Genomic DNA, 54,237 nt, shown 5'->3' with positions numbered 1-54,237 from the left:
CGTTGAGCTAACCAGTACTAATGACTCGAGAGGCTTGACCATATAACGCCAAAGCGATTTAGCCATACACGGCGAGAGTGCGCAGCAAGAAGCAACTCAAACAGCTTAAGTTAAAAACGGATTCCAGAAGCTGAGATTAACATCTCAACTTCAAACCAGTTTTGCCTGGTGACCATAGAGTGTTGGAACCACCCGATCCCATCCCGAACTCGGAAGTGAAACGATACATCGCCGATGGTAGTGTGGGGCTTCCCCATGTGAGAGTAGGTCATCGCCAGGCACTAAATATAAAAACCCCGACAGCGTTGCTGCCGGGGTTTTTTATTTATACGCCTTTTGATTGGACTCTCACAGAGAACCCCACACGCATCGACGATGACTGTCGTTCACACCGCGTTCGGGCCCGAACTGGGAAGTGACAAATTTGACCGGATCAAATTTGGACGCACTTTTATGCACAGGGATGTGAGGTATGTCGAGTTGCAGGAGCTTTCATCGACCAGTGCGCCCGCAGGATGAACTACAGGACGTAGTTCATCAAACGACACATCGGGCCTCGTTCACGAGGCCTGCTATCAGCACATTCAGAACAAGATCGGTCAGCAGCCAGGCATTCCCAGTCGAAACTCGATGGGGTTCTTAAGGACTTGTCTGAAATTAACTTCCCTATTGAAACCCTCTCAAAACCCGTTCGGGCTGAGCCTGTCAGAACCCTTCGACAAGCTCAGGGTGAACGGAATCCTGTGTAAATCTGGAACTTATTTTGAGACAAATCCTAAGACAGAAACTTGACAGAATTCCAGCTCAATAAATACTGACTGTCCAGCTTTCCAGCTTTCCAGCTTTCCAGCTTTCCAGCTTTCCAGCTTTCCAGCTTTCCAGCTTTCCAGCTTTCCAGCTTTCCAGCTTTCCAGCTTTCCAGCTTTCCAGCTTTCCAGCATCCAACGAAAATCCGTTATATTATTCACCCCATAAGAAAAAGCTTTAAACACTAGCGGAGAAAAGTATGTCTAAAACTGCTGTGATCATTGGTGCCACAGGCCTGATTGGCTCCGAACTGCTAAGACAGCTCCTGGAGTCCAGTGAGATTGAAAAAGTAATCAGTCTCAGTCGTAGAGAATTACCTTTGAATTCTGCAAAGCTTGAAAGCCATATTGTCGACTTTCAGCATCTGGATCAATATAGGCACCTGATCAAAGGCGATCTGTTCTTTTCCTGCCTTGGCACAACCAAAAAGAAGGCCGGCTCCCTCTCTGCCCAGAGAAAAATCGACTTTGAGTATCAGTTGGAAGCTGCCCGTATTGCTGCAAGCAATAGTATTCCCCATTATTTGTTGATCAGCTCTAGTGGTGCGAATCCCAAGAGCTTCTCTTCTTACTTGAAAATGAAAGGCGAGCTTGAAGATAGAGTGAAGGCGCTATCTTTTCAGTGCATCAGTATTTTTCAGCCCTCATTACTGATGGGTGAGAGAAAAGAGCATCGATTTGCTGAAGAGCTAGGTGCCAAATTATTGCCTTTACTGTGCAGGCTTCCTGGTTTGCGGAAGTTCAGACCTATTTCAGATAGACAGTTAGCCAGTAAGATGCTGGAAATTGCTCTCGCTGGAAGATCTGCTGAACAAGTTTATAGACTTGATGAGTTGTTCCTCTAACAAAGATGAAGAGAGTCAGCTTTTCCTGAAGGCCATTGCAAGCAGTTTGGGGTCACGAAGATAGACAACATAGCCAAGTCCAATCAAAAAACTAAGAAGATCTGTCTGAATGAAGTAACTGACCATTATATTGGCAGACATATAGAGTAATGAAGATAGAAGAAGGGCACTTCCAGCCAGATTGACATAGTCTATGGGGTCTTTGTGTTCGAAGGCTTCTAACATGGTCAGCGGCTGATCTTCGCTGCAGTAAGCTAATAAATAATCGACGGATGTATGTTGTGCAGACTGACAGTATAAACGTCCACTATCGTTTCTTATTTCTTGTCCTAACAGAAATTGCTTCTTTTGGTCTCTGAAGGCACAGAGGCACACGCAATCATGATCTTCACAGATAGCAGAAGCGCTTCCATGGTGTTTCATACAGAACTGATCATGCCTGTTTCCAGGCTGCTCCCAGAGTATGGTTGAGAGAAGAGTTATCCCTGGAACTCTGGAAATATGACCTTCGCCATATACTCCCTGACATCGTTCTTCATTTTGTGCTGCCCACTCAAACTCGAGCTCTGGGTTAATCATCATACAGGATGGCAATTTTAGCTCTTTCCACTCTAGGCTCATTGTTTCTGGTGTCTTGGCCATCAGATGATTTTGAGCGAACAAAATCATGAGTAACAGGGGGAATCTGTTAGGAACATGAGCAAACCAGAGTGACATATCTTTTATCTCATTCGAGTTAGGCATGAGCGAATGAGTATAGGAAGGAAATGTCGTTTCATCCTGAATGAGGCTGAACTTTCGGCATTGTACTGATCCATTGTCTATGCTCTGGCCAGTTTTTTCTGGTTGTACTGACTGTGATATGTCCCATGAAAGATGATCATTCCACTTGTTGGATGAAAGGCCAGATGAGTCGAGTAGACTCAAGTGTGATCAAGCTGAGTGAAGAGCAAGTGATGTGTCTGGAGCAGCTTGTGAAAGCAGCCTTGAAATCATTCCTTATCAATAATGAAAGACTGTTCTTGCCTGAACCTGCAGAGCTTTCAGAGTTGGTCAGTCAGTGTAAACATATTCTCAACTCAGAGAGTGGACTGCTCATTCTACGACAAATACCTCTGGATAGACTCACTCCGAGAGAACGGAATTTTATGATGTGGTCTATAGGTAGCTGGATCGGCAGACCATTGCCCCAAAACTTTAACGGTGATTTATTGGGGCGCGTAGAAAATGCTTATGAGGAAGGTGACGATCTAAGAGGCTACCAGCCAGAAAAAGAACTGCCCTTGCACACAGATAGAGGTGATGTGGTATGTCTTCTATGTGTCAGACCAGCTTTACAGGGAGGGGAGAGTCTTTTTGCCAGTGTTCACTCTATCCATCATTACCTGCTGACGCATCATCCAGAGGTTTTGTCTGTGCTGGCGAAAGGCTTTCATATGGGGCTGCCCTTGGAGAAATACAGCATTAGTGGTTGTCAGGTCCCGGTATTGGCAGTCGAGAATGGCTTTATGAGTGCCTATTATGTTCGTGCATTTATCGACTTTGCTGCAGAGGTTATGGGTTGGGCCTTTAGTACAGAAGAACTTCATGCTTTAGCCTGTTTCGAAAAAGCCTGCAGGCATCCGGAAATACGTTACCAGATCAAACTTCAGCGTGGAGATTTGGCGATATGGAATAACCATACATGGCTTCATGGCCGAACAGCATTTTCAGATTTCAGTGGTGGGAATAAATCTGATCATCGTTTAATGCTCAGGCTTTGGTTGAGGTCAGCTACTGATTGGCCGATGCCTGTATCTATGTGGCTTCACAAATGTACGGATTTGGGTGTGGTTAACAGACATCGCTGAGTTTGGCGTAGACTGAATTAGAAGGATGTTATTTATTAAAAAATGATCAGGGATCGATCATGCGTTACTTATTGTTCCTGCTTTGTGCATATACGTCTTTCGGCTGGGCCATGCTGGAAATACCTTTTTCCAGTTCTGACTGGCCCAAAGGGAATTATCAGAAAGATTGTAAGGACTGTCGCATTGATGACGGCCGCCTGAGTTGTTCCTGTGAAGCGCCGGACAATAAGTTCTACAATCGCTCCCTGGATCTGTCTTTATGTACTCTGGATACCGTTTCTGTCAGGCGAGGGGTTTTGTTTTGTGAAACTGACTTGAGCCTTGTCCCTGAACCTGAAGAAGTTATTGAGGAAGACACTTCTGAACCCATAGAGCCCATAGAAGGTCTTCCCAAAGGTGATTACCTGCGATATTGCTCTGAATGCAGGGTTGAGGATGGCGTTCTTGATTGTCGCTGCAAGATCGGCGGATGGGTCTGGGATTCCTATTATAAAGTGTCCCTGCCGTTGGCGAGCTGTGAGGAGCCAGATAGGGTGCTCTATGCCGGTGGTTTGCTGTTCTGTTCACTGCATGAGCTTCTGGAATTTCATGGATTAACGAATCGGTGTAATGACTGCCGGTTGGCTAACGGGAAGCTGATATGCCGTTGCCAGAAAACCAGGTGTGGATGGAGCAGCACCGACATTAAGAAAGGCAGAAACATTACCCGATCGAGTCTGCCCTCTATGCAGAACTGCACGTCTGCCATCAATAACTGCAATGGTAAGCTGAGATGTGGTGAATGCTGGTCCTGGGATTATTCGGATGAGACTGTCCTCAGCAGGCCTGTTGAGGGCCGAAACCCCAAGCACGGCTATTGTTATCCGGATTCTATCTGGTGAGCATGATATCGATAGACTCCTGATGGAATTAGACTAGAATTGCTTCTCTTGCCCTCCAAAAACAAGAACGAAGTACGGGCCATAGCTGCCTGAGAGATAGCCAATGTACAATGTCGCGTTATATGCCCTGACCGTAATGATCTGGGGTTCAACCTGGATAGCCATTACCTTTCAGCTGGGTGAAGTGCCTGTTCCGGTATCAATTATTTACCGGTTCGCTATTGCCGGGTTGCTGCTATTTGCGATTTTAAGCCTGACTCGAAAACTGCAGAAGCTGGATCGAAAAGATCATTTCTATACCTTGCTGCAGGGTTGCTGCCTGTTCTGCTTTAACTTCTATTGCTTTTATTCATCCATTCAGTACATCAACAGTGGCTTGAGTTCTGTGGTTTTTTCGGTCGCTACAGTGACTAACTGCGTGGCCAACTGGTTGTTTTATAAGAAAAAACCCAGTTTCAAAGTCGTTGCAGGCTCTTTTGTGGGTCTGATCGGGATTACCGCCATGTTCTGGCCTGAGTTTTCATCGGACGGTAACTGGCAGGAGACTTTGAAGGGCGTTCTGCTGGCCATGCTGGGTACGGTTTTCTTTTCCCTGGGCAATATGATTTCCATTCGCCATCAGAACAAGGGGCTCAAGCCGCCAAGTACCAATGCCTGGGGCATGTTTTACGGTACTTGTATCTTAACACTGGTGACGCTACTTCAGGGGATTCCCTTTGTTCTCGACGGGCGGACTGAATATATAGCGGCACTTTTATACCTGGCCATACCGGGTTCAGTGATAGTTTTTACTACTTATCTGTTGTTGGTGAGCAGAATTGGGGCAGACAGAGCGGCTTATGCCACAGTTATGTTCCCTGCTGTGGCGTTGACCTTATCTACCTTCTTTGAAGGCTATCAATGGAGCAGTCTGGCCGTTGTGGGTTTCGTTTTGGTTGCTTTGGGTAATGTGATTATTTTCTTTAAGTGGCCACTTAAAACAAAAACGCCTTTAAGGGCTGAATCCTGTTAGTCAGGGGTACTGTCTGTTTTGTTATCCATTCTCCATGCTCCCTCATTTAGAGTGAAGGAGCTAACACACAAAAGGAAGTGGATTATGGACGTACAAGGACTTTACTCAGCAATGGGTCATGGTAAATCCTATGAAGCAGACAGAGCTGCTGTTCACAGCAACATTGCTACTGCGGCAAAGTACACTGCCAAAGCTGCTTGTTGGTTTGGTATTGCAGCAGTCTGTGTGGCTTTGATTCCTGTAGATCTTGTCATGAAAACGGGTATCAGTTTGCTTGCACCGGAAGAGAGTACACCGTTGTCAGAGAGAAAATCGGGTAAGTGGGATACTGATCAGGCTTCTATCCGAATGGATAAGCAGACCCTGCAGGATGGGATTAAGACGGCAACCACAAAGCTCGCATCAGCTGCAGCTTAATATCGTTGTCAAAGATGAATACCAGCCTAAGGGCTGGTATTCATCAGGCAGGGAGGCCTTAATTTGAACAGGACAGGAGACTCTTTAAAGCTCCCCTCATTCCAGAAAGCGGATCTGGAAGCGAAGGATGGTCAGGATTCAGGACCTCGAGTAACGAGATCAAAATCCACAGAAAGACTGTGCCCGTTGACCCTTCATGTGCCTCCCTCCAGTTCAGCACCAGGAACCCCTCTTAGCAGAAGGCGATCCAATACCCAGCCCGACATGCCAAGCCCTTTAATTGTCGTTTCCAGACAGAACAGTGACTCCAGTGACAGTAGTGCTCATGGGTTTTATGACGACAGGAGGAGAATGTCTGGCCCTGAGGTTGTTATTCATGATCCCAGACGCAGGAGCTCTGACTTACCTGATATTCCTTCTTCATCAACCCTGCCTCAGGGTGAGTATTGGAAAGTCCCGTTGAGACCGGTGAGTCAGTCATCAACAAGAAGAGGGTCTATTCAGTCTCAAACCTCTGAAGATGGAGAGCTAAAGCGTTTTCTGAGTTCGCCCAGGTCGCTTTTGAGAAGAGGGTCTGCTCCAGCACCAAAAATTTTTAGAAAGTCTCCTACACCGCCTGATGCATCTGATCATAGAAAAGATCTTCCCACTGTTTGCGGCTTTGAGGCGGTGATGTCACATCCTAAACAGGGTATTCCAGCGGAGCATTTGCTGAGCCTTGCCAAAAGATTGAAATGGGATAAAGCCATTTTGGGGATACGCCCCTTTGAACGAATTGCGACTACTTTGGCGCTCTCAAAGAAAAAGTCCAAGAGCCTTATTTATAAGCTCAAATCTGCAAACTGGGGCCCTCATGCTGCGGTCATGCCTCTTTTGCAAAGACTGAGCAAGCTGTTTGGGGACACAGAGAAAACCATTGCCAACTTCCAGGGCTATGCAGACTTGATCAAGCGAGAAGCTGTACCGCTGGTGGTAACGAGGGAGAGAATCCGGGAATTATCAGAACTCTATTTTGGCAACAGTAATCAGGCTGTTTTGGAGAATCTGAACTGGAGCAGTGACCGGGAGCTTTTCTTTACTGCCAGACCAGAAAGCCAATCAGAGGATTATCAGTTCAGGGCAACGTGTAATGAGGAAGGGGACTTTCTGGTTGAGATTAAGGAAGGTGATGAGTTTGTACCTTTCTATGTGATCGATCTTATGCCTGATTATGATCTCAGCTTTCTGTTCTTCCCCTTTGAAAAGGTTGATCTGGGAGGGGAGGATAAAGTGCCGATCCCTATGGTCAGCCATGAAGTGGTTCAGCACCGTTTACAGGTTTATCTGGAGAAAGGCAGAAGAGGCTCTTCTGCGGGAGAAACTACGCCGAGTTATGCCATTTTGGAGGAGGGCGCTGCTAACAGGAAAGTGTTCCTGAAAGATATGGATCAACAGTATGGCAACATGACGATGCGTGAAAGGCAGTATCTGAGGATGCTGAACAGGGCAGTAAACCGACACCCGGACAAGAACCCTCTCTTCCATCATGGTGCTGATAACCAGAACCCGGTAACTGACTTGAAAACGAACTTCCCGATGACGGTTATTGTGCCTGTTGCAGTGGGTTGTCTGACAGATACATTCTATATGGTAGAGAACAAACAACAGCTGAAAGCGTTGCTAAAAGAGTTAAAGGATTGCAAATATTATGTACCGGTCAATCCTCTCTGGGAGGATGTCATGGAGGTACGTGCCGAATCATTCACCCTCTATGAGCGAAGAGTCAGCAAGGTCTGATCAGTCCTGTGGTGGCCTCTTGGGTTTAAAGGCAAGGTCGGGTGAGTCCAGATCTTCTCGTGATGGGGGCGGAGAGGTTAATACGGGGGAAATATATTCTTCTGCTCCTTGAATGAACTGTTCTAGAAGTTCTTTTGAATCCAGACGGTGTTGCATCAGTTCCTGAATAAATACTTTGGGGTCTTTTCCATAAAGGGGCAGGTATCGACAGCATTCAGCAAAGCCATTCCTGAGTTCCTGCTGTAATGACAGTGTCGAGTAATCCCTAATGGTCCTATCGATCTGCTTCCTCAAAAAACGCTCAACTTTGGAGGCTTTCTTTTCACAGCAAGCTTCCTGGCTGTCCGGTGGTAACTTCTGGAGTTCATGAACGCAATGCCGTTTGGTGAATTCGATACTTTTGAAGTGTTTATCACCTGACGCAGGAATTAATGGGTATATCCAGCTCAGGAGGTCTGAGCAAAGGGCATTGGCTATTTTTGATTCACATTGACTCAAAAGTCCGGGTGCAATTTGATTAGCTTCACCCCAAAAGAAAACCACCAGGAGTGAAGCTGGACAGTCCAGACCTTCAATCGTTTCTTTAAATATCTGTTCAACAGAAATACTGGGATGTCTTTCCAGATTCAGTCCCAACTCTTGCTGAAGGCGTTCAGGCGTATATTCGGATGATTCAGGTTTTGAGGTTGAATACAGCTCTTCAGGAGTAGGCTCTCGAATAGTGATCTTACGGCTTGATGTCGCTTGAGGGTTATTTGTTGAAGAGGATGCGTTTTTCAGGATTGGTTTTACGCTCGAAGAAATCCTGGGGAAATCTTCATATTGCTGTGACCCCTGCTCTTTTTGTTCTGCAGATAAGCCGGGTTGTATGGCAATTAAGGTCAGGCTGTCCATGCCGCTTCTTCCTGATATCAGTGATCGATCAATCCTTAGTTAGATCTGACTGATATCAGAAAGTTCCCTGTAATCTCTGGCAGTCAAGCTACTCGCAGGCTGGCGTTCAAGCCATTGTTACTGGCATTGGCAAAGACAAAATAGAGGCGAACAGCCACAAACGCCAAGCCTGTAATCAATCCGAGAGTGATGTTGGCAACACTCATCATGTACAGGCCCGCCAGCGCTGCAAATGGCAGCCAGGGTAGAAAAAGATACATGAAACGGAGATAGGCCCTGACTTTATTCTTTTGTCTGGCACCCAGAAGACCCAGAAAAACTGCGGGCAACAGAATCAGAGGGAGGACTGCTGCAATCAGGACCAGAAGAGCCATCCATTCGGGTGATTGGCCAAGCAGGTTTTGAAGAGTCATCAGCATGATATTGCCTCCAGATTTGATGCCGTCATAGTGCCGACTCCGGAAAGGCAATACTGTAAGAACTTGCCGTTTGCTGATTAGAATCTGCTTTCACCAAACTGAGTAGATATACTTCGAAAAAAACAGTCTGACGAAAAAGAATGGGGGTATGTACCGCAAATAAAGAGGGTGGCAGACACCCTCTCGGGAAATGTATTGAGCGACTATTTCGCTATAGGCAGCTGCTTTATCATCCAGCTTTCAATATCCGATTTGAACCAATAGGCGTTATTGCTGAAAGGCAGTTTGATAGGCCTTGGAAAATCCTTTTCTTGCGTGGATCTTCTGGAAACCCGGGTAAGCACCTGAGGGAAGGAAAGCAGTTTGTCTGACATCTGTGACTACCTTGCAGAGCCTGACAATTGAAGGGCGCTCTGCGTTGTTTTCTACGAAATAGTTTTGATATCCGTTCCAGGATAAACGTCACAATTATGTCCGGCGAACCCTAAACATCAGATTAACAGCCTATTCATTCATTGATATGGCGTTAACCAGAAGCCAGCATCTTGGCTCCAAACAGTGTGAACAGTCCACCCGTAAAGTAGTCAAAAATATTCGATACTTTCTGGTAAGCCTTCTGGGCTCTGGCCCTGGAAAAGGCAAAAGAAAGGAACAGGTGCCAGAGCAAAGTGATCACCCCCATAATGGACATAGCCATAAAGACAAAAGGCCAGGTGACCGTCCCCTTGATCACAACAGAGAAAAGACTGATGACGAAAAGTCCGGTTTTTGGGTTCAGCAGGCTGGTCACAAAGGACAGAGTGAAGAGTTTTCTGCTGTTAAGAGACTGAGGCTGGTTGCTGGAACTAAAGGTTGAATGGCCATTTTTGCGGGTGGAAATAATCTTGCTGATTCCCAACCAGAGAAGGTAGCAACCACCCAGAACTTTAAGAGAAGTCTGCAACCAGGGGAAAGCTTTGAGTATAACCAGCAAACCTGTGGCTCCGAGCAGGCTCCAGAGTAGAACGGCTGCAGACACCACGAATGCTGCAGAGCGGGCTAATCGACGATTGCCTGTCAGTGCAGTGTTCATTGTGAGGATAACATTGGCGCCCGGTGTCATGACGGCTATTGTCCAGATGAGGGTAATCTGAACCGCTGCGTTTACATAATCCATGATTTTTCTACTGCTGGTGGATCGAAACATTGAATAAGCCGGATTATGACACTTCCTCAGGGCTGATCAATGAGCGATTGACCTGCTCTTTCACGAAGTCCAGAAACATTCGAACCTTGGGTGGCGTTCTCGCCCTGTCATGAAAAACAGCAAACAGTGGCGTTTTGGGCAGGTTGTAGCCCTTCAGAACCCTGATCACGCGTCCCTGGGCTAATTCTTCCGCAATAACATAGGGTGGGAGAGCAACAATGCCCCCGTGATTCAACATGACATTTTTCAGTGCAATGGTGTCGTTTAAAGTCAGCTTTCCAGCAACAGGCACAAGATGTTTTTGACCTTCTTTGTCTTCAAAAAGCCAGTGACTTTGCTTCTGAACATTGGGCAGGTTCATCAGCAGTAAGTCATGCTCAACCAGATCTTCGGGATGGGAAGGTGTTCCATGTTTGGCAAGATACTCGGGCGATGCACAAGTCATTACTGAGATATCCGCCAGCTTGGTAGCTACCATTCCACTGTCGGGTAATGCACCAAAAATAATCGCCAGATCAATGCCGCTCTCCAGTTGGCTGATGGACGTGTGGCTGAGATCCATGTCTATGGAAAGCTCTGGATGTTGAGCAAGAAAGCTGGGCAACACCGGAGCAATCATCGTCTGACCAATAGCAGTAGGAATACTGACCCTGACCAGCCCTCTGGCCTGATTGGCTACCTGATTAATCTCAGCCATGGCCGTTTCATACTCAGAAACAATGACCTCGCAGTGACTGAGTAACCGCCCCCCTTCTTCCGTCAGGCTGAAACGCCTTGAGTTTCTGTAGAGCAGCGCCACCCCACATTCTTTTTCTAACTGAACAATAGCTCTGCTGACAGAGGATTTGGCAATACCCAGGGCACTGGCTGCCTGGGAGAAACTGCCCAGTTGAGCGACTTTCTGGAAGATTGCAGTGGCATTGAGGTGTTTCATGGTGAGACGGTTTGTAAATCAACAACTGTTCTAATTTTGGAACTCATTGTTCCTTTTATCGAACCCAAAAACAAGGTTCACGGTGATAGACTCGCTTCACACATAGCCGGAGCTAATAAGAATAATGAAGAAGTTCAAAGCTGTTGTTGGTTGTCTATTGGCATCCTCTGTCTATGCCGGTTCAGTGTCTGCTGAGAACCTGGCCTACGATAAGCCCAGTAAAACCGTCCATCCCAAACTGACTGCTCACTCACAAACCATGGAGCAGCGGGTCGATAAGATTGCCGAAGGTGTTTACAAGGCGATTGGTTATGACATTGCCAATAGTGTCATGATCGAAGGCAAAGATGGCGTCATCATTGTTGATGTACTGAGTACTGTAGGCTCTGCCAAACAAGTTATGTCCGAGTTCCGGAAAATCACCGATGCTCCAGTCAAAGCCCTGGTCTACACCCATCATCATGGTGACCATATCAATGGTGGACCGGGCTTTATCAATCCGGAAGACGCTACTAATGGCAAGGTTCGTATCTTTGCCCATAAGGATCTGACCAAAAACCTTTCACAACAGGCCGGTATGCTGGTACCCATTACCGCCAGCCGGGCTTTCTTCATGTATGGAAACTATCTGGATAAGGGCCCAGAGGGGGTCGTTAATACCGGTATTGGTCCTGCTTTATTGACGGGCGAAACCCGCTTTCTTCCTCCTACCGACTTAGTTGATGATCGTCGTGTAGAAACCATTGCCGGTATAGAAGTGGAAATGGTCCATGTGCCCAGTGAAGCCAAGGATGAAATTGCGCTCTGGTTCCCTGAGAAGAAAATTCTCCACACTGCTGAAGTACTGCAGGGAGAGAGCTTTCCGAATATCTACACCATTCGTGGTGACGTAATGCGCGACCCCGTCGAATGGGTAAGATCTATTGATCAGTTGAGACAATACCCGGCTGAAATTCTGGTTCGCAGTCATGGCCGGGCTATTGTCGGAAAAGAAAATGTAGCCAGCACACTCACGGCTTATCGCGATGCGATCCAGTACGTTCACGATCAAACCGTTCGCTACATCAACAAAGGCTATACACCGGATGAAATTGTGACAGTAATTGACCAGCTGCCTCCTCATCTGCGTGATAACCCTGATCTTCAGGAATTTTATGGCACCGTTAAACACTCAGTAAGAGCGATCTACAACCAGTACCTTGGCTGGTTTAACGGTGATCCCTCCACTCTGGATCCGCTGCCTCCTCAAGAGAGAGCAAAGCGTTATGTTGAAGCTATGGGTGGTAGAGACGCGGTTCTGAAGAATGCCGAGAAAGCCCTGTCTGATGATGATTTCCGCTGGGTGGCTGAAGTGACCAGCTATCTGATCACTCTGGATAAAGAAGATATGGAAGCAAGACAGCTTAAGGCTAAAGCTTTCCGTCCTCTGGCATTCGATCAGATCAATGTGAACTGGAGAAACTTCTATCTGAGCTCAGCTCTGGAAATGGAAGGCAAGGCACCAAGACCTCTGAATACCCGTGCCAGTGGTGTTATGGCTGCTATGCCAGCCAGTGTTGTTTTGCAGCATATGGCGGTCAGGGTTGATCCCGTAAAAACAGCTGAGCTGGAAATTGTTGGTGCCTTCGAGCTGCCTTCTGGAGAAAAGTATGCGCTTGAGCTGAGGAGAGGGATCGTACAGTTCCACAATAAACTGCCTGAAAAAGTCGACTTTACCGTTAAGGCTGCCAAAAGGCCCTTGTTAGGCCTGACTCTTGGGATGAGGACCGTCGATCAGCTGGTGGCTCTGAAAGCACTGAGTGTCAGTGGTGATCAAAAAGCTGCGAGTCAATTCTTTGCCGGATTTGACCAGGCTATTCCCTGGGATCAGATTCCTGTGAGTTTGCACTGAGTCGTTAGTTGTCGAGTGAGTTGAGAGTGGAGTGAGTATGCAGCAGTTTGACTTTATTGTTGTAGGTGGAGGCAGTGCGGGCTGTGTACTGGCAAATCGTCTGAGTGCCTGTGGACGCTTTCAGGTCTTGCTGGTGGAAGCGGGTGGTAAGGATTCCAATCCCATGATCCACCTGCCATTGGGATTTACCCAGGCGATGTCCATTCCATCCCTGAACTGGGGATACTCTACAGAACCTGAGAAGGAACTGGCTCAACGTCGTATATCCTGGCCCAGAGGTAAAGTGCTGGGAGGGTGCAGCGCCATCAATGGCATGATTTATATCCGTGGACAGAAAGAAGACTTTGATCTGTGGAATGAAAACTGTTCCGGATGGTCATACGACGACGTTTTGCCTTACTTCAAGCTCAGTGAACGAAACAGTCAGGGAAGCAACGCCTTTCATGGTGCCGATGGTGAGTTAGCGGTCCGTGACGGCTCTTTCCATCATCCCCTGACAGAGCTGTATTGTCAGTCTGCCAGAAGGGCCGGGCTGCAGGAGAATAACGATTTTAACGGCGAGCAGCAGACTGGCGTGGGTTATGCCCAGTTTAATATTGATGAGAAAGGACGAAGAGCCAGTTGTGCAAGAAGCTTCTTGAAACCGGCGTTAAGCAGAAAAAACCTGACGGTATTAACAGAAGTTCAGGTTGAGCAACTGGAATTAAATGGACATGAAGTTGAAGGCATCCGTTGCACCCGAAAGGGAGGGTCGATGATATTTTCTGCCAGGCGGGAAGTCATACTCTGTGCCGGTGCCATCAACAGTCCACAAATACTGCAACTGTCGGGTATTGGCCCGGAATCCGTCTTGGCAAAAGCCGGTGTTAAAACAAAGTTGAACCTTCAGGGGGTAGGCCAAAATCTTCAGGATCATCTGACGGTAGATGTGGTCACAGAAGTTGATGAGATTGGCACGGCGAATGACAATCTGAAACCTTTGAACTTTATCCGTGAGCTCATTCGATATGCCACGAAAAGGCAGGGATTTCTTTCCATGGCTGCGGCTCATAGCCTGGCCTTTGTAAAAAGTACACCGGATCAGGTACGCCCTGATCTTCAAATTCACTTTGCCCCGGCTTCCGGAACGACCAATGAAAAAGGTCAGGTCGTGCCGTCGAAAACTCCAGCCATTACTTCGACGGCTTGCCAGCTCAGGCCGGAGAGTCGGGGCTCAGTGAATATTATCAATCCGGATCCATTGAGCCCTCCTGAAATCAGGGCCAACTATTTAAGTACTGAAAATGATCGCAGAGCCATGATTGAGGCTGTGAAGTGGCAACGTAAGATCTTCGCCCAGCAGCCAGTGGTAGGTCATATTACAGGTGAAAGCTTGCCAGGGAAGCAGGTTCAAACGGATGACGAGATTCTGGATTACATTCGCTCCCATGCCATCAGTGTTTATCACCCGGTGGGAACCTGCAAAATGGGCGCTGATCCAGAGGCGGTGGTGTGTCCGAAACTAAAAGTGCATGGTATTAAAAAGCTTCGTGTGGCTGACGCTTCTGTCATACCGACACAAATATCCGGGAACACCAATGCTGCTTGCGTGATGATTGCTGAAAGAGCGGCTCAGTGGGCCTTGCAGGACGCTTCCTGAAAGAATATTGGGGTAAGACAGTCTGGGTTTTCCCAGGCTGTCCTAAATCAATTGAATCAGTACTGGGATTCAGGCAGATGAACAACAAGGCCATCCATCTCTTCGGTAACAGTGATCTGGCAGCTTAAACGACTGCTTTCTTTGGGTTCGTTGACGACTTCCAGCATTTCTTTTTCAATGCCGTCGGCATTTCCTACGACCTGAACCCATTTTTCATCTACATAACAATGACAGGTTGCGCAGGAGCAGGCACCGCCACATTCAGCCAGAATACCATCGATCATATTCTCTGTTGCGCCTTCCATGACAGTTTTTCCGACTTCGACTTCCGCTTCGAACTGATTACCGTCATGGGTGACATAATTGATGATTGGCATTGGATATCCTCACTCTATCTGGGCTTTGTCATGGGAATGCTGCAGCTCTTCGTTTTATTGCATATGGCTGCTTTGCAGGCATTCCCATCTCAAGAGTTACTGCTTTTCTTTCGCTATGGGCATTTTTGAATTATTGCAGTAACTCTTTAGGGTCAACAGTGTCATCAGCCAGTTTGCTGGCATCCACCTCAACACCGGATTGAATCAGCTTTTTGGCTGTCATGAATTCTTTTCCGCGATTGACACAGTCAGCCGCCAGTACTTTCCCATCCTTCAGATACCAGGCTACAAAACTTCTGCCTTGTTCGTAGTCACCACGAATAACCACCTGATCATAATCCTGGCTGAGACCGGCAATTTGCAGCTTCATGTCATACTGGTCTGACCAGAACCAGGGCTGGGCAGCGTAGACTTTTTCTTTGCCACAAATAGAGGCCGCAGCACTTCTGGATTGTTCCATGGCATTAGGAACGGATTCCAGACGCATTCTCTGACCCAACAAAGGGTTGGGGAAATTGGTGCAATCTCCCGCTGCGACAATATCAGGATCTTCGGTTCTGGCCTGTTCATCCACCAGGATACCGTTATCGACTTTCAGGCCGGCTTTTTCTGCCAGCTCAGTATTAGGAACTATACCGGCTCCAATAATGACCACATCCGCATCCAACTGGCTCTGGTCACTGAGAACCACCCTTTCTGCTTTACCATTACCTTCAATAGCTCTGATGGCCGTACCGGTTTTGATGTCGACACCTTCTTCTGTGTGGACTCTGTGGTAAAAAGCAGAAATCTCAGGGGCGGTTACCCGTTGCAGGACTCGATCCATCATTTCCAGTACGGTCACCTCAAGACCCAGCTTCCGAAGGGCGGCTGCTGTTTCCAGACCGATATAACCACCACCGACGATCACGGCTTTTTTACCGGGTGCTATATCTTTCTGGATCGCTTCAATATCTGCGGCATTTCTAAGGTAGTGGACACCAGGCAGCTGGCTGCCTTCCAGAGGCAGGACTCGAGGTTTTGAGCCTGTGCACAGAGCCAGTTTGCTGTAGCTGATGATCTCTCCACCTTCGAGAGTCAGACTTTTCTTATTGCGATCTATCGACTCAACCCGTGTATTCAAACGAAACTGAATGTTTTGTTTTTCATAAAAAGCAGCGGGTCGAATCTGAATATCTTCGATGCTTTTCTCGCCGGATAAAAAAGTTTTGGAGAGCGGTGGGCGGTGATAAGGGAGGTAGGCTTCGTCGCCAATGACCAGAATTTCGCCTTCCCAGCCTTCGGTTCGCAGGCTGGCTGACAGCTGCGCAGCAGCATGGCTGGCACCAATGATGACACAGACTTCACTCATAAGGGGATCCTGAACTGATTTCCTTGTGGTGGTTATTTTCAGCTTTTTTATTGTGAAATTTCTCAAATCTTCCCAGGAGGATTTAAAAAAATAGCTTCCGCTTATGGCTGATTTAAGTTCAGTACCTTAACCCGAATAGTGCCGAAAGGCACTATATTCATGCAGGCTAAGAACCGTATTTCGGGTAAGAAAAGGTTTATGACTGCTGCTGAGGCTTTGCTTCAGTAGTGGCCACACTTTCGAGAAAATCCATGATGCCCTGAACATCTTCCAGTTCGCCGTCTTCATTCCAGAGCACGGCGACACAGCCATTCCTGAAAGTGATTCTGACTGCAGAAGCAGGCAGTTTGGAAAAAAGGGCTGGTTTGACCATCGTGTGCTCAGGCCATTGTTCGTTTGCAGATTTTTCCAAAACAACAACCGGGTCATCTTCTTCAGTGAGAGAAACTATCGAGTATTCGAGCCAGGGACCCTGCTCAATATCGATGGTATCAGGTAGTGATTCTCTGTCTTTTATTTCCCGGCAGGTAAGACCGGACATAATCGCTTTATTTCTTAGCTTCATACGTCGTCTTTCCGACTTGGGAGGCAGCAGCCAGATGAAGTTTCCGAGAATAACCAGAATAATAAGAGCGACAATCCAGATCATATTTTTATTCTACTGCAGCGTTATTTTTCTATTTGCTGTGAAAAAACAGACACTCTTCAGGGTAAGGCAAGAGACTGAATCTAATTAGCTCAAGGTGTGGGATAACACCATGCCAATAGCAAATAGCCATTGGCATGGATAATACCATAAGGTGTTAGTAGGCGTTAATGCTGTGAAGCAGGGCTGATATAGACAGCAGACCAATAGGAACCGCCAGGCCACCATTGGGGGAAAGGCCCTTTCTTGCTGTATTGCCTGTCATTAACCGTGTAAGTGCCGTCTTCATTTCGAACATACACGGGCTTGCCACTGCGCTGAAAAATCAACATATCAGGGAGTTCAGCTGCTTCTGACCAGGCTACTTCAGGCTGGTTACCATTATTCCAACCTTTCTCTCTTCTCAGTGGATGCGCCATGATTTTCAAACTGACATCATCTTTCCATGGAATTGAATATAGATATCCATTGAAGACGGACATGACATCATTATTGAGCCAAGACTTTGGATCTTTTTGTTTCTCAAATACCCGTTGAACAACCCTGTCGTACAAACTGTAGTAATTTGGCTTCATGTTTACAGGCTTCTCCTCAAAATTATAAAGCCTTACAATTTGGCTATGCAGGGGTAAGATGGGTGGAGTAAGCTGATCTTGACTTGATTCTTCGAATAATTGGTTATATTTCTCGGGGTGAAAGGTCAGTTGAGATAGCTTCTCTTCTCCCTGACTCTTGATCCAATCCTGTACATTTGTGCTTACAGTATACGGGTCATGAAATACACCGATATTATTATGATGCAAATGAGCGACAAGTGTACTGTTCACATCAAGTAACGTCTCGGCTGCAAGATAAGTGATATCTGCTTTTAGCCCATTACCAGTCGGAGTACCATCGGCTTCCCAGTTAAGACTGGCAAACTGCAGCGCTTTGGCAAAAGGAGCTTCTTCAATACGTTCAGCACTTCTGCCGTCAGCACTCAGGGCGATCATTTTTACGGGAGTAGGGGCAAACTTTTCATCTTTTGTCGCTGAACTGGCAAAGAGGTAGAGCGGCTGTCCTGCGAAGTGGCTGAGGGCAAGGGTTATTATTGAAACACCCACCTCAACCTTTAGATTTTGTTTGTCGAGTTGAAGAGGATAAAAATAGTCTTCCTGTGTGGATGTAGGCTGCATTTTCTCCAGATCAAGAATATAGACCTGATCTTCAAATCCCACATAGATTAGGTTGTGGCTTGGACTATAAGCCAGAGATATCCCGTATTCATTGTTATAGTTCTCTTTTTCTTTAGGGTTGGCTTTTTCTGAACCTCGATCAAACCCATCAGTGAGTAGGCTTTTAAGCGCTATGTTGACTTCAGGCATCTGATATGAGGTTTGTAATGAGCCCTGATTCGGATGCTTGATAATGATATTGGAGCGTTCGCAGGTGTAAACCAGACTGCCATCTTTCAGCACCAGGAGGCTCTGAAGTTTTGGCCTTTTCTCATCTTTTTTGTCCTTAGTGCCTTTTTTGTCTGTACCTACCTTACCTGGGTCATGGTAAGGGCAAACTTCATCGAACTGCCCTATTACTTCCCAATCGTAAGCACTTCCCAGAGCGTTAGGCTTATCTGCTGTGGTGGCTTTGCCTCTCAGCTTGCCATTTTGCTCTGAAAACACTGAATCCTTCAGAATGTGCATAGGCAGCCGGATCACCAGCTGTTTGTTGGCAGGGCCTGTGGCCAGAGCATGCATATAGGCATCCGGATCAGCAGAATAACTCATGCCTCCGTATAACAGCAGCGCACTCAGGCCTGCAGAAGTCAGAATAGCTTTCAAGAGAACACCCTCATATTTGGCGATTCAAACATCAAATCATAGAAAAATAGACTATCCAGACACTCCAGAGTTCACTGAAACCAAAAGCCTGGTTGTCTTTGAGGGTGGGGAATCTAAAGGAATTAGAAAAAGGTGTTTATTTTCAAAAGGTTAAAATAGATAAAGCCGGCAGAACCGGCTTTTAGATATTACTGGCGAATACCTTCTACTTCGAGAGTGAGATAGATAGTAGAAGAAGCGGGTCCGAGATCCATCATTTTGAAGTCTTTCATAGCCAGGGTGGTGGTACCACTGAAGCCAGCACGATATCCGCCCCATGGATCTTTGCCTTCACCAATCTTGATGGCATCAATCACGATCTCTTTGGTAATGCCTTTCAGGGTGAAATTGCCATAAATTTTGGCGTTCTCGCCATCGGTTGTTTCAATTTTGGTGCTGACAAAGCGAGCTTCAGGGAATTTGCTGACATTCAGGAAGTCGCTGCCGCGAAGGTGTTTGTCACGTTCAGCATGGCTGCTGTCGACGGAGGCGGTTTTGATGGTGACATCCACTTTGGATTTGGATGGGTCTTTTTCATCAAATGTGAAGTTTCCGCTGAAGTCTTCGAAGTTACCATGCAGCCAGCTATAGCCCAGGTGGCTGATTTTGAAATTGATAAAGGCGTGAGCCCCTTTGGTATCAATCGCATAATCGGCAGCCATAGCCGGGACAGACAGGCCCATGGCAGCGGCTGAAAGGGCGGAAGCTGCAAGTATTTTTTTAAGTGCGTTCAAGGTAATTACTCCGTGGTTTTTATCATTCGCTTCAATGTGTCGTCTTTGTCGATCAGGTGGTGTTTTATTGCCGCAAGACCATGCCCTGCTGCAACAATCACCAGTGTCCAGGCCAGGTAGAAGTGGACTTCACCGGCCAGGTCTTCCTGTCCTTCTATTCCTGTGATCAATGCTGGGACTTCGAACCAGTCGAAAACAGAAATCCCTCGTCCATCGGCGGTACTGATCAAGTATCCACTGACCATGATGCCAAACATCAGCAGATAGATCAGATAGTGGCCCAGTTTGGCCATAAGGACGGTGGATTGGGTGTGATTAGATAAAGGTTTGGGGGCTGGGTTGGCCAGTTTCCATACCAATCTGAAAACAGTCAGGGCAAAAAGGGTGATACCAAAGCTTTTATGCCACCAGGGAAGTGTGCGGTAGAGTGGGTCATAGTACGACAATGACATCATATACAGACCGACGCCAAACAGTGAAAAGACTGCCAGAGCACTGACCCAGTGAATAATGATACTGATCCTTCCATAGCTCGAATTGTTATTTTTCCAGGCGGACATGCAGGCACTCCTCTATCTTATGTGAGAAGCGTAAAGCATCATAAATTCGAATAAAATCAGAAATATTGTGGGATACAGATCTAAAAAATCGATGGGTTTTTGGTTTAAACAACGATCCCGCTGAACGATCAGAATAATTCTCTTTGATTCTGTGCCTGTTTTTTTCCCCGAGGCTTTAGGTAGATGAATCGTGAGCGAGGGAATTCGCGTTTAAAAATACGCTTTAGCTGCTTTTTTAACAGTGAGTAGTCCACTTCCCATTCCTGATTGAAGTAACCAAACTCCGTAATCATGTAAACACTTTCGGAAATGGCATCAACATGCAGGCCACGATCTTTCTTGTAGCTGAGGATACTCAATCCGTTGCCGGGGCAAAGTAACTCGATATCTTTCAACACTCTGGGCATTGAACCATTCAAAGGAATCATAGGGTCTTACGCTTCAGAGTACTCAGAGCATAGGGATCAGTGACACCCTCCCGGTAAATTCTGAGTTTGTTGCTGCGGGGGAACTCTTTTTTTACAACCTTTTTCAAAGCCTTGAGAATAAAGGCTTCACTGCCTTTCATGTCTTGCTGAACAAAACCATTTTCAATGAGAAGATAGTGAGTGACGTCTTCCCTGCATATAACTATGGTTCGATTTCGTTTGTAGGATCGAATATCCAGACACTCACCCAATACAAGGGAAGGCAGCATTCGACCTATCTCGGTCAACAGATTGCTTTTTTCCAGCATAGGTATAACAAAAGGCTCAGATTACATTGGGTTGGATAGTGCTTTGCTTTCGTAATCAGATCAACCGGTATGTACTGCAGAACCGTTCACTATCTGTCATCAGAATGACTCATAGCAGGTGAGTTGCGGGCTGTAGATCATTAGGGGTCTGGATCAAAACTTCTTATTTCCCCTATAAACCCCGACCCAATCTGGCAGTGTTCATATTTTTGATTTTGATATTGCTGTTCAGAATAGGTAGAGCTGTACAGCCTGTTCATTGGGTAAGTATTCGAAGCCCCCTCATAACTGGTCTGTATTATGAGGGGGCTGAACAGCTCATAGATTAAGGACATGACTACCATGAATTATAGGGAAGAAATTTACCATTCATGGTGAGTATTACTCGGTCTCCTTTAGGGTCTACCTCCTTTTCAACATCCATTGAAAAATCAATGGCACTCATAATGCCATCACCAAATTTTTCCTGAATAACCTCCTTTAACGTTTCCCCGTAGACACCCACAACTTCGTATAGACGATAAATCAGCGGATCTGTTGGCACAGTCTGATCCCATACCTTGGTGGGGTACTCTTTTAACGCGTTGACTACTTCGGAACCCAGTCCCAGGTATTCCGCTATAGCCAGAGCTTTATCTTCTGGTGCACTGTTCATGCCAAGGCAGGCAGATGCCAGCCAGACCGGTGAGCAGCCAAGGTCATGACCAAACTGTTCCCAGGTTAATTGCTTCTCTGCTTTGGCAAGAACAATGGCTTCTGTCATTTCAAGTTTGTTCATGGTTTTTCCCGCCTGATCAAGCAAGCTCACGTTCCGGACTGGTTCTTACATGAGTCAGATAAAGTGGCAGGCCTACCAGAAGGAAACCGCCGACCAGGTTACCCAGTGCAGTTGGCAGCTCATTCCAGAGGAGGTAATCCATAACGGTGAATTCTCCACCCATGATCATGGAGAAGGGGAACAGGAACATATTGACGATAGAGTGCTCAAAGCCCATAAAGAAAAACAGCATGATGGGCATCCACATGGCGACCATTTTGGCGCCTGCTGAAGTTGAGATCATGGCGCCGACAACACCCATGGATACCATCCAGTTACACAGCATTCCCCGAACAAAGATGGTTAACCAGCCCGCAAGACCGTGCTCCTGATAACCCAGGGTTCTTGATTCTCCAATGGCTGAGACTTTTGCTGCTATGGCTCCACCATCAATGCTGTAGCCATAAGTCAGAATAAACGACACAAAAAAAGCTGTGGTCAGGGCGCCGGCAAAATTACCCAGAAAGACTAATCCCCAGTTTCTGAGCAAGCCTCTCATATCAACACCGGGTCGTTTATCGATCAAAGCCAGTGGCACAAGGGTGAATACACCCGTTAACAAGTCAAACTTCATCAGGTACAGCATGATAAATCCGATCGGGAACAGCAGAGCGCCAATCAGGGGGGAGCCAGTCTTTATAGTGACCGTAATGGCAAAAATAGCAGCCAGTCCCAGGATAGCCCCGGCCATAAAGGCCCGGATAAATGTGTCTTTGGTCGACATAAAGACCTTGGACTCGCCAGAATCCACCATTTTGGTGACAAACTCATCGGGTTCGATATAAGCCATAGTTCCTTCTCGCTGTTTTTCTTATTCGTCAAAATCAGCAAGGCAAAAATGATGCCCGAATTGGAATTTAATAATTAACTGTATGATTTTTAATAAATTAATTAATGCGGGAGGGCTTATCGTGTCAGCAAGGCAGTTTTTGAAAAAAGTCTTTATAAAGTGCGTCAAAACGCTCTATGCACCAAATAGGTTAAAAAAGCGCCAGCAAAATTGCTGGCGCAAAGTATCAGATTAAACTCAACTGGCTTTGGATCTGCTGAATCTCCTGTTGCCAGATCAGCTGCTTCTCAGGCTTTTGATGTTTAGGCTTTCTGGCCAGGTCATCCTGCAGCTTGGCTTCCAGCTCGATTAGTCGCTCAAGCAGAGACTCTTCATCCATCGAGCTGTTTTTCTGAATGGCAGAAGATGAAGGCTTTTGAACCTGACTTTCAGGGCTTGCTTCTGAATCAAGAAGAACAGAATAAGCCTGCTCAGGATCATGGAACTCTTCCAGCTGGCCCTGATGAATCACCCAGAAACGATTACAGCTTGTTTCAATCAGATCCCGATCATGACTGACCAGCAGAAAGCCTCCTGCAAACGTTTTTAGTGTTTCAGCCAGCTCGTCTTTGCCTTCCAGATCCAGATGATTGGTAGGCTCATCCAGAAACAGCAGCTGATACCTGGCCAGTGACAAGCCAACAAACAAGAGTCTGGAACGTTCACCGCCGCTAAGCTGTGAAACTTTCTGATCATGGCGGTCATAGGCGTAGCCGGCACTGATCAGTGCCATTTTGCGTTGTTCATCCGGCAATGGAGCAAACTGGCGCAGCGCCTCCATCAGACTGTCTTCATTCCGCAACTGCTGAAGCGACTGGTCATAGTAGCCGGTCTCACAACGAGGATGAAAAAGGATGGCTTCATTGCTTTGCTTTTGAAAGCTTGACCAGAGCTGACGAATCAGGGATGACTTGCCACAGCCATTGCGCCCTACCAGGGCGATACGGTCCCGGCTTTTGACCTGTTTTTGCAGCAATGTGAACAGGGTTTTGGCATCAGCTGCTGGTTTGACATCCATATTATTCAGAGCCAAAAGTCGGTCTGCTTTCAGGGCTTCACCACTTAGCTTTAATTGCCAGGGTGAGATAGCGGGCTGATCGGTTTGCTGGTCTTTCAGTCGGTCAATGCGTTTCTCCATGCTTTTGGCTTTTCGGGAAAGGTCTTCGTTGTCGTATACCTTGCCCCAGAGAGCCAGCCTTTTGGCACTGCTCTCAATGCGGTCAATTTCTTTCTGTTCAGATTGGCGCTTCAGACGATCCGCTTCATCCTGATCGTCCAGAGCTTTTCTTGCTCTGGAGCAGGAAAGTTGAAAGCAATGCATCTGGCCTGCCCGGAGTATCCAGGTAGTATTTGTCACTTGATCCAGAAGCCTTTGATCATGAGAGACAAGAATAAAGCTGCCTTTCCATTGTTTGAGAAACTGTTCCAGCCAGAGCAGGGTTGGCAAGTCCAGATGGTTGCTGGGTTCATCCAGAACCAGCAGGTCAGGCTCCAGAATCAAGGCTCGGGCCAGCATTAACCGGGTATGTTCACCACCACTTAGGGTCGCGGCTTGTAACAACCAGTCCTGCTCTGAAAACCCCATCTCCGAGAGCTGCAGTTCAGCTTTCCAGGCCTCATCCTCTCGGGAAGTTTCAGGCAGTTGTGCTTTAACCGCTTCAATCAGAGTGAGCGGACTTATTGATTCTGGAAGGTGCTGTTCAACAGCTGCCATAAGGCACTGTTTTGACAGGGATATTGAGCCTGAACGGGCTTGCAGTTGTCCGGTCAGAAGTTTTAACAGGGTACTCTTCCCACAACCGTTGTGGCCAATCAGGCCAATGCGACCACCTTTTTTCAGGGTGAACGAAAGATTCTCCAGCAAAGGGCCGGAAGTCAGGTCGTAGGAGACAGATTGTGCAGATAGTAAAGTGCTCATTGCTTACTCAAGATTTACAGGCATAAGAATGCCTTCGTCATACTTTGCTGACGATAACCTGGTAAGCCAGAGGGAATAGACTCTAGTGCTTTGTCAGTGATTGATTCCGCTCAAGCAGGGTTATCGCAGCACGATACCGGTAAAGCTTGAGCGGCTGCTAAACCCAAATAAGTGTGCGTAATTTAATTCACACATAAGGTAGAGCCTCCTCTTATTTCTATAGGTTGATAACAAGTTGAAGTTTCATCATGAAGGAATCAATCGAACGACACAAGACTTATTCTGCCTCATAAGCCTTGCGGAAATTGCCTTCATAGTCGAAGAGTTTATCAATCACTGACCAGTAATGTTTCTCTTTTCGGGCAATGACAAAATCCGGTTTGCGAAACTTCTTTTTCTGACTGATGACCGCATCCACAGAATTTGCTCGGAATGGCTCTGCACGGTTGATCAGCGCATGCTTGCCAAAATGATGGTAGAACGCCCCTTGTTGGGCAGGCGTATCGAGTCGGAAAATCTCACTGACAGTGGCTCCGTCCTCATCGTAATAGGTGATCTTGATTCTGGGAGTACTGCCTTTGAGTTCTGATTCCAGAGTCATGCCAGAACAGCGTAAAACCATACAGTCTTTGAGGTTTAGGGCATCTCGCAGCTTTTTGTCCGGATCTACCAGAGCTTTTCTGCACTGGTGACATTTTCGGGCTGCAATATCGTTCTCGGCACCGCATTGGTCGCACTCTTTGAAACGGTAGCGGAAGTCGCATTGAACAATCTCTCCCTCAAACTCTTCAATGCCCTGACAACGGCGGCCATAGTGTTCGACCAGATCACCATCACCGTCTACGATGCCCCAAAAGCTGTTCTCATGGCCACAAGCCGGGCAGGGGACCGTGACTGGAACCGATTTGGAGTCCGGCTTTGGGCTGCCTATTTCAGGGCTATACAGGTCATAGCGATTGCCGGCAAAGTCCATGACCAGGCAGTCTTCCTTTCCTTCTGCAAGGCGAAGTCCACGGCCAACAATCTGCTGATAAAGGCTGACGGATTCTGTTGGGCGTAAAATAGCAATCAGGTCGACATGGGGGGCATCAAACCCTGTGGTCAGTACCGAAACGTTGACCAGATATTTCAACTTTTGAGCCTTGAAGGCTTCGATCAGGCTATCCCGCTCTTTCGTAGCTGTATCGCCAATAATCAGGGCGGTTTCAGACTCGGGCAAGTAACCCATGATTTCCCTGGCATGGTCTACGGTAGAGGCAAAGATCATCACGCCTTTGCGGTCTTCTGATTCTTTCACTACCTGGGCAATGATCTGTTGTGTAGCCCGACCCTCACCTTTGAGCAGTTTATTCAGGTCGTTTTCGCTGTATCGGCCAAATGAATCTCTTGATAAGAGGCTAAAGTCGTAAAAAATAACCGGTGCATCGATTAGTTTTGCCGGTGTAAGAAAGCCATTTTTAATCATGTACGACAATGGAAGTTCATAGATACAACTTTTGAAAAAACGTTCTTCCTTTGTTCGCTGGGTGCCTTTCTTATTTCCGGGTAGATAGTGCTGGTAGAGCCAGCCCATTCCAAGACGGTAGGGTGTTGCCGTTAATCCCAGTATTTTCAGTCTGGGATTGAGCTTGCGCAGATGTTCTATGACTTTGTGATAGCTGGAACTTTTCTCCAGAGAAACCCGATGACACTCATCAATAACCAGCAGGGTGAAGTTGTCGTCATCAAACTGATCCAGATTTCTGACTACGGATTGTACACTGCCAAACACAACCTGTTCAGAAGCTTCTTGCCTGCCCAGTCCTGCACTGAAGATAGAGGCTTTGAGATCATAGCTTTCGTACTTCGCATGGTTCTGTTCGACCAGCTCTTTTACGTGAGCCAGTACAAGAACCCGGCCACGGGCAATACGCCCAAGCTCACTGATCACCAGGCTTTTGCCGGCGCCGGTGGGTAAAACCACAAGTGCAGGGTCATCACTTTTGCGAAAATGCTGTATCACACTGGATACGGCTTCTTTTTGGTAAGGGCGTAGCTGGAAAGTCATGGGCAGAGTATATCTGCCCATTCCAAAAGGCTGAACCACAACAAGCCTGCAATACCTTCTTGAAGGTTAATGTTTTCCTTGTCACCTGAGCCATTGACCGTTGTATTCAAGTGTTTGGGTGAATGAATCTTCAGATTAATCACAACACATGGGCTATGCTTTTTCATTTGGTATAAATCGGAGTTAGTGTGAAACTTCTCTCTCTCGGCTTTTTCCTGATTGTGCCATTGGCTTATGGTGCACCTACTCTTCAGAAAAGTACTACGGTTAAGGATTACTGGGTCAAAACACTTTTGCATGGTGTTGCTGCCGGGGCCTGGCCCGATAATCCGGTTAAATTAGCAGATGGAAGAATCTTTTTTCACGATGGCCAGGTCGAGCAGGTAACGTCAGAAAAAGCAGTAGCAACGCTGCATTATGATCAATCAACCTGCCCTGATATGAATGGCTCTTTTGCTCTTTCGGCGACTTCTGACCAGAAATTGGTGGTCGGTTTTAATCCGGTCAGTATCAAGGATAACGAATCTAAGCCAGTGCTTGGGTTAATTGACCCTGATACCGGTCATTGTCAGGTGCTGACCAAAACGCCAGAGGGTTCTTATCTGGTTTTGGCCATTACTGTTGACCGACATGACACTATTTATTATGCAGCGGCCAGCAATGCACTCAAAGGGGTCGGGTTTTATAAATTCCCCAAAGGTGCTTCACCTGTACTTCTATTTACCGTTCCTAAAAATATACCGGATGATATTGCTGTCGATTCAAAGGGAAACCTTTACGCCAGTTGGTATTCTATCGACGGTCATCTCTACCACAATCAGATTACCGTCTGGAAGCCATCGACTAAAAAACTGTCGGTGTATGCTGGCATCGGGCTGAGTGGCAAAAGTCCGAATGGAACACTGGCCACCCAGGCCGCTTTGGGTGATTTGTATGGCATTGCAATTGACAGTAAAGACAACCTTTATATTGCTCAGGAAGACAACCCGAACCGAATTTCTATGGTAGATGCTGAGAGTGGCAGAATTTATCATTTTGCGGGTAACGGCCTGAATTTGTTTATTTCGACGATCAGTCTGAGCCTGCACACCGGTTTGTGCCCAAGGGGAATTACAGTCACACCGCAGGGGAATCTTATCTACACCGACATTCGCTCTTATGAAGGGCTTTTCAGTGATGTTCGAATGATTGAAATGTCCGCTTCGGATTTTTCCAGCAGGATTCATACTGCTATCCCGGATGATATCAGCAGTGAAACAAGAGATAACAATAGGCTCTGATGTGTGGTTCGTTAGCGGACTATCACTGTTTACGACACAAACTCTGAGAGTTCGCTCAGCTTCTCTTTACACTTAGCTCTCTCAGCTATCTGGCTTAAGAGTTAGAGAAGTAAGGTGTCTCAACTGGAAATTCTGGTTATCTGACTTTATTGTTATTCTGCCTGCCGAAGATCATTTGCCCATCATCCAAGAGAAATACAAAATGGCCAGAGTCGAAGTTGAAATACCTGAGCAGTTTGCATTCAGTACCGAAGTGGAAGTGCTTTACTGTCATGTTAATGCCGCCGGACATATGGGCAATGACTCGCTCGTTGGGATTATCAATGAAGCCAGAACCCGCTATCTGAAACAGCCAGGCCTGAACACGATAGAATCTGAAAGCAAAGGGCTGATAAATGCAGATTTAGCGGTCATTTATAAGAGTGAAGCCAAACATGGTGAAACACTGGTGATTGATATAACTGCGCAGGCTTTTCAGAAGTATGGCTGTGACTTTGTCTATCAAGTTAAGGAAAAAGTCAGTGGTCGTGTTGTAGCGATAGCTAAAACAGCAATGCTGATGTTTGACTATGAGGTCAGTGGTCTGGCACAGGTGCCGGACCACTTTGAGGGGCTTTTCTCCTAACTCCATGCAAGGCTTTACGCTTCAAAAGTAACGAAAATCCTGGACTCATCGGACAAATGAAGGGAGTAATTCGATGATGTCGGGGAAATGGATTGAGTTTCTAAGAGAGTGATCAGTTGTTGCTGAGCACTTAATGATTCAGATAACAGTTCGTCCTTCAACATTGTGATGGTTTTCTGGAATGAGCCCAGTTCAAATAATTGCTTCTGTTTTTCTCTGAGGCTCTTTCCGTCAGGCTGGATTGAGAGTAGCTCGGTTGTTAGTTGCCCCAGTTTATCGAGCAGGTCTGTACATTTGATGAGCTTGCGCTTGAGCTCAAGTAGGGCACCTGAATCTCTTAGTTCACATGGCTGGTCGACAGAGGAAAAGGGACTCTCAAAGGATGCTGAAGAGGCATGAATATCTGTGAGAGAGATCAATTGTTTCTGAATACTGATTGATTCTGCCATCAAGTCATTCTTCAGAGCTGTCACAGCTTCCAGAGATGACTCCAACTCAAGCATTTGCTTCCGCAGATCTTTGAGACTCTTTGCATCAGGTGTCGTTGAGAGTATTACTGTCGTCAGGTGTTGTAGATCTTCAAATAGTTTTGTGCATCTGATAAGTCTTTGTTTGAGAGTATCCAGATTCGCTAAATCGCTTTGCTCATGCTTCCCGTGAAGTGTGGGGGAGCGGCTTTCAGTTGAAAAAGTTGTAGTTTTTACATCTTCCAGAGCAACCAGCCGTCTTTGAATTGCTGAATGATCTTTCTATCAAAGCTTCCTTTAACTCTGTGACGGCGTCCAGAGATGCTCCCAGTTTGAGCCATTGAAGTCGTTTTTCTTCATGATCCTTGGCGCTGGGGCGAGTTGAGCATATGACCATCGTCAGCTGCTCTAGTTCTTCAGACAGCTTTGTACACTTGATGAGTTTGTGCTTGAGGTCAAATACCGCAGCTGATTGAGAGGGAGTTGTGGTTGGTTTAGCCTCTCGGCCAATAGCTGATTCACTATTGGGACTCGAGTAACAGGCGGATGAGGTTACTTGGTACACAGTTGCACTTCCTTATGATGAGTTTCCTGACGGCTTGGACTCTTTTTCCAGAAAAAAGTTCCATCTGTTCTTCTTGTGGTGACCCCTTGTGTTGCAAGCGACTTAAGTAGTAACCGGTTCACAAGACATCGCTTTGCAGAAAAATCAGGCTTTAAATCAGTGATATAGCCGTTACAATGGCCGGACTGCTGAGTGAAAGATGTCGATTTGCAGCGATGTAAACCACTTCTAACCCAGTCAGATTAAGGAAGATTTTTAAAAAATAACAATCAGGGCTGTTCAGAAAATGAACTTTTCCAAGAAGTATAATGAGGGCTATGCGAGCTTTTTGATTCGCCTGGCCTGGACTATCGAAGTCATTGCCGTACTGATCGGTTTATCCATCTCCATCGTTGTTTCCATCTCTGCCAATCAATCCTATTTGGATCAGGAATCTGTCAACCTTCTGGGCCACAGCTCTTCTATTCTGGTCGCGGGATTACCCTTCCTGATGATGGCGGCGGCAGAGCTTTGCAAGATTCCGCTGACCTTTGCCTTTATGTCGGTGAAAAACCTGTTTTGGCGCAGTCTTTTCCTTTTCTTCGTCTTGTGTCTGTGTGTCGTAACGTTTGAAACGATGATGGCGGGCTTTGAAAGAAACTTCTCCAACCTCAACTACGCCATCGATACCCGCAAGAACGATATTGAGAATATTGAGTCTGAAGTTGCCTTGTTGAATCGAAGACAAGAGAGGGTTCAGGTATTCACGGAATCCGATTTAAACCAGGAAATTGAGTCTCAACAGCTGTCTATTGATGAATCTTTCAGGACCCGTGTCAATAAGGTAAATGCCAAAACTGAATCCATTCTGTCGGGTATCGATTACTCTTTCCAGGAAGAGCTGGATACAGAAATCCAGGACCTGATTGAGAAAAGGGACGGTTACTACGAAGACTGGAATACTGAACGACAGGGTATCGAAGATCGTTTTTCCGCCTTGCTGTTGGATAATCTCTCAGACAGCAGAACTGAAAAAGATCGCTTGTTAGCTGAACTGGCAGCATTGAAAGCTGAAATGGCCAGAGAGCTGGACGATGCCAGCTTCCTGACGCGTACTGCTGTCGATAATAAGTACCGTCGCCTGATTGCGGACAAGAACAAGCAAATCGATCAGATCACCACCGGCTATCTTGGGGGGGATGCCCTGACCAAGCAGGCGAACATGGAAGATCAGATGAAGCAGCAGATCGAGTTCACCAACAGCAAGTACGAAGGTCGAATTACAGACATCAATGAGCGTATCGAAAGCAAGAAACAGGAAATAATCAATCGTGAAGCGGCTAATGTGAAGCTTCAGAATGATGTCGTTGCCAATGCTGAAAGCAGTCGCTCCCGTTATATGGGTATCAAGCTGAGCCAGGAGAAAGAGCTGTCCGGTTATGTTGAAGATAAACAGCAGCAGCTGGATGTGATTAATGCTCAGGTTGTAGACATTGAAGACAAGGTATTTTTGCTACGTAATGATCAGCGCAATATCCAGTCTGAAATTAATCGACTGATCAATCAGAATCAGATCTATCGCATGGCAATGTATGCTTATGGCATGGAGTCTCCCACCGATGTTGACCGTAAAATGGTGGGTGTAGTGGCACTGCTATGGTTTGGCTCTTTGGCTCTGATTGCGTCAGTGACCGGTGTAATGCTCTGCCTGGCAGGCTTCTATCTCAAGCGAGAGTTGATGAGAGTCGCTGAAGAGGAAGAGAAGGCCGAAAAGTTTGCTCAGGAAGCTTTGGAAAAAGCCTCCCGACAAATACAGTCTGAAGAAAAAGCCCCTGCTGTGGCAGAAACCAGCTAAACACAGTCTGCACTAAAAAAGAGCGGCTAATTCGGCCGCTCTTTTCATTTCTCCCATCTAGTATCGAACCTGCTGTTGTATAATGCGGTGTTTTATTCTCGTTCAGGAAAATTCAGAGTATGGCAAACGCTTTCGCGCGTCGATTTCAGTTGATAGTGGATCGTCTGACACAGGGAAACAAAAAGCAGTTTGCTGAAATGACAGGCAAGTCCGCCTCTCATATCTATAAAATCTGTCGTGGAACCAGTCGGCCATCCATGGCTTATCTGGAGAGTCTGTATGATGACTTTCGTGTTGACCTGAACTGGTTGCTGACCGGTGACCAAAACGACAGTGGGCAGATTTCAGAGACTTCAGGCAGCAAAGAAATTGTTTATGCCCCCATGTTTGATGTCCAGGCCAGTGCCGGGATGGGCGCGGCTGTTCAAAATGAAGAAGTCAGTGATTATTTTGCTTTTAACAAAGCTTTTCTGAGTCGCCAGCTGGGAGTGTCAGGTGAAAACCTGGCATTCGTTACCATCAGTGGAGACAGTATGCTGCCCACTTTTCAGGACGGTGATCAGGTGCTGGTGGATATGTCTCGTAAGTCAGTCCAGAGTGAAGCGGTCTATCTGATTCAGACGGAAGATGGCTTGATGGCCAAGAGAGTTAAGCAAAACCAGCATGAGTTGAGTATTACCAGTGATAACCCTGAATATCCTGGCTGGACTCTGGATTTGAAAAAGTTGGAAGAGAACCCGGTGGTTGGCAAGATTGTATGGTGTGCGAGGGCGGTTTAACTGCCCTCAGTATCCTGAGGCGATTCCTGACTGGCTTCTTCTGACTCTAGCCTGGCACGCTCAGCTTTACTGATGTACTTGGGCTTGTTGCTTTTAGGGGCCAGTTTAGACTTAGCCCTTTTGGCTTTGGCCTTTAAGATCTGGTTGCCTTTCTTACGACGGTTCATGGATAACAGCTCAGGGGTTCACACTCTTGTTTCATATTAGCTGTTTTCAGTACTGGAGAGAATGAGTCAGACAAAAACAAAAAAGCCTCGCTAATGCGAGGCTTTTTGATATGGTGCCTAGAGACGGAATCGAACCATCGACACGCGGATTTTCAATCCGCTGCTCTACCAACTGAGCTATCCAGGCTGAACTGCTTTTGACGACTTGGTACCATCGAAGAGATGGTGCCTAGGGGCGGAATCGAACCACCGACACGCGGATTTTCAATCCGCTGCTCTACCAACTGAGCTACCCAGGCATGTCACAGCTTTTTCACACGAGAAGGTGTGCGAGGCGTATTAAACGGATTTCACTACCCGGAGTCAAGTCGGGTATACCGATTTTCCACTTTTTACTATGAAAATGCAGCATTATCAGGACCGTAGCCATTTTCATGCTGCGGGGTGAGCTGCATTTTCGGCTCATGGCTGTTTGATCGAAAAAAGCAGGGTGGATTAATCGTTTAGAAATGCGAACACGGATGTGAAGCCAGGTTTCTATTGAAAAACGACGTAGTCTGCCAGTTCTTCCAGGGACTCAAGTTCTGTTATCTCTTCAATAGGCGCCTGACCTTTTTCTTCCTTGTATGTCTGGTAAGCACGAGTGTCCACAACAATGTCGCCATCTTCTTCCTGAAAGAGAATAGAGTGATCATTGATGGCAGAAAGAATCTGCTTCTTTTTGTTGTTGGAGATGGAAATGTCTTTGATTTTCATGGGTAAGACCAATAGAGGGTGGTTGTATCTATTATAAAGTCAGGCTCTGCATCTCCGCTATATTTATGCCTCTTGAATAAAAATGCTTATTCACATGGATGTTTCAGTCGGGAAATGTCTATGTTGACCTTACGATCATTGTTCTGCTTGTTGTTGATGACGCTGATTTTTTCTGTACAGGCGGCTCATGTGCCTAAAAATAAAAACGGGAAAGCTTCTGGCACCCCTGACATGAATCTGGAGGAAGGCGAAGAAGAAAAAGTGTCACTGGAACACTGTCTGGATACTGACGATGATCCGCCTTCCCCTGGTTTTAGCGATGATGAAGATGAAGAGGAAGATGAGGAGGAGCTGCTGGATGATGACAACGATAAAGATCAGGATTTAGTGCCGTTTGTGCATCAACCCGGGTGTCAGGGAGGGGCCTGTGCTTGCTGTGTCTCAAGTCGTCCATTGTTAACTGAAGGGGCGATTGTTCCAATCCAGCCTGGAGGTGTTGTATCCAGAAAGCTTAATCAGGCAGGAAGCTATCTCTATCAGAATCTGCCATTTTACGGGCAAGTTGTTGTGAGGGCGGTTCAGGTCGTAGTCGGTAGACTTCTGGATGAGGGAGAGAGTGAAGGGAGGGAGAAAGATTTCTGGGAGCACTTGAAGGGTGTGATTCGTTTGAAGGTTTTTTCTGATCGGCAGGATAATGATGGCATCCGTTTCCTGCTTGGCCATTCGCCTGCGCAGCAGATCAGTCAATCTGAACTGCAGCAGATTTTGCTGAATTCCTGGTTGGTCAACCCTGGTTGGATGTTGCCGGGAGATAATGGCTTTGTAACGGCTTTGGCCAGCTCTGATTTAATTTCAGTAATACGACGGATTCAGGCAATGTGGCTGTCTTCAAACCAGAGTCATTTTGGTACCCAGTCTGCGTTTGCTAATGCTGCTGCAAGTCTGGTTCTCAGGCAGCCGGTAGGAACCAGAATCCTCATTACAGACTGTCATGAAGTCAATAATATTGGTATCTATATCCAGAGTTCCAGGCGTGCGCTGGTGTTCAGTTTAAGGCACGGACTCTTCCAGATGCCTGTCAGCCAGGTGATACCCTTTATTCTCAGCATCCCTGGTATTCATGCTTCTTGGGGTGGCAGGGTTGCAGTTTATCCACCTCCTCTAATGCTGACAGACTGAAGTCAGATAAGCAGAGAGCCGGAAGCCGATAAAAAGATAAGCTATCCGGCACTACGATCGTCAGCTCATTCGATCAAGGTTACTTCTGCTCAGGAACAAAGCCTTCAGCCGCATCATAGTCCTCGCCGGCAAAGAACTTGTCCATTTGTTCGGTCAGATATTTGCGGGTTTCAGGATCCAGCAGGCTAAGGTGCTTTTCGTTGATCAAGCGGGTTTGATGAGCTTGCCACTCTGTCCATGCCGCCTGGGAGACATTTTCATAAACCCACTGTCCCTTTGGACCCGGCAGGGGCGGTACAGCAAGACCTTCGGCTTCTTTCTTGAGTTTTACGCAATGTACGGTACGGGCCATTGATATCCCCTTCTTAAAATCTGCGGTGTGGTTGCATGGTATAGGAAACGATCAGTCAGGACGAGCAGCTGATTTCCAGCTCTTTACCCCACTTGGGAGGCTTTTGAGCGTAATGTCCCAGCTCTGGATGCTCATCGTAAGGTGATTGCAGCACAGTCATGAGCTGTTCGATCTCGCTGTAATCCCCTTTTTCTGCTTTTTCTATGGCGTTCTGTGCCAGATAGTTGCGCAGAATGTATTTGGGGTTCACCTGCTGCATTCTTGAATGGCGCTGTTGATCAGATTCCAGATTACGTCGAATTCGATTGTCATAGTCTTTCAGCCAGTTTCTGAAAGACTCAGGCTTACTGATAAGCTCGAAGGACTCATGATCCGGAGAGTAATCTGATAATGCTCTGAAAAACAGAGTGTAGTCGGCGCTTTGCTCATGGAGCAGTTGCAGAAGATCCTTGATCAGGTCTGCATCCTCTGGTTCCTGCTGCAAAAGCCCCAGCTTTTTACTCATTAATGACAGGTACTGGTCAGAGTAAAGCTGCGGATAGATATCGAGAACTTTTTGCAATGCCTCAACATCATCAATCAAAGGCACCAGTGCCTGGGCAAGCCTGCCGCAGTTCCAGTAGCCTATATCGGGTTGCTGGCTGAACGCATAGCGACCAGAGTGGTCGGAATGATTACAAATGTAGTGCCAGTTAAAGTCATCCTGAAAACCGTAGGGACCGTAATCAAAAGTCTCCCCAAGAATGCTCATATTATCGGTGTTCATAACACCGTGCGCGAAACCATTAGACTGCCATAGAGCAATCATCCGGGCTGTTCTTTCAACAACGCTTTTGAAAAATAAAATATATTTGTCGTCTTTGTCGGAAAGCTCTGAAAAATAATTCTGAATCGTGAACTCTGCCAGAGCTTTTAGTGCATCTTGCTGTTTGGTGTAACAGAAGTATTCAAAATGACCGAAACGAATGTGAGTTTTTGCCAGCCTTAATAAGGTAGAACCTCGTTCTTCTGTTTCCCGGTAAACCGGGGTGTCGCTGGTCACTACACAGAGAGCCCGGGTGGTTGGAATTCCCAGGTTGAATAAGGCTTCAGAGGCCAGGTATTCACGAATACAGGAGCGAAGAACGGCTCGGCCATCACCAAATCGGGAGTAGGGGGTTGTCCCCGCGCCTTTTAAATGAAGATCCCAGCTTTCGCCTTTGCTGTTAGTGACTTCTCCCAGTAATAAGCCGCGCCCATCGCCCAGTTGAGGGTTATAGCTGCCAAACTGATGTCCGGAGTAAACCATAGCCAGAGGATCAGAATCCTCTAAAGCTGTTGAGCCTCCACAGACCTGGGTCAACTGCTCTTTGCAGGTATTATTCAGTTCAAGATCTAACAGATCAGCGGCTTTCTGACTTATGGCTACCAGCTTTGGATTATCCAAAGGGGTGGCCTGAAGGCGTGTATAGAAGACTTCAGGCAACTGGCCAAAGCGATTATTAAAGTTGAGCTGATCCAGGCTTATTCTCATTCAGATATGTTCCATGCAGCCAGAGGCCGGAAATACCGCCACTTCTTGTGGCAGTATTTTTACGGTCAACAATACCCGAGTATTTTACTTGGAAATTGGCTGGTATGGGAGAGCTGTTCAGGAAAGCTTTTTATAGCTCTGTTCTGCCCTTTCCTGATTCGCAGCTGGCATCATCATAGGCATAGCAAGTGACCTTACTGCCATGGTTGCAAAACGCATTACCTGCACAGTACATTTCGCCAGATTCGCTTAAGCGACATTCTGCATCACCCCTGCAGACCAAAATACCGGTTTCCCGGTTCAGAATTTCATCTTTCTTCTGGGCAGAGTAAAAGGGGCCGGTGACCTCACCCAGAGCTTTACAGACAGCCTGATCCTTTGTGTGACAGGCAACGTCTTTGCCGTGCGCACAGATGGATGTGCCTGAACAATACATGGAGCCTTTCTGGCTGAGTACGCAGATTGAGTGATCCTTGCATACCACTACGGCTGTCTCCTGTTCCTGAATTTCGGTACTGCCCGCCTGGTAAAGAGGCCGGTCTCCGGAACAGGAAATTTCACCGTAAACATCCTTCATTTCGCCTTTGCAGTCAGAAAGAGTTCGTTGGCGAGTCTGTTCCATCCTATCTCCCCAGGGGGCTTGGAAACGGCAGCTGGTGTGCATGATCTGGCCATCAGGCTCATAATTACTGATTCTGCATTCAGGCTCTTCACAGTCTTCATCTGAGCACTCTCCGGGATGAAATATTTTCCAGTCCTTATGGTCGCAAACCAGATATCCGGAGTAGCAGTGGTTTCCTGGCGTCCCCATACAAACATTCTTGTCAGGGTTGCCAACATAAAGGTTGTTGATTGAGTGTGAACATGTGGCCACATAGAAATGATTGGTTCGGTGCCAGTCACCGCCAAAATCTGGGTCACAGTCTCCCATCTGGCAGTCACATTCTGCTGTTATCAGAGTATTGTTCGTGTCGTATTTACTGTCTTTGCATGTGTGTTTGTAATTCCCGGGTGGGTCAGCAACAAGAAGACTATTGGCAAGTATCAGAACCAGAAAGAGGAAAGAACGGCTCAACGAAGCTGGAGAAAACATGATTATAACCTCGCTATAACTTTGGAGGAGTTTTCAGTGATTGGCGTTACGAAGAGAGTAGGAGTTTGTCAGGGATAAAATAGTTCAGATTTCAGGTTCAGGTATGAAGAAGCGAGAAATCGAAGCCGGAAATGACTTTCTGGCTTCGAAGTTAGAATGAGGAACTGGTTATACGACTTCGCTCTGAGATTTTGGGGCAGCTTCAACGACAGTCGACGTAACAACTCTTCCCTGGTGATGGCTCAGTTGCTGCATTAACTGATCTTTCTCTTTCCAGAGACTATTGACCCATGCCTGAAAGTCGTTGCGAAAGTCAGCGTCCTGCTGGTAGTTACGACCTGTAAAGGATTCGGGGATTGTTTGCTGATCAAAGTGGATGCTGACATTGTTAATGCGGCCACACAGGAAGTCCCAGAAGCCCAGCTGGTCTTTTTGATGATAAACAATGGTGATATTCAGAAGGGTTCTTACTTGCTCTCCCAGGGCTCCTATCACATAACTGATGCCGCCAGCGCGGGGCTTCAGCAAGTGTTTGAACGGAGACTGCTGTTTCTTGTGTTTTGTTTCGGTAAACCGGGTGCCTTCAAGATAATTGACGATTGATACCGGCATTGTTTTGAATTTTTCGCAGGCTTGCAGAGTGCTTTCCAGATCTTTACCACGCTTTTCAGGGTGCTTTTCAAGATAAGCTTTGCTGTAACGCTTCATAAAGGGAAAATCCAGAGCCCACCAACAAAGCCCGATCACTGGAACGTAGATCAGCTCCTGCTTGAGAAAGAATTTCATCAGAGGAATTTTTCTGTTCAGTAAGTGCTGCATCAGCAGGATATCAGCCCAGCTCTGGTGGTTGGCAGTAACCAGATAATAACCCTTCGGGTTCAGGCCATTCAGACCTTTAACATTGAGTTTTAAGCCCAGCAGTTTCATCCATAACGAGTTGATGGTGATCCACAATTCTGCGGTAGCATTAGCCATCTTACCCATAAAACGACGAAAGCCTTTTAAAGGGATAACCAGTTTCAAAAGAGAAAAACAGAGTAGGGGCAGGCTGAGCAACAGGGTGTTGAGCATCAGAAGAGAAAGAGTCAGAACCCCTGTGAGATATTCTTTAAATGTGCCGATCATGTTGGATTTTGCATTCTTATCATTAACTTCGGCCAGTTTAACTCGAAAGTATTTTCATCTCTAAGGGCTGGCGAAAAATAGTTGAACGGCCCGTGAAAGATTACAGGCCTGGTCACCTTTAATTTTTATGCTTCAAGAGCCACTGCCATAGTTGATCGCCCTTGAATGCTTCGCGCCAGGCTGAATCATGATTGCCCCCTTCAATTTCCGTGTAGCGCAGCAGGGCTGAGGTTCCACCTGCTCTGATGATGGCATCAACCATATTGCGGGTGAAGAGAACCGGTGTGACCTTGTCAGAGTCACCATGAAAAGCCCAGATGGGGGTTTGGGTCAGCCGCTTACCAGCATCCGGGCTGCTCGCTCCCGCTAAAGGTGCTACTGCAGCAAACAATTCGGGCATGCTTAAAGCCGCAAACCAGACTCCTGTTCCTCCCTGGGCATGACCTACCAGATAAATACGTTTCGGATCGACTTCTGAACGTTCGGCGAGCTTATCGATGAGCTTAAGCAACGCTGACAGAGCAATGGAGGATGGCACTTCCTGATAGTTGAACTCACCGGCCGGGACTTTGACCCAGTATGAATCTCTTGGAGTCTGTGGTGCCAGCACATAGGCCTTTTGCATGGATTGAATTCTTTGGCTCGTAAAGTAGTCCGGGCCAATGTTCTGTCCGGTATAGAGCTGTTTTCTATTGTCTGTGCCAGCTTCTACTGCATCGTGAAGATAGATGACTAGCGGGGCTTTCTCATCTTCAGCCAGAGAAGGAGAGTAAAGCTGATACGGGAGTATGAACCCGTCTTTCTCATAGCTGGATATAGACCAGCTGGCCATAAGGCTGTCTGGCAGCAGGATTAATAGACAGGACAAGAGAGTGGCAGAGAGGCGCATTACGATTGTACTCCATCGTAGAGAGCTCAGGGTTAAGCCATTACAGGTTAAATTTTCAGACCTGACCAGTTTTGATGCTCAGAAAGTCTCTGTTATCTACCACTAATCGCTGCTGATCCGCTCTATATTCAGCTTTTTAGTTAAGAAGCTATGCTTAATTGAAAAGAAATATATCAATGTTTTGGTGGGAAGATACTGAATGGACTCTATGGATCGAAAGGGTGCCAGTGCATTGCGACACCAGGTATCTGTTAACAAAGATGAAAATGTGGAGGCTTCGCCCAGCAAGTCTAAAAAAGGCAGGTTTGACCAGCGTGACGTGACTGATCTCTCATCTCCAGACAGTGAGCGAGAGCTCAAAGTCTCTGATGACTCTGATTATCAGTCAGGTTCAGGTTCTTCATCCCCTCGTTCTGTTTCATCGCCCGTGTCATCACCTGATTCTTCCCCGGTTCGCTCACCTTTATCATCACCTTCTGATAGCAGTTTGTCGGATAGTGACCTGAGTGATTCTGCCTATAACTCGGGCTCGGGCTCGGGCTCGAGTTCTGGCTCTGGTTCACACACATCTTCGTCAACAACCACTCCTTCGGATGAGTCTCTTTCACCGACAGAACCTTTCAAGAAAGTTCTACTGCAAAGAACCATGAGTATGAATGAGGAAGATCTACCGATCCCTCTGGAACAAATGTCTATTGGAAAACAGCTTGGCCGGGGTGCCTTTGGTAGTGTCTGCAGGTTGGAAAGCCTTGATGAAAGCTGTCCTAATCCTGGGCTGGCGATTAAGCTGCCTGAAAATGAGAAAAGAGTGGATAGTCTCAAGCACGAAGCTGAATTATTGGCAGAAATGCCTCTTAGTGAAAATGTTCTTACTCTCTATGGGGTCCACAAAATTGGCTCCTCGGAAGGTTTGATCATGGAGCTGGTAGAAGGAAAATCCCTTGATGATATTTTTAAACAGTTGAGAACCTTGTATCAGAAAGGCGAAATCAACTATAGCGACTACTGGGGAGCATCAAGGTATCTGATTAGGGAGGCGATTCAAGGATTAGTGCATCTGGAAAAGTATGGAATCGTCCATGCTGATGTAAAGCCGGATAACTTTATGCTGGATAAAAATGACTTGAGGGTGAAGGTTATTGATTTTGGCTGTTCTGGTGAGGCAGGAAAGGATGTCATGCCAGGGCACGAGCTTTATATGTCGCCGCAGGCATTGGAGTCCTTCAGGAATCCGGGGGGGACCGTTACCGCCACCAAATTGATGAACAGCTATAGTATTGGGCAAATGACATATTCTATTGGAGAATCCACTCAAGATGGTCTTGAGTACTTCACTGCTGGGGCTATCATTGGCGATTTAGGGCGAAATGAACGAGCACTGCTGGGCTACAGGCTTTACAGCCCTATGAAAGCTTATGAAAAGTATGATCGTGAAGGTGGCTGGAAGGCGATCGTACCTGTATCAGAAGAGAGTCGTCTGAATCAGGAGCACTATGACAAAGTTAATCGAATTCTGATAGATCATTATGGGATTGATTCTCTGGTGTCTGTCTGTGATCTCACATGGCGTTATGTGGCAAACTTGCCCGGATATTATAATGCTGCTGTTGAAACCGACTATGTCAGATTCGTGAATGCCCTGTTACACCCGGATCCTGAGCTTCGGATGAGCCTGGAAGATGCTCTGGAGCACAAATTCCTGGCTCGCCCTCACTCCGAAGAAGACGTCGAAGTATTAAGGAAACTGTTTGTATAAAGTGATCTTGTTTCCTATCTTCCGATATGGTTATTGAAACAGTCCCACCGTTAAATTCAGCCTTACAAACTACGTTTGATCTTATCCAGTAATTTACTCACCGGTGCAGCCAGTCCCAACTCTGAGGGCTGATCAGGTTGAAACCAGTGCCAGCGATCACCATCGGCTACGGCAGATGTATTCATCGCAAATGTTTTTACTGGGGTAATATCCAGATGATAGTGGCTGAAGGTATGACGGAAAGACTGCCATGACTCAAATTCATCAAGACTAAGACCGGTTTTTATCTCTGCGGCTTCAGTGAGATCTTCATCCATATGAATTTCCGGAAAACCCCAGAGTCCGCCCCAAATACCTGACGGTGGTCTTTTTTCCAGAAGCACCTCTCCAAACTCATTGATGACCATCAACATTCTGACGGATCGTTCCGGCTTTTCTTTTTTAGGCTTGGGCTCTGGATATCGGGTCTCTTTACCTGCAGCATGAGCCAGACAGTCTTGCTGCAACGGGCAAATCAAACAGGAAGGCTTGGTCCGTGTACAGATCATGGCACCTAAGTCCATCATTGCCTGTGTATAGTTTGCTGTTCGATGATCAGGAGTGAGCTCTTCGGCAATGCTCCAAAGTTGTTTGGCTACGGCAGACTGTCCGGGCCAGCCGGATATAGCACGGTACCGTGCCAGAACCCTTTTGACATTGCCATCAAGAATCGGAGCTCGAATCCCCATACTGATAGAAGCAATAGCGCCTGCTGTAGATAAGCCTATTCCTGGTAGCTGGGTCAATTCATCGACAGAGGGTGGAAACTCACCAGCAAACGTTTCCATGACCATCTTTGCAGCCTTGTGCAGGTTTCTGGCTCTGCTGTAATATCCCAGACCGCTCCATAGGTGAAGCACATCATCAATGTCGGCAGCGGCCAGATCAGCAACGGCAGGAAAACGTGCCATAAAGTTTTCGAAGTAGGGAATGACTGTCGCGACTTGAGTCTGCTGCAGCATGACTTCACTGATCCAGACCCGGTAAGGGTTTATGTTTTTCTGCCATGGCAGGTTTTTACGGCCATGTACGTCAAACCAGTTGAGTACTTGCTGGCTAAAGGCTTCTTGCTTGCTATCTGAAGAGCTATCTGGCGACATAAATGCTGGCTGGTTTTTCCAATTGAGCCGAGCATTTTACTATAGAAGCTGCTTTTAAACCTGACTTCACAGCGTTTTTAATGAATGGTTGTACTGTGAATGATTTTCATTATCTGTCTTTGTTCAATCCTCTTATTTTTCTATCCAGAAGTGTTTTCAGCGGAGACCATAGAGTTCTCTCGAGTATAAGTTTTATTGATCTATGTCATGTAAAAGTTTGAATTTTATTATTCTGTAAACACGCTATTTTATTTCATACCCCATTTAAATATTGCTCAGGCAGCCATGAGCGAATGAAAGACACTCTCGGTAATAAGCAAGATGAATAAGACAGAAAATCCTGGTCGCACAACTGGCTTGGTTTCAAGACTAAGCCGCGTTCCCACCCCTCTCGGAGGCCTTGCTCTGGGCATTGCCAGTCTTGGAGGTGCCTGGTCACTGATCATGCCTGATCAGTCTCAGGGGCTGAAGCTAACGGCAGCGATCATTGCCGCTATTCTGGTTTTAAAAGTACTGCTGAAGTTTATTCTGCATCCGCATTTGATCCGTGAAGACCTGTCACATCCTGTGGTCAGCAGTGTTATGCCAACCTGTGCCATGGCTATTATGGTGATTGCTTCAGCTCTTATGCCTATCTCTGAGTTTGCAGCTCGTGCGCTCTGGGTAGCAGCAGTAGTGACCCATCTGGTCTTGCTGGTGGGATTTGTAACTCACAGGGTCAAAGATTTTGATATTGAGCACATGGTACCTAGCTGGTTTGTACCTCCGGTAGGCATCATTGTTGCTGCTGTTACCAGCCCGGGCATGGGTTTTGAGTCTCTGGTCAATGTCCTGTTTATTTTTGGTCTGCTTTGCTACTTCGTAAAGCTGCCTATCATGCTGTATCGCCTGATCTTCAAAAGCACTATTCCTGATGCCGCACTGCCTACGTTTGCGATCATGGGTGCTCCAGCCAGTCTTTCTCTGGCGGGCTATCTGACTATCAGCGATAACCCTAACCTGATTCTGATCAGTATTCTGGCGCCTTTGGCTATCTTCATGACTGCCATGGTGTATATGGCTTTTATTAAACTCCTGAGACTGCCATTTTCTCCTGGCTATGCCGCTTTCACCTTCCCTATGGTGATTGGTGCGACTGCCCTGCTCAAGCTGGAAGGTAAGTTAGACGGTGTCTTGGCTGACCTCATCCATCAGCTGGGTCGCATTGAGCTCTGGGTGGCCACGGCTATTGTGACCTATGTTGCGATTCGATATATCGTATTTTATCTGAAGCCCCGCCCAAAAATGGCTTAACCTGAACAGAAACTGACTGGCTTGATCATGGTGGTAGTACGATCTTGCCAGTCTTTTTCTTCAGGAGTATGATCCTCCGCCATCAGCCATACACCCTCTATCAATTGCTTGGTTTTGGCTGTTTTCCCGTTAAAGTTATCAGGATTGCACTTATGGATACCGATCAACCTCCGAGTACGAAAGTAAGGAGTGAATTGAGCTACTAAAAAGGTATCCTGCACTCTTGTCGGAGCCATCAGAGCTCTGGCGTTCATTACACTCGTCATTTTCACTTCTTACTCACTCTGTCAGATAAAAGCCAGACGGCCTCACCGTTTTGTTTCCGAGGTTTTGCAATGAGCTTTGAGTGGGCATTAAAACTTTTCCACAAGGCTCTTACTCTGCAGTTGACTGGTTTTCAGGGGGTATCTATCTATTTGCCCATCCGGGAGGATCGCTATGGCAGCAGTAGATATGGCTGTTTTCGAACAGTCAGTAGCAAGTGAAACAGAATTTGATCTGCATCAGGTGCTGGCTTTTATGCGCCGATTGTCGTTAAAAGAAAAAACCGAACTTATTGTGGGCCTGACACTGAATCAGGCAACTGACGTTTTGTCGGAAACACCGTTTCGGGAAGTGAATGAACTCCTTGAGCAACTGGAAGAAACCGGTCATGAAGTCAGGGCAAGGCAAATCAGTATGGCCCTGGGCTTGATCAGCAGTGAAGCTGAGCCAGCCGGAGACTATCTTGATAACAGTGTTTTGTCCCATGTTCGGGAAAGAGTGGGCTGGATTGTTGGCCTGGCTCTGATGGGTATTGTATCCGGGCTCATTATTTCCAAATACGAAGACGCTATTGGCGCTCTGGTTCTTCTGGCGGTTTATATGCCTGTTGTGGCGGCGGCTGGTGGTAATACCGGTTCCCAGGCCGCCACTCTGGTGGTCAGGGCTTTAGCTACCGGTGATATTACTCTGACAGACTGGGCAAAAGTGCTCTGGAAAGAATTCAGGATTTCGTTGCTGATTGCTGGTGTTTTGGCTCTGGTGATCGTAGGGCGTGTGGTCTTGTTCAGTGGAGGTATCCCGCTGCCAAATGGCATGGATATTTACAGTGTTGGTCTGGCTATAGGTCTGGCTATCTCTGTACAGGTTGTTATTTCTACCTCTTTGGGTGGACTTTTACCGCTGGTGGCCAGAGGTTTCAGGCTTGATCCTGCGGTACTTGTCAGCCCGGTTCTGGCTTCCGTGGTGGATATCACCGGAATGCTGATTTACTTCTTCACAGTAACAAGATTGCTGGGCTTGTAACCCAGCAATCTGACGATTTATCTTCGGAAAAGTCTGAACGCCAGACAAGTAATGGCCAAGCTAACGACAATCGTCGCCCCTCCCGGCAAGTCATAAAGACTCGACAGCAAAAGTCCGATTACCAGTCCAGCCAGTCCTGCCAGATAACCCAGACCAAGGGCTTTCTTTCCTGAACGTTGATTGATGGCCAGAGCTGGCATAATCAAGGCACTGAATACCAGATAGACACCCACCATTTTGACACTGAGTGTCACCATCAGAGCAAAAGCAGGGTAGAAGAGTCGACCTGTCAAAATCTCTGGCTTGAAAAATACGCCTAAAAGAAACGCAATACTCAACAATCCAGGAATCAGCATATCTTTCCAGCTAAGCCAGAGGATATGACCGTTCAAAGCCCTTGAGATCTGCTCAGCCCCATGAGGGTCACTGGCCAACAGCAAGGTGATGGATGCAGCAGAGACTACGTAGATACAGCCAATGATCGCTTCCAGTTCTTTTTCTGCATAACGTGCCAGCAGGGCAATCAAACCCGCGCCAGCAATGGAAAAGAGGAAGGGCATGAGAATACCCAGAACCTCTGAGCCATTGTGAGCGTCATGACTGTGGCCGTGGCCATGCATCGTCGTCAGAATATGAGCAACAATTGCCCCCATGGCTGCGATCTGGGCAATGGCCAGATCCATGAAAACAATCCCGCGTTGCAGAACCTGTCTGCCCAGAATCAGATGAGTACTGAATACGATGATGCCTGCCACAAGGGCAGGCATCAGTATTGAAAGAATTTCCCATTCCATCATGAAGAAGAAGTCACCTTCAGAAGCTTTTTAATCAGATCATCATAGAGGCTGATCAGATTCTTGCTCTGCTCACTTCCACCTACTGACATGGGCAGCTCCATGGCAGGAACACCTGCTTTCTGGCTCAGCCAGTCAGCACCTTTTTTGTCCTGATACGATGCATAAACGATCGCATCAATGTGTGTCTTTTTAGACATGGACAACAAAGAGGCTAAATGCTGGCTTGAAGGGGGCAGACCCGGTTTGGGTTCCAGGTCGCCCACTACATTAACGCCTAACCATTGCAGAAAATAATCAAAGTTGCTGTGGTAGGTGACCAGATTTTTGCCTTTCAATGGTGCGGCTTCTTTTTCCCAGCGTTTGATATGGTGTTCCCAGTTTTCGGAGAACTTTTTAGCATTGGCCAGGTATTCATCCTTATTCGCAGGGTCCAGCGCAGCCATTCGCTCTGCCAGTGACTGGGCGATTTTTTCCATGCGATAAGGATCAAGGTGTAGATGAGGGTTTCCTTCCGGATGGACATCCCCCATGGTCGGATCGACCTTTTCCAGCTTGCCAATGGTGTCAACCTGATCAGCAGCAAAGAATAACCCTTGCTTTCTGGATTGAACCTTTGGGTTTGCTGATTTCATTTGCAGAGCCGGTAGCCATCCGACTTCCAGTTCTGCTCCTGAACAAACGACTATGTCAGCCTTTCTCATCTTGGAAATCAGGCCGGGTCTGGCCTGAATATGATGAGGGTCCTGTTTGGCTGTAGTGGCCGAATAGACGGTAGCTCCGGGGGCAATTTCTTCCGATAAAGCAGCCCATTCAGGTTCACAGGCAAACACAGTCAGGGCTGCCTGACCAGATACCGGCAGAGCAAGACTCGATACTAAAAACAGCTTAGAAAGTATGCGCATCGTGAGCTCCCAGTGACATGACATACTGCAGGGTTACAATGTCATTCTTGATGTTTTCAAAGCCATCGCCCGTCTGACGTGTGTACTGCAGTCTTACTGTAGAGAAATGAGAGTGGCTCCAGGACACCATGAACTCACTTTCTTTCAGCTTTTGCTCATGGAAGTGGTCGCCATGAGCTTCGTATCCCTTGAATTCACCGTAACGTGCACCCACTGCCCACTGAGGCGTCATCTGGAAAACGCTGCTCAGATAGAAGCCTTCGTTTTTCTCATTGCCCTTGATGGTGTCACTGATATCCGTTGTTTGCAGGTATTCACCGGTCAGGGTCAGGTTCTGATATTTGTAGTTACCATCAGGTGCCCACTTCCAGACAGCGTCGGCGATGTATGTGTTCTTGCCTGTGAACTTGGCATCATGGGAGTGGTTATGACCGCTTTCTTCTTCGTGTCCGTGCTCTTCATGGCCATGGTCATCATGCTCTTCATGATGTGTGGCGCTGGCACCATTGTCATTTCTCAGATAGCTCAGGCCTAACTGCCAACTGTTCTCTTCATTAAAGTCGCCACCTATTTTGGTGAATGCTGTGTAGACTCCAACGGATTTTGGATCTGCCACACCTTGAGCTCGCATTTTGTCACCACCAAATGCTTCGGTACCAATGGTCCAGAAGGTGTCTGTTGGCATGACATAGCTCAGGCGAACACCGTCGTCATAGTAATGAGAGCCAAGCATTGCACGGTATGCGGCAGGTCTTTCCACAAAGGAGTCTGAATGTGTGTGCTGACCATTCAGATAACCAATATCAGACAGGAAGCGACCTGCTCGAACGCTTAAACCACCGGGCAGGGCCAGAGTCTGGATAAAGGCTTCTTCGGTTTCGAACTCGGTTTTATTGTCGTGTTCATGCACTACGCCAGTGAACTTGCCATAGAAAAGGTCATCAATAGCAGCGCTGACACCCAGTTCAACATGGCCCAGACCAAAACCTTTTTCGTATTCGCTCAGCGCGCTGTTGGCTGATTTGTAGTGACCATCAAGGATCAGGCTGAAGTTGGGTTTGAATTCTTCAGCTTGAACCGCAGTGGACGCTGCCACCAGAGCCAAAGCTGTTGCTATACGGCTGTATGACCATCTTTTGCGAGTCGATTTCCTGCTGGTGTTTGAGTTGGAAGGCAGGGAATTGAAGTCAGTAGAAAAAGCAGGCGAGTTAACTCCAGGCACAGAAAGCTCCTTAGTGTGTGTTAAAGGACCACCGGGGATGGTGATCTAAACTTAGTTGGTCTTTGTTATTTTTGTAAATGTTATAACATAACAATTTACTCTCTCAAGCTTTTTTATTGACATCATTGATTCCCGGTCAGGCTCCAAGAATCGAAATCATCGATAGATTTGCCCTGAATTACTCACTTATCACTGGTCATTTCAGCCAATAGACTGAAGGTATTGTGAATAATGGAGGTGGAGTTATGGGCTTGCTGGTAAACGGTCAGTGGCAGGATCAGTGGTATGACACAAGCAAAACAGAAGGAAGGTTTGTCAGGCAGGACGCAGGATTTCGCCACTGGATCACTCAGGATGGCTCGTCAGGGTTCAAGGCGGAACCGGGTCGCTATCATCTTTATGTCTCTCTGGCCTGCCCCTGGGCTCACCGCACTCTGATTTTCCGAAAGCTTAAGCAGCTGGAGTCTCTGATCTCTGTTTCTGTCGTCAGCCCAGATATGCTGGAGCAGGGGTGGAGTTTTGATCAGAACACAGGTTCCACTGGTGACTCTCTTTTTCAGTCAGCCTTTATGCATGAAATCTACACCCGTGATACTCCAGACTATACCGGCAGGGTAACAGTGCCCGTACTGTGGGATAAAAAGACAGAAAGCATCGTCAGTAATGAATCATCAGAAATCATCCGGATGTTTAACTCCGAGTTCAATGAACTGACAGGTAACCATGATGATTATTACCCTCAAGAGCTCAGAGCAGAGATTGATGAGATCAATGATCTGATTTATCACACATTAAACAATGGGGTGTATAAAAGCGGCTTTGCCACGGAGCAAAGTGCTTATGAAGAAGCCTTTGGAGCCTTGTTCAGCACTCTTGAGCGGTTAGAAACAAAGCTGTCAAAGCAAAGATATTTGTGTGGTGATCGACTGACAGAGGTTGACTGGCGATTATTTACGACATTGGTTCGTTTTGATGCCGTCTATCATGGCCACTTTAAATGCAACCTGAAAAAGCTGACTGAATATCCAAACCTCTGGGGCTTTACCCGTGAGCTGTTTCAGTTTTCCGGGGTGGCTGAAACAGTGAACTTGCAGCAGATCAAGCAACACTACTATGCCAGCCATGAGAGCATTAATCCCACACGCATTGTGCCTATGGGCCCTCAAATTGACTTTATGGAACCTCATGGCCGCAGCTGAAAAGCAAAAACAATAGTTAACAAACTTTGCTTTTAAGTGACATTAATCAACAAAATCTGGCGGCTAAGAGGATAATCTTGCCGCCATCAAAAACTAAAACGATTAATGTGAAGAAGGACCATTGCGATTAATACTCTATCTCTTCCTCTGAAGCTCGCCATTATTGGTGTTTGGGCTGTAGTCAGTTACTTCCTTGGTCAGGGACTCGTTGATCAGCCGGACACCCAGCTGGGTTTGTTCATGCTGCTGTTTTTTGCCGGTTTGTGGATGACGGAAATTGTTCCTCTGCCCATCTCTGCCTTGTTGGTTCCGGTTATTGCTGCCCTGATTCAGGTGCTTGATTTTGCCAAGGGTATGTCGAACTTTTCTTCGACCATTATTTTCCTGTTCATGGGTGGTTTTACCCTGGCAGCCTTGCTGAACAATTATGGCATTGACCGTTGGCTGGCCGAGCGAGTGACCTATCTGGCCGGTGGTCGTCTATGGGTTTCTGTCATCCTGTTCTTCACTGTGGTTTCTTTCCTCTCCATGTGGATGAGTAACACTTCTACCACAGCCATGATGCTGCCAATCGCCATTGGCTTGATCGACAAACAGTACCCAAGAATGCGTACCTTTGTTGTTTTGGGTACTGCCTATGCCGCCAATATCGGAGGTCTGGCAACCGTTGTGGGTTCTCCACCCAATGGTATTGCTGCTGAAGCTCTGGACCTGGATTTTCTGACTTGGATGAAGGTCGGTCTGCCCAGCACTCTGATGCTGTTCCCTGCGGTTCTTTTCTCTATGTGGCTGATTATCCGTCCGGAAAAAGATGCCAAGGTAAATCAGAGCCGTGGTAGCGGTTTTGAAATGAACTGGAGCCCTCAGGCGAAAGGAGCCATAGCTCTGTTCCTGTTCACTGTTGTGTGCTGGATTTTTGCCAAGCCTATTGGCCAGTTCCTCGGAGTTAAAGGCTTCGATCGTCTGATTGCAGTGGCCATTACTGCTGCAGCCCCTGCGCTGGGTTTGATTGGCTGGAAAGAGCTGGAAAAGAAAATCGACTGGGGCATTCTGCTGCTGTTCGGAGGCGGTATCTGTCTGTCCATGATTCTTAAGGACACTGGTACTTCTGCGTGGTTAGCTGGAAACATCATGACTTCTCTGAGTGAGGCCCCCAGCTGGCTGCTGATACTGGCCTGTATCGCTTTCATGATCTTCCTGACTGAAATGGCATCCAATACCGGATCTGCAGCCATTCTGATCCCGGTAATGATTGCCCTGGCTGACCAGTTTAATCCAGCCATTACCTACTCACTGGTGTTTGGTGTAGGTGTGGCTGCAACTTGTGCCTTTATGTTGCCAGTAGCAACACCGCCCAATGCACTGGCATACGGTACCGGTGAAGTTAAGCAGGGTCAGATGCTGAAAGCCGGTATGGTTCTCAACATTATCAGTATCTTTGTTGTCTACTTCAGTGTTTCAGCTTTTGCGTGACCCTCTTTTATAGGTAATCACGCCCTTCCCTCGTTGCATCAAATACGGATCAACGAGGGACATATCTATACAAAGAATTAAAAATACAGTCATTTATTTCCATTGCTTATAAATTCTCCTGCCTTTAGCCTATTTGCGATCTGTTGTTGCTCCTGGTGATGGCAACGATCGTGAAATTTTTATAAAAGACAGGGATGCAGCAATGCTCACTTGGCTCTGGCACTACATTCGTCCTTACCGACTCAGGCTGATCGCAGCTCTTGTGGCACTGGTATTTACCGCGGGAATGACTTTAAGCCTGGGTCAAGGCCTGAAGCTGATGATTGACCAGGGGTTCGTCGAAGGCTCCATTGATGGGCTCTGGCGGTCTCTTCAGGTTTTTCTGGTGATGGTCATTGCCATGTCTTTAGGTGCTTACTGTCGCTTTTATCTGGTGTCGTGGCTGGGTGAACGGGTAGTAGCCGACATTCGAAAGGATCTTTACCTTCGCCTGATCAAACTCCATCCTGGTTTTTTCGATGATAACCATTCCGGTGAAATTCAGAGCCGTGTGACCACAGACACTACACTTTTGCAGTCTGTTATTGGTTCAGAAATCTCCTTTGCCCTTCGAAATTCCCTGATTTTTCTGGGCGGTCTAGCCCTGATGCTATTCAGCAACCTCAAACTTTCTCTGATGGTGCTGGTGGCAGTTCCCCTGATTATTTTTCCCCTGATCTATATTGGCCGACGGATTCGCAAGCTTTCCAGTGAAAGTCAGGAGAAAGTAGCAAACGCCGGGGCCTGGGTAGGAGAAAGCCTGCAGAATCTCAAAGTGGTTCAGGCCTTTAACCGGGAAGACCTGGTGGTCAAAAGGTTTAATGGAGCTGCAGAAACGGCTTTTGATGTTGCCATCAAAAGAATTAAAAAGCGCTCATTGCTGATTTGTCTTGTCATGCTATTGGTGCTCAGTGCCGTGGGCGGCATGCTTTACGTAGGTGGCCGTGATGTCGTCGAAGGGCATCTGAGTGGTGGTGAACTGGCAGCCTTTGTCTTCTATGCCATTATGGTGGCCGGTTCTCTGGCTGCAGTAACAGAAGTATATGGAGAACTACAGAGAGCTGCCGGAGCAGTAGATAGAATTCGTGAGCTGATGGCCTGGAAGTCTGAGATCACTGAGCCAAAAACTCCTGTAGCACCTGAAAGTGTTGGTGGTAGTTTACAGCTGAATCAGGTGACCTACGCCTACCCATCCAGACTGGATGAGCCCGCGCTTAAAGCTTTTTCCTTGAATATAAAGCCGGGTGAACGTGTCGCTTTAGTGGGCCCGTCGGGGGCTGGAAAGTCCACATTGTTCGAATTATTACTGCGTTTCCGAGACCCTGTTGCTGGTGAAGTATTACTGGATGGTGTGCCCATCCAGAAGATGAAACCGGCTCGCCTTCGTAGCCATTTTGCCCTGGTGCCTCAGCACCCGGTGCTGTTCTCAGCCAATGTCTGGGAAAACCTGAGATATGGTAATCCTGAGGCAACTGATGAAGAAGTGATCGCAGCGGCAGAAGCAGCCCACGCCGATGAGTTTATTCAGCAACTGCCACAAGGCTACAGCAGTCATCTGGGAGAAAGGGGTGTAAAACTTTCAGGGGGCCAACAGCAAAGGCTGGCGATTGCCAGAGCAATACTGCGTGACCCGGAAATACTGTTATTGGATGAAGCAACCAGCGCATTGGATGCTCAAAGTGAATTCCTGGTACAGCAAGCTCTTGATCGCCTGATGAAAGACAGAACTACTTTGATCATTGCCCACCGACTGGCAACTATTACTCATGTTGATCGTATTGCCGTATTGGATCAGGGACAGCTTATGGCAACAGGGACTCACGAGGAGTTGCTGGAAACTTCAGTCTTGTATCGTCGACTGGCAGAGTTGCAGTTTAATGCGGCTTGATTTCTAAGGTACCTGACCAGATACAGACTGGTCAGGTACCGATTGGTTAAAATGATATTTCGGATTATTTAGGAATAGCCACTAGTATGGAGTGGTTTATCTCATACTTAACAACACGTTGATTATTGATGGTTTCCACATCGTCACTGGCTGAACTAAGTGTGAAAACTAAAGCATCAGAGCCCGCTGTGCTATCTTCATCGGTACCCACATAGCCATTGACCCTGAGAGTGGATGGTTCGCCATTTTTATCGATCTTAAAGCTACCTGTTATTTTTCCATTCTCTATGGTTATTGGGATGCTATAAGTAAACGGCTCTACTCCAAACTCCATTACATCGTCGTCTGTATTGATGGTATTGTAATTCTGTCTACCTTTCAGAATAAGGCTGTTACCAGAAAAACTGACTTCGGTGGCACTGAAGTCAGCAATCTCAAGATCCGAACGTGTCAGATCACCTTCAGCTGAGTTTGTATCAGCATTAAAACTCAACCCCTTTACCAGAAAGGTCTTCTCATTCAGGCTGTCAAGAGAGGCATTTTTATCAGATCTGATGCCAATTGAAATGGAAGTAACTTTGATTGAGTCCTCTTCACCTTCATTAACTGGTTTTGTAGAGGTTCTCCAAAGTAGCTGTCCATTGCTGGAGAATTGCATCCTATCGGATGTGTCATCTTCGCTGAAATGAACACTTCCTTTGTCATTGACGAGAAATGAGCCATTCTCATTCACTGTTCTACCGATAAGGTCAGGAAGGCTCAGAGAAACATTGACAAAAGATGATGAAGCTAAAGATGCGGTTGTGGTCGCTTCATAGTTATAGTTCGTTGAAGTGTTTGAAGCAGCACTGCTGCCTGTAATTTTAAGAGATCCTGTAGCAGAAGCCACTATCAGGTGAGGCTTTTGCTCGTCTGTATTTTCAAAGTCAGCCGAGAGGCCAAGCTCAACGAAACCATAGCTGTCAGAGATATTTCCATTAAATGCACTGGGGTCTTTGTTCAGGAATACTAATGACTTTTCAATTTCAGTATCAAAAAAACTATTAAAATCTAGGTTTCCATTTACCAGTGGGTATTGTAGCTCTGGCCTTCCCAAAATGCCTATATAAGCCTCGGCAACAACTGGATATAGAGTAAACACAGAAGGAACGTAGATTTCTATTGAATTTACCGGGCCGTCAGGATCGTTAAAGCCTCTCTTTTCTTCTCTGATTTCAGGTATGAAAAGCGTTAGAGTGCCATCAGAATTTAATCTGAAGTCATCAAGCTTGGTAGCAGCTCGTTCAGAAAGGCTTCGACCACCATACAATCCACGATCTCTCATATAAATGGAATTACCAAATGAGTCTGTTTCTCCTAGTAGCATACTGAGTTCATTACTTTCAAACTGGATATCAGAAGACTGACTATTGGCGTTTTCAAAAGTGAAAAGACTTCTATCAAATCCCGCACCGGTAAACAGGGAAAAGCTTGATAAACTGTATTGTCCGGCTGTACTGCTCATTTCATCAAGCGTTGCTGGCTCTTTATAAGCTTCGAATAACTTCTCTAGAAAGAAGTTTCTGAATTCTCTTTCCGATTGAAGAAGGTAGTTCTCCAGGCTGTCAGAGAGATTAGCCAGGTTGTCCATTTGTTCCCGGTCCATACTGTCGATAAGGCTATTTACTTCATCAAGAGTAAGGTCGTTCAGGGAGTCAAGTTCTTCAAGTAATAGTCTGCTAGAGATTGTAGATGCAGCATCTAGACGTATATTTGTATCGATTCCTGGCGCAAACATAGCATTACCAGGTAAAAGGCTGCTGGTTTCCAAATTGACGGTTTGCCCAGGCAGTTGAGCTATAAAAAGAAGGTCTAGACGAGGAGCACTCAAAAGTGAAACTTCGTAAACGCCATTTCCAATAGAGACTACAGTGATGTTTAGAATTTCGGTAATAATACCGCCTTCACTAAGGAACCTGCGAATAACCTCTAATTTACTTCCCTTCTTGAATCGAGTTCGAAGTAGGACTGAAATCAGAGGTCTCAACCCCTTATTTGTATGATATTTAGCCACTTTCGTGACTTCAGGGCGGACTAACCCTGTGCCCGGATCATTTGATCCAGTCGAACAATATTCGCCAGGGCAAATAAAGTAGACAGTTTATTGTCATTCTTCTTCAAACCTCGATACCTGGCTTTTATAAATCCAAATTGA

General features: G+C 46.8%; 53 protein-coding genes, 2 tRNA genes, 1 rRNA gene and 1 pseudogene. 20 read left to right on the top strand and 37 right to left on the bottom strand.

Annotated elements, in window-relative coordinates; genetic code table 11:
* The first annotated feature begins 164 nt into the window (after positions 1-164).
* A 5S ribosomal RNA gene (rrf, locus tag WG89_RS00385) occupies positions 165-280 on the top strand.
* 524 nt (positions 281-804) lie between these two features.
* Here rrf and WG89_RS00380 read toward each other — a convergent pair.
* A complete protein-coding gene (locus tag WG89_RS00380) occupies positions 805-945 on the bottom strand; it encodes a hypothetical protein (protein ID WP_153301330.1) in 141 nt (46 codons plus the stop codon).
* A 61-nt stretch (positions 946-1,006) separates the two neighbouring features.
* Between WG89_RS00380 and WG89_RS00375 the strand changes: the two genes are divergently transcribed.
* Positions 1,007-1,651 carry an NAD(P)H-binding protein gene (locus WG89_RS00375; protein ID WP_062260056.1) on the top strand — a complete coding sequence of 215 codons (645 nt, stop codon included), beginning with the start codon at positions 1,007-1,009 and terminating at the stop codon, positions 1,649-1,651.
* Between the two features lie 15 nt (positions 1,652-1,666).
* Here the strand turns inward: WG89_RS00375 and WG89_RS00370 are convergent, their stop codons facing one another.
* Positions 1,667-2,368: a hypothetical protein gene (locus tag WG89_RS00370; RefSeq protein ID WP_153301329.1), complete on the bottom strand. Its 702-nt coding sequence runs from the start codon at positions 2,366-2,368 to the stop codon at positions 1,667-1,669.
* Between the two features lie 191 nt (positions 2,369-2,559).
* Between WG89_RS00370 and WG89_RS00365 the strand changes: the two genes are divergently transcribed.
* From WG89_RS00365 to WG89_RS00345, 5 genes are all read left to right on the top strand, one after another.
* Positions 2,560-3,501, top strand: coding sequence for a TauD/TfdA family dioxygenase (locus WG89_RS00365; protein ID WP_172806658.1), 942 nt, complete (start codon positions 2,560-2,562; stop codon positions 3,499-3,501).
* Positions 3,502-3,560: 59 nt separating this feature from the next.
* On the top strand, positions 3,561-4,382 hold the full coding sequence (locus WG89_RS00360; RefSeq protein WP_062260052.1) for a hypothetical protein: 822 nt from the start codon (positions 3,561-3,563) through the stop codon (positions 4,380-4,382).
* A 103-nt stretch (positions 4,383-4,485) separates the two neighbouring features.
* The gene (locus WG89_RS00355) at positions 4,486-5,394 is read left to right on the top strand and encodes a DMT family transporter (protein ID WP_062260050.1); all 909 of its coding nucleotides are present in this window, start codon (positions 4,486-4,488) and stop codon (positions 5,392-5,394) included.
* Positions 5,395-5,478: 84 nt separating this feature from the next.
* Positions 5,479-5,811 carry a hypothetical protein gene (locus WG89_RS00350; protein WP_062260049.1) on the top strand — a complete coding sequence of 111 codons (333 nt, stop codon included), beginning with the start codon at positions 5,479-5,481 and terminating at the stop codon, positions 5,809-5,811.
* Between the two features lie 63 nt (positions 5,812-5,874).
* On the top strand, positions 5,875-7,587 hold the full coding sequence (locus WG89_RS00345; RefSeq protein ID WP_153301328.1) for an anthrax toxin-like adenylyl cyclase domain-containing protein: 1,713 nt from the start codon (positions 5,875-5,877) through the stop codon (positions 7,585-7,587).
* Here the strand turns inward: WG89_RS00345 and WG89_RS00340 are convergent, their stop codons facing one another.
* The 5 genes from WG89_RS00340 to WG89_RS00325 form a co-directional block, all read right to left on the bottom strand.
* Positions 7,588-8,481 (bottom strand): hypothetical protein, encoded by an 894-nt coding sequence (locus WG89_RS00340; RefSeq protein ID WP_062260045.1) that lies wholly within the window; start codon positions 8,479-8,481, stop codon positions 7,588-7,590.
* Between the two features lie 83 nt (positions 8,482-8,564).
* Positions 8,565-8,900 carry a hypothetical protein gene (locus tag WG89_RS00335; protein WP_062260043.1) on the bottom strand — a complete coding sequence of 112 codons (336 nt, stop codon included), beginning with the start codon at positions 8,898-8,900 and terminating at the stop codon, positions 8,565-8,567.
* Between the two features lie 203 nt (positions 8,901-9,103).
* A complete protein-coding gene (locus WG89_RS30025) occupies positions 9,104-9,274 on the bottom strand; it encodes a helix-turn-helix transcriptional regulator (RefSeq protein ID WP_153301327.1) in 171 nt (56 codons plus the stop codon).
* A gap of 152 nt (positions 9,275-9,426) precedes the next feature.
* Entirely contained in the window at positions 9,427-10,056 is a 630-nt protein-coding gene (locus WG89_RS00330) for a LysE family translocator (RefSeq protein WP_062260064.1), read from the bottom strand.
* Between the two features lie 43 nt (positions 10,057-10,099).
* Positions 10,100-11,020 carry a LysR family transcriptional regulator gene (locus tag WG89_RS00325; RefSeq protein ID WP_062260040.1) on the bottom strand — a complete coding sequence of 307 codons (921 nt, stop codon included), beginning with the start codon at positions 11,018-11,020 and terminating at the stop codon, positions 10,100-10,102.
* A 124-nt stretch (positions 11,021-11,144) separates the two neighbouring features.
* Here WG89_RS00325 and WG89_RS00320 point away from each other — a divergent pair, with 124 nt between their 5' ends.
* Together WG89_RS00320 and WG89_RS00315 are read left to right on the top strand one after the other, a co-directional pair.
* Positions 11,145-12,911 (top strand): alkyl/aryl-sulfatase, encoded by a 1,767-nt coding sequence (locus WG89_RS00320; protein ID WP_062260038.1) that lies wholly within the window; start codon positions 11,145-11,147, stop codon positions 12,909-12,911.
* Positions 12,912-12,948: 37 nt separating this feature from the next.
* Complete coding sequence (locus tag WG89_RS00315; protein WP_079253581.1) at positions 12,949-14,550, top strand: GMC family oxidoreductase; 1,602 nt, start codon at positions 12,949-12,951, stop codon at positions 14,548-14,550.
* A gap of 56 nt (positions 14,551-14,606) precedes the next feature.
* Here the strand turns inward: WG89_RS00315 and WG89_RS00310 are convergent, their stop codons facing one another.
* The 12 genes from WG89_RS00310 to radD form a co-directional block, all read right to left on the bottom strand.
* The gene (locus WG89_RS00310; RefSeq protein ID WP_062260036.1) at positions 14,607-14,927 is read right to left on the bottom strand and encodes a 2Fe-2S iron-sulfur cluster-binding protein; all 321 of its coding nucleotides are present in this window, start codon (positions 14,925-14,927) and stop codon (positions 14,607-14,609) included.
* A gap of 130 nt (positions 14,928-15,057) precedes the next feature.
* Positions 15,058-16,278, bottom strand: a complete 1,221-nt coding sequence (locus WG89_RS00305) for an NAD(P)/FAD-dependent oxidoreductase (protein WP_062260034.1) — start codon at positions 16,276-16,278, stop codon at positions 15,058-15,060.
* Between the two features lie 196 nt (positions 16,279-16,474).
* The gene (locus WG89_RS00300) at positions 16,475-16,927 is read right to left on the bottom strand and encodes a hypothetical protein (RefSeq protein WP_062260032.1); all 453 of its coding nucleotides are present in this window, start codon (positions 16,925-16,927) and stop codon (positions 16,475-16,477) included.
* A gap of 164 nt (positions 16,928-17,091) precedes the next feature.
* On the bottom strand, positions 17,092-18,744 hold the full coding sequence (locus tag WG89_RS00295; protein WP_062260030.1) for a hypothetical protein: 1,653 nt from the start codon (positions 18,742-18,744) through the stop codon (positions 17,092-17,094).
* 188 nt (positions 18,745-18,932) lie between these two features.
* The gene (locus tag WG89_RS00290) at positions 18,933-19,517 is read right to left on the bottom strand and encodes a YceI family protein (RefSeq protein ID WP_245662848.1); all 585 of its coding nucleotides are present in this window, start codon (positions 19,515-19,517) and stop codon (positions 18,933-18,935) included.
* A 5-nt stretch (positions 19,518-19,522) separates the two neighbouring features.
* On the bottom strand, positions 19,523-20,077 hold the full coding sequence (locus tag WG89_RS00285; protein ID WP_062260028.1) for a cytochrome b: 555 nt from the start codon (positions 20,075-20,077) through the stop codon (positions 19,523-19,525).
* 128 nt (positions 20,078-20,205) lie between these two features.
* Positions 20,206-20,505 carry a hypothetical protein gene (locus WG89_RS00280; protein ID WP_062260026.1) on the bottom strand — a complete coding sequence of 100 codons (300 nt, stop codon included), beginning with the start codon at positions 20,503-20,505 and terminating at the stop codon, positions 20,206-20,208.
* Positions 20,502-20,774, bottom strand: coding sequence for a hypothetical protein (locus WG89_RS00275; RefSeq protein WP_172806657.1), 273 nt, complete (start codon positions 20,772-20,774; stop codon positions 20,502-20,504). Before WG89_RS00275 ends, WG89_RS00280 begins: the two co-directional genes overlap by 4 nt.
* Before the next feature lie 376 nt (positions 20,775-21,150).
* Positions 21,151-21,591 carry a cyanase gene (gene cynS / locus WG89_RS00270; RefSeq protein WP_062260060.1) on the bottom strand — a complete coding sequence of 147 codons (441 nt, stop codon included), beginning with the start codon at positions 21,589-21,591 and terminating at the stop codon, positions 21,151-21,153.
* Between the two features lie 16 nt (positions 21,592-21,607).
* Complete coding sequence (locus WG89_RS00265; RefSeq protein ID WP_062260023.1) at positions 21,608-22,420, bottom strand: formate/nitrite transporter family protein; 813 nt, start codon at positions 22,418-22,420, stop codon at positions 21,608-21,610.
* A 226-nt stretch (positions 22,421-22,646) separates the two neighbouring features.
* Complete coding sequence (locus WG89_RS00260) at positions 22,647-24,377, bottom strand: ABC-F family ATP-binding cassette domain-containing protein (RefSeq protein WP_062260020.1); 1,731 nt, start codon at positions 24,375-24,377, stop codon at positions 22,647-22,649.
* A gap of 277 nt (positions 24,378-24,654) precedes the next feature.
* Positions 24,655-26,445, bottom strand: coding sequence for a DNA repair helicase RadD (gene radD, locus WG89_RS00255; RefSeq protein ID WP_245662847.1), 1,791 nt, complete (start codon positions 26,443-26,445; stop codon positions 24,655-24,657).
* Between the two features lie 167 nt (positions 26,446-26,612).
* Between radD and WG89_RS00250 the strand changes: the two genes are divergently transcribed.
* Both WG89_RS00250 and WG89_RS00245 read left to right on the top strand, forming a co-directional pair.
* Positions 26,613-27,704 (top strand): NHL repeat-containing protein, encoded by a 1,092-nt coding sequence (locus WG89_RS00250; RefSeq protein WP_062260014.1) that lies wholly within the window; start codon positions 26,613-26,615, stop codon positions 27,702-27,704.
* A 202-nt stretch (positions 27,705-27,906) separates the two neighbouring features.
* Positions 27,907-28,329, top strand: a complete 423-nt coding sequence (locus tag WG89_RS00245; protein ID WP_062260013.1) for an acyl-CoA thioesterase — start codon at positions 27,907-27,909, stop codon at positions 28,327-28,329.
* A gap of 14 nt (positions 28,330-28,343) precedes the next feature.
* Here WG89_RS00245 and WG89_RS00240 read toward each other — a convergent pair whose 3' ends face one another.
* A complete protein-coding gene (locus tag WG89_RS00240) occupies positions 28,344-28,832 on the bottom strand; it encodes a hypothetical protein (RefSeq protein ID WP_062260011.1) in 489 nt (162 codons plus the stop codon).
* Between the two features lie 175 nt (positions 28,833-29,007).
* The gene (locus tag WG89_RS00235; protein ID WP_062260010.1) at positions 29,008-29,361 is read right to left on the bottom strand and encodes a hypothetical protein; all 354 of its coding nucleotides are present in this window, start codon (positions 29,359-29,361) and stop codon (positions 29,008-29,010) included.
* Between the two features lie 286 nt (positions 29,362-29,647).
* On the opposite strand from WG89_RS00235, the gene WG89_RS00230 reads away from it, so the two are divergent.
* The gene (locus tag WG89_RS00230) at positions 29,648-31,195 is read left to right on the top strand and encodes a coiled-coil domain-containing protein (RefSeq protein ID WP_216638407.1); all 1,548 of its coding nucleotides are present in this window, start codon (positions 29,648-29,650) and stop codon (positions 31,193-31,195) included.
* A gap of 119 nt (positions 31,196-31,314) precedes the next feature.
* On the top strand, positions 31,315-31,974 hold the full coding sequence (locus WG89_RS00225; RefSeq protein WP_062260008.1) for an XRE family transcriptional regulator: 660 nt from the start codon (positions 31,315-31,317) through the stop codon (positions 31,972-31,974).
* Here WG89_RS00225 and WG89_RS29095 read toward each other — a convergent pair.
* From WG89_RS29095 to WG89_RS00210, 4 genes are all read right to left on the bottom strand, one after another.
* The gene (locus tag WG89_RS29095; protein WP_079253580.1) at positions 31,971-32,141 is read right to left on the bottom strand and encodes a DUF2986 domain-containing protein; all 171 of its coding nucleotides are present in this window, start codon (positions 32,139-32,141) and stop codon (positions 31,971-31,973) included. The two genes, WG89_RS00225 and WG89_RS29095, sit on opposite strands and share 4 nt — an antisense overlap.
* A gap of 111 nt (positions 32,142-32,252) precedes the next feature.
* Positions 32,253-32,328, bottom strand: a tRNA-Phe gene (locus WG89_RS00220).
* Positions 32,329-32,364: 36 nt separating this feature from the next.
* A tRNA-Phe gene (locus tag WG89_RS00215) sits at positions 32,365-32,440 on the bottom strand.
* A 238-nt stretch (positions 32,441-32,678) separates the two neighbouring features.
* The gene (locus WG89_RS00210) at positions 32,679-32,897 is read right to left on the bottom strand and encodes a hypothetical protein (RefSeq protein WP_153301326.1); all 219 of its coding nucleotides are present in this window, start codon (positions 32,895-32,897) and stop codon (positions 32,679-32,681) included.
* Positions 32,898-33,017: 120 nt separating this feature from the next.
* Between WG89_RS00210 and WG89_RS00205 the strand changes: the two genes are divergently transcribed.
* Positions 33,018-34,076 (top strand): hypothetical protein, encoded by a 1,059-nt coding sequence (locus WG89_RS00205; RefSeq protein ID WP_153301325.1) that lies wholly within the window; start codon positions 33,018-33,020, stop codon positions 34,074-34,076.
* 79 nt (positions 34,077-34,155) lie between these two features.
* Here WG89_RS00205 and WG89_RS00200 read toward each other — a convergent pair whose 3' ends face one another.
* The 5 genes from WG89_RS00200 to WG89_RS00180 form a co-directional block, all read right to left on the bottom strand.
* Entirely contained in the window at positions 34,156-34,428 is a 273-nt protein-coding gene (locus WG89_RS00200) for an oxidative damage protection protein (protein ID WP_062260004.1), read from the bottom strand.
* A 55-nt stretch (positions 34,429-34,483) separates the two neighbouring features.
* Positions 34,484-35,941 carry a protein adenylyltransferase SelO gene (locus WG89_RS00195; protein ID WP_062260003.1) on the bottom strand — a complete coding sequence of 486 codons (1,458 nt, stop codon included), beginning with the start codon at positions 35,939-35,941 and terminating at the stop codon, positions 34,484-34,486.
* A 130-nt stretch (positions 35,942-36,071) separates the two neighbouring features.
* Positions 36,072-37,034 (bottom strand): hypothetical protein, encoded by a 963-nt coding sequence (locus WG89_RS00190; protein ID WP_062260001.1) that lies wholly within the window; start codon positions 37,032-37,034, stop codon positions 36,072-36,074.
* A 168-nt stretch (positions 37,035-37,202) separates the two neighbouring features.
* On the bottom strand, positions 37,203-38,159 hold the full coding sequence (locus WG89_RS00185; protein WP_062260000.1) for an acyltransferase: 957 nt from the start codon (positions 38,157-38,159) through the stop codon (positions 37,203-37,205).
* Between the two features lie 118 nt (positions 38,160-38,277).
* The gene (locus tag WG89_RS00180) at positions 38,278-39,048 is read right to left on the bottom strand and encodes a carboxylesterase family protein (protein ID WP_079253579.1); all 771 of its coding nucleotides are present in this window, start codon (positions 39,046-39,048) and stop codon (positions 38,278-38,280) included.
* Positions 39,049-39,256: 208 nt separating this feature from the next.
* Between WG89_RS00180 and WG89_RS00175 the strand changes: the two genes are divergently transcribed.
* A complete protein-coding gene (locus WG89_RS00175) occupies positions 39,257-40,804 on the top strand; it encodes a protein kinase domain-containing protein (protein ID WP_062259998.1) in 1,548 nt (515 codons plus the stop codon).
* A gap of 62 nt (positions 40,805-40,866) precedes the next feature.
* On the opposite strand, the gene mutY is transcribed toward WG89_RS00175, so the two are convergent.
* Positions 40,867-41,943 carry an A/G-specific adenine glycosylase gene (gene mutY / locus WG89_RS00170; protein ID WP_062259997.1) on the bottom strand — a complete coding sequence of 359 codons (1,077 nt, stop codon included), beginning with the start codon at positions 41,941-41,943 and terminating at the stop codon, positions 40,867-40,869.
* A gap of 321 nt (positions 41,944-42,264) precedes the next feature.
* Here mutY and WG89_RS00165 point away from each other — a divergent pair, with 321 nt between their 5' ends.
* Entirely contained in the window at positions 42,265-43,236 is a 972-nt protein-coding gene (locus WG89_RS00165; protein ID WP_153301324.1) for a TDT family transporter, read from the top strand.
* Here WG89_RS00165 and WG89_RS00160 read toward each other — a convergent pair.
* The gene (locus WG89_RS00160; protein ID WP_153301323.1) at positions 43,233-43,502 is read right to left on the bottom strand and encodes a hypothetical protein; all 270 of its coding nucleotides are present in this window, start codon (positions 43,500-43,502) and stop codon (positions 43,233-43,235) included. The genes WG89_RS00165 and WG89_RS00160 overlap by 4 nt on opposite strands.
* Before the next feature lie 172 nt (positions 43,503-43,674).
* Between WG89_RS00160 and WG89_RS00155 the strand changes: the two genes are divergently transcribed.
* Positions 43,675-44,523: a magnesium transporter gene (locus WG89_RS00155; protein ID WP_062259995.1), complete on the top strand. Its 849-nt coding sequence runs from the start codon at positions 43,675-43,677 to the stop codon at positions 44,521-44,523.
* Between the two features lie 17 nt (positions 44,524-44,540).
* Here the strand turns inward: WG89_RS00155 and WG89_RS00150 are convergent, their stop codons facing one another.
* The 3 genes from WG89_RS00150 to WG89_RS00140 are packed head-to-tail and all read right to left on the bottom strand — an operon-like array spanning position 44,541 to position 47,444.
* Positions 44,541-45,320 (bottom strand): metal ABC transporter permease, encoded by a 780-nt coding sequence (locus WG89_RS00150; protein WP_062259994.1) that lies wholly within the window; start codon positions 45,318-45,320, stop codon positions 44,541-44,543.
* On the bottom strand, positions 45,317-46,222 hold the full coding sequence (locus WG89_RS00145) for a metal ABC transporter substrate-binding protein (protein WP_062259993.1): 906 nt from the start codon (positions 46,220-46,222) through the stop codon (positions 45,317-45,319). The genes WG89_RS00150 and WG89_RS00145 overlap by 4 nt, the downstream gene beginning before the upstream one ends.
* Positions 46,206-47,444, bottom strand: a complete 1,239-nt coding sequence (locus WG89_RS00140) for a hypothetical protein (protein ID WP_216638406.1) — start codon at positions 47,442-47,444, stop codon at positions 46,206-46,208. The genes WG89_RS00145 and WG89_RS00140 overlap by 17 nt, the downstream gene beginning before the upstream one ends.
* 245 nt (positions 47,445-47,689) lie before the next feature.
* Here WG89_RS00140 and WG89_RS00135 point away from each other — a divergent pair, with 245 nt between their 5' ends.
* The 3 genes from WG89_RS00135 (at position 47,690) to WG89_RS00125 (ending at position 52,043) form a co-directional block, all read left to right on the top strand.
* The gene (locus tag WG89_RS00135) at positions 47,690-48,643 is read left to right on the top strand and encodes a glutathione S-transferase family protein (protein WP_062259991.1); all 954 of its coding nucleotides are present in this window, start codon (positions 47,690-47,692) and stop codon (positions 48,641-48,643) included.
* A gap of 240 nt (positions 48,644-48,883) precedes the next feature.
* The gene (locus WG89_RS00130; RefSeq protein WP_062259989.1) at positions 48,884-50,116 is read left to right on the top strand and encodes an SLC13 family permease; all 1,233 of its coding nucleotides are present in this window, start codon (positions 48,884-48,886) and stop codon (positions 50,114-50,116) included.
* A 202-nt stretch (positions 50,117-50,318) separates the two neighbouring features.
* The gene (locus WG89_RS00125; protein ID WP_062259988.1) at positions 50,319-52,043 is read left to right on the top strand and encodes an ABC transporter transmembrane domain-containing protein; all 1,725 of its coding nucleotides are present in this window, start codon (positions 50,319-50,321) and stop codon (positions 52,041-52,043) included.
* Positions 52,044-52,107: 64 nt separating this feature from the next.
* On the opposite strand, the gene WG89_RS00120 is transcribed toward WG89_RS00125, so the two are convergent.
* Entirely contained in the window at positions 52,108-54,096 is a 1,989-nt protein-coding gene (locus WG89_RS00120; protein WP_062259986.1) for a hypothetical protein, read from the bottom strand.
* Positions 54,097-54,116: 20 nt separating this feature from the next.
* Positions 54,117-54,237, bottom strand: a pseudogene (locus WG89_RS31890) (IS5/IS1182 family transposase); the annotation flags it as partial.

This window comes from Endozoicomonas arenosclerae (assembly GCF_001562015.1).
GTDB lineage: Bacteria > Pseudomonadota > Gammaproteobacteria > Pseudomonadales > Endozoicomonadaceae > Endozoicomonas_A > Endozoicomonas_A arenosclerae.
The sequence above is the reverse complement of the archived record's forward strand: the minus strand, read 5'-3'. Positions and strand labels throughout refer to the sequence as shown.

What these genes read in the sequence shown, in the direction of transcription:
- WG89_RS00145 (WP_062259993.1), bottom strand. Translation starts at nt 46,222, where the DNA reads ATGCGCATACTTTCTAAGCTGTTTTTAGTATCGAGTCTTGCTCTGCCG.
- WG89_RS29095 (WP_079253580.1), bottom strand. Translation starts at nt 32,141, where the DNA reads ATGAACCGTCGTAAGAAAGGCAACCAGATCTTAAAGGCCAAAGCCAAA.
- WG89_RS00175 (WP_062259998.1), top strand. Translation starts at nt 39,257, where the DNA reads ATGGATCGAAAGGGTGCCAGTGCATTGCGACACCAGGTATCTGTTAAC.
- WG89_RS00240 (WP_062260011.1), bottom strand. Translation starts at nt 28,832, where the DNA reads ATGCTTGAGTTGGAGTCATCTCTGGAAGCTGTGACAGCTCTGAAGAAT.
- WG89_RS00165 (WP_153301324.1), top strand. Translation starts at nt 42,265, where the DNA reads ATGAATAAGACAGAAAATCCTGGTCGCACAACTGGCTTGGTTTCAAGA.
- WG89_RS00185 (WP_062260000.1), bottom strand. Translation starts at nt 38,159, where the DNA reads ATGATCGGCACATTTAAAGAATATCTCACAGGGGTTCTGACTCTTTCT.
- mutY (WP_062259997.1), bottom strand. Translation starts at nt 41,943, where the DNA reads ATGTCGCCAGATAGCTCTTCAGATAGCAAGCAAGAAGCCTTTAGCCAG.
- WG89_RS00125 (WP_062259988.1), top strand. Translation starts at nt 50,319, where the DNA reads ATGCTCACTTGGCTCTGGCACTACATTCGTCCTTACCGACTCAGGCTG.
- WG89_RS00245 (WP_062260013.1), top strand. Translation starts at nt 27,907, where the DNA reads ATGGCCAGAGTCGAAGTTGAAATACCTGAGCAGTTTGCATTCAGTACC.
- WG89_RS00305 (WP_062260034.1), bottom strand. Translation starts at nt 16,278, where the DNA reads ATGAGTGAAGTCTGTGTCATCATTGGTGCCAGCCATGCTGCTGCGCAG.
- WG89_RS00300 (WP_062260032.1), bottom strand. Translation starts at nt 16,927, where the DNA reads ATGATCTGGATTGTCGCTCTTATTATTCTGGTTATTCTCGGAAACTTC.
- WG89_RS00150 (WP_062259994.1), bottom strand. Translation starts at nt 45,320, where the DNA reads ATGATGGAATGGGAAATTCTTTCAATACTGATGCCTGCCCTTGTGGCA.
- WG89_RS00365 (WP_172806658.1), top strand. Translation starts at nt 2,560, where the DNA reads ATGAGTCGAGTAGACTCAAGTGTGATCAAGCTGAGTGAAGAGCAAGTG.
- WG89_RS00275 (WP_172806657.1), bottom strand. Translation starts at nt 20,774, where the DNA reads ATGCTGCCTTCCCTTGTATTGGGTGAGTGTCTGGATATTCGATCCTAC.
- WG89_RS00350 (WP_062260049.1), top strand. Translation starts at nt 5,479, where the DNA reads ATGGACGTACAAGGACTTTACTCAGCAATGGGTCATGGTAAATCCTAT.
- WG89_RS00320 (WP_062260038.1), top strand. Translation starts at nt 11,145, where the DNA reads ATGAAGAAGTTCAAAGCTGTTGTTGGTTGTCTATTGGCATCCTCTGTC.
- WG89_RS00285 (WP_062260028.1), bottom strand. Translation starts at nt 20,077, where the DNA reads ATGTCCGCCTGGAAAAATAACAATTCGAGCTATGGAAGGATCAGTATC.
- WG89_RS00195 (WP_062260003.1), bottom strand. Translation starts at nt 35,941, where the DNA reads ATGAGAATAAGCCTGGATCAGCTCAACTTTAATAATCGCTTTGGCCAG.
- WG89_RS00135 (WP_062259991.1), top strand. Translation starts at nt 47,690, where the DNA reads ATGGGCTTGCTGGTAAACGGTCAGTGGCAGGATCAGTGGTATGACACA.
- WG89_RS30025 (WP_153301327.1), bottom strand. Translation starts at nt 9,274, where the DNA reads ATGTCAGACAAACTGCTTTCCTTCCCTCAGGTGCTTACCCGGGTTTCC.
- WG89_RS00210 (WP_153301326.1), bottom strand. Translation starts at nt 32,897, where the DNA reads ATGAAAATCAAAGACATTTCCATCTCCAACAACAAAAAGAAGCAGATT.
- WG89_RS00325 (WP_062260040.1), bottom strand. Translation starts at nt 11,020, where the DNA reads ATGAAACACCTCAATGCCACTGCAATCTTCCAGAAAGTCGCTCAACTG.
- WG89_RS00225 (WP_062260008.1), top strand. Translation starts at nt 31,315, where the DNA reads ATGGCAAACGCTTTCGCGCGTCGATTTCAGTTGATAGTGGATCGTCTG.
- WG89_RS00310 (WP_062260036.1), bottom strand. Translation starts at nt 14,927, where the DNA reads ATGCCAATCATCAATTATGTCACCCATGACGGTAATCAGTTCGAAGCG.
- WG89_RS00335 (WP_062260043.1), bottom strand. Translation starts at nt 8,900, where the DNA reads ATGCTGATGACTCTTCAAAACCTGCTTGGCCAATCACCCGAATGGATG.
- WG89_RS00340 (WP_062260045.1), bottom strand. Translation starts at nt 8,481, where the DNA reads ATGGACAGCCTGACCTTAATTGCCATACAACCCGGCTTATCTGCAGAA.
- WG89_RS00370 (WP_153301329.1), bottom strand. Translation starts at nt 2,368, where the DNA reads ATGTCACTCTGGTTTGCTCATGTTCCTAACAGATTCCCCCTGTTACTC.
- WG89_RS00375 (WP_062260056.1), top strand. Translation starts at nt 1,007, where the DNA reads ATGTCTAAAACTGCTGTGATCATTGGTGCCACAGGCCTGATTGGCTCC.
- WG89_RS00205 (WP_153301325.1), top strand. Translation starts at nt 33,018, where the DNA reads ATGTTGACCTTACGATCATTGTTCTGCTTGTTGTTGATGACGCTGATT.
- WG89_RS00160 (WP_153301323.1), bottom strand. Translation starts at nt 43,502, where the DNA reads ATGACGAGTGTAATGAACGCCAGAGCTCTGATGGCTCCGACAAGAGTG.
- WG89_RS00155 (WP_062259995.1), top strand. Translation starts at nt 43,675, where the DNA reads ATGGCAGCAGTAGATATGGCTGTTTTCGAACAGTCAGTAGCAAGTGAA.
- WG89_RS00200 (WP_062260004.1), bottom strand. Translation starts at nt 34,428, where the DNA reads ATGGCCCGTACCGTACATTGCGTAAAACTCAAGAAAGAAGCCGAAGGT.
- WG89_RS00130 (WP_062259989.1), top strand. Translation starts at nt 48,884, where the DNA reads ATGCTGCTGTTTTTTGCCGGTTTGTGGATGACGGAAATTGTTCCTCTG.
- WG89_RS00190 (WP_062260001.1), bottom strand. Translation starts at nt 37,034, where the DNA reads ATGTTTTCTCCAGCTTCGTTGAGCCGTTCTTTCCTCTTTCTGGTTCTG.
- WG89_RS00360 (WP_062260052.1), top strand. Translation starts at nt 3,561, where the DNA reads ATGCGTTACTTATTGTTCCTGCTTTGTGCATATACGTCTTTCGGCTGG.
- WG89_RS00280 (WP_062260026.1), bottom strand. Translation starts at nt 20,505, where the DNA reads ATGATTCCTTTGAATGGTTCAATGCCCAGAGTGTTGAAAGATATCGAG.
- WG89_RS00330 (WP_062260064.1), bottom strand. Translation starts at nt 10,056, where the DNA reads ATGGATTATGTAAACGCAGCGGTTCAGATTACCCTCATCTGGACAATA.
- WG89_RS00265 (WP_062260023.1), bottom strand. Translation starts at nt 22,420, where the DNA reads ATGGCTTATATCGAACCCGATGAGTTTGTCACCAAAATGGTGGATTCT.
- cynS (WP_062260060.1), bottom strand. Translation starts at nt 21,591, where the DNA reads ATGAACAAACTTGAAATGACAGAAGCCATTGTTCTTGCCAAAGCAGAG.
- WG89_RS00315 (WP_079253581.1), top strand. Translation starts at nt 12,949, where the DNA reads ATGCAGCAGTTTGACTTTATTGTTGTAGGTGGAGGCAGTGCGGGCTGT.
- WG89_RS00230 (WP_216638407.1), top strand. Translation starts at nt 29,648, where the DNA reads ATGAACTTTTCCAAGAAGTATAATGAGGGCTATGCGAGCTTTTTGATT.
- WG89_RS00355 (WP_062260050.1), top strand. Translation starts at nt 4,486, where the DNA reads ATGTACAATGTCGCGTTATATGCCCTGACCGTAATGATCTGGGGTTCA.
- WG89_RS00180 (WP_079253579.1), bottom strand. Translation starts at nt 39,048, where the DNA reads ATGCGCCTCTCTGCCACTCTCTTGTCCTGTCTATTAATCCTGCTGCCA.
- radD (WP_245662847.1), bottom strand. Translation starts at nt 26,445, where the DNA reads ATGGGCAGATATACTCTGCCCATGACTTTCCAGCTACGCCCTTACCAA.
- WG89_RS00260 (WP_062260020.1), bottom strand. Translation starts at nt 24,377, where the DNA reads ATGAGCACTTTACTATCTGCACAATCTGTCTCCTACGACCTGACTTCC.